36 protein-coding genes and 3 pseudogenes (1 of these 39 running past the window's edge) are annotated in these 57671 nt (G+C 44.7%); 22 read left to right on the top strand and 17 right to left on the bottom strand.

Annotated features, from left to right (window positions below; translation table 11 throughout):
- From QUA58_RS15485 to QUA58_RS15460, 6 genes and pseudogenes are all read right to left on the bottom strand, one after another.
- On the bottom strand, nt 1-41 hold the beginning of the coding sequence (locus tag QUA58_RS15485; protein WP_333251869.1) for an SDR family oxidoreductase. Its footprint begins 634 nt before the window's first position; 41 of the gene's 675 nt are visible here — the first part of the coding sequence; it begins with the start codon at nt 39-41; its stop codon lies beyond the left edge, outside the window.
- Between the two features lie 156 nt (nt 42-197).
- Nucleotides 198-809 (bottom strand): class I SAM-dependent methyltransferase, encoded by a 612-nt coding sequence (locus QUA58_RS15480; protein ID WP_333251868.1) that lies wholly within the window; start codon nt 807-809, stop codon nt 198-200.
- A gap of 156 nt (nt 810-965) precedes the next feature.
- Entirely contained in the window at nt 966-1991 is a 1026-nt protein-coding gene (gene bioB, locus QUA58_RS15475) for a biotin synthase BioB (protein WP_333251867.1), read from the bottom strand.
- A gap of 17 nt (nt 1992-2008) precedes the next feature.
- Entirely contained in the window at nt 2009-3316 is a 1308-nt protein-coding gene (bioA, locus tag QUA58_RS15470; protein WP_333394723.1) for an adenosylmethionine--8-amino-7-oxononanoate transaminase, read from the bottom strand.
- Nucleotides 3317-3509: 193 nt separating this feature from the next.
- The gene (locus QUA58_RS15465; protein ID WP_333394722.1) at nt 3510-4922 is read right to left on the bottom strand and encodes an adenylate/guanylate cyclase domain-containing protein; all 1413 of its coding nucleotides are present in this window, start codon (nt 4920-4922) and stop codon (nt 3510-3512) included.
- Nucleotides 4923-5314: 392 nt separating this feature from the next.
- Nucleotides 5315-6634: pseudogene (locus QUA58_RS15460) on the bottom strand (adenylate/guanylate cyclase domain-containing protein); the annotation flags it as partial.
- Between the two features lie 453 nt (nt 6635-7087).
- Between QUA58_RS15460 and QUA58_RS15455 the strand changes: the two are divergent.
- Nucleotides 7088-7837 (top strand): methyltransferase domain-containing protein, encoded by a 750-nt coding sequence (locus QUA58_RS15455; protein WP_333394721.1) that lies wholly within the window; start codon nt 7088-7090, stop codon nt 7835-7837.
- A gap of 96 nt (nt 7838-7933) precedes the next feature.
- Here the strand turns inward: QUA58_RS15455 and QUA58_RS15450 are convergent, their stop codons facing one another.
- Both QUA58_RS15450 and QUA58_RS15445 read right to left on the bottom strand, forming a co-directional pair.
- Complete coding sequence (locus QUA58_RS15450) at nt 7934-8323, bottom strand: hypothetical protein (protein WP_333394720.1); 390 nt, start codon at nt 8321-8323, stop codon at nt 7934-7936.
- Between the two features lie 133 nt (nt 8324-8456).
- Complete coding sequence (locus QUA58_RS15445) at nt 8457-9347, bottom strand: ABC transporter permease (RefSeq protein ID WP_333251913.1); 891 nt, start codon at nt 9345-9347, stop codon at nt 8457-8459.
- Nucleotides 9348-9456: 109 nt separating this feature from the next.
- On the opposite strand from QUA58_RS15445, the gene QUA58_RS15440 reads away from it, so the two are divergent.
- The 6 genes from QUA58_RS15440 to QUA58_RS15415 all read left to right on the top strand — a co-directional run bounded on the left by QUA58_RS15440 (nt 9457) and on the right by QUA58_RS15415 (nt 11088).
- Complete coding sequence (locus QUA58_RS15440) at nt 9457-9714, top strand: hypothetical protein (protein ID WP_333394719.1); 258 nt, start codon at nt 9457-9459, stop codon at nt 9712-9714.
- A 94-nt stretch (nt 9715-9808) separates the two neighbouring features.
- Nucleotides 9809-10015 (top strand): type II toxin-antitoxin system HicB family antitoxin, encoded by a 207-nt coding sequence (locus tag QUA58_RS15435; protein ID WP_333251862.1) that lies wholly within the window; start codon nt 9809-9811, stop codon nt 10013-10015.
- The gene (locus QUA58_RS15430; protein ID WP_333394717.1) at nt 10008-10265 is read left to right on the top strand and encodes a type II toxin-antitoxin system HicA family toxin; all 258 of its coding nucleotides are present in this window, start codon (nt 10008-10010) and stop codon (nt 10263-10265) included. The genes QUA58_RS15435 and QUA58_RS15430 overlap by 8 nt, the downstream gene beginning before the upstream one ends.
- 64 nt (nt 10266-10329) lie before the next feature.
- Nucleotides 10330-10497, top strand: a complete 168-nt coding sequence (locus QUA58_RS15425; protein ID WP_333394715.1) for a hypothetical protein — start codon at nt 10330-10332, stop codon at nt 10495-10497.
- Nucleotides 10487-10687 (top strand): hypothetical protein, encoded by a 201-nt coding sequence (locus QUA58_RS15420; protein ID WP_333091894.1) that lies wholly within the window; start codon nt 10487-10489, stop codon nt 10685-10687. Before QUA58_RS15425 ends, QUA58_RS15420 begins: the two co-directional genes overlap by 11 nt.
- Nucleotides 10678-11088 (top strand): type II toxin-antitoxin system VapC family toxin, encoded by a 411-nt coding sequence (locus QUA58_RS15415; RefSeq protein WP_333394713.1) that lies wholly within the window; start codon nt 10678-10680, stop codon nt 11086-11088. The genes QUA58_RS15420 and QUA58_RS15415 overlap by 10 nt, the downstream gene beginning before the upstream one ends.
- A 169-nt stretch (nt 11089-11257) precedes the next feature.
- Here the strand turns inward: QUA58_RS15415 and QUA58_RS15410 are convergent, their stop codons facing one another.
- Both QUA58_RS15410 and QUA58_RS15405 read right to left on the bottom strand, forming a co-directional pair.
- Nucleotides 11258-11782 (bottom strand): hypothetical protein, encoded by a 525-nt coding sequence (locus QUA58_RS15410; RefSeq protein ID WP_333394711.1) that lies wholly within the window; start codon nt 11780-11782, stop codon nt 11258-11260.
- 33 nt (nt 11783-11815) lie between these two features.
- Nucleotides 11816-12325: a hypothetical protein gene (locus QUA58_RS15405; protein ID WP_333394709.1), complete on the bottom strand. Its 510-nt coding sequence runs from the start codon at nt 12323-12325 to the stop codon at nt 11816-11818.
- A gap of 232 nt (nt 12326-12557) precedes the next feature.
- Here QUA58_RS15405 and QUA58_RS15400 point away from each other — a divergent pair, with 232 nt between their 5' ends.
- Nucleotides 12558-13961, top strand: a complete 1404-nt coding sequence (locus tag QUA58_RS15400; RefSeq protein ID WP_333394708.1) for an NB-ARC domain-containing protein — start codon at nt 12558-12560, stop codon at nt 13959-13961.
- Nucleotides 13962-13995: 34 nt separating this feature from the next.
- On the top strand, nt 13996-14610 hold the full coding sequence (locus QUA58_RS15395; protein ID WP_333251857.1) for a Uma2 family endonuclease: 615 nt from the start codon (nt 13996-13998) through the stop codon (nt 14608-14610).
- Between the two features lie 129 nt (nt 14611-14739).
- On the opposite strand, the gene QUA58_RS15390 is transcribed toward QUA58_RS15395, so the two are convergent.
- The 3 genes from QUA58_RS15390 to QUA58_RS15380 form a co-directional block, all read right to left on the bottom strand.
- Complete coding sequence (locus QUA58_RS15390; RefSeq protein WP_333394740.1) at nt 14740-15762, bottom strand: ATP-binding cassette domain-containing protein; 1023 nt, start codon at nt 15760-15762, stop codon at nt 14740-14742.
- A 600-nt stretch (nt 15763-16362) separates the two neighbouring features.
- Nucleotides 16363-16551 carry a hypothetical protein gene (locus QUA58_RS15385; RefSeq protein WP_015175516.1) on the bottom strand — a complete coding sequence of 63 codons (189 nt, stop codon included), beginning with the start codon at nt 16549-16551 and terminating at the stop codon, nt 16363-16365.
- A gap of 510 nt (nt 16552-17061) precedes the next feature.
- The gene (locus QUA58_RS15380) at nt 17062-17985 is read right to left on the bottom strand and encodes a histone deacetylase (RefSeq protein WP_333251856.1); all 924 of its coding nucleotides are present in this window, start codon (nt 17983-17985) and stop codon (nt 17062-17064) included.
- A gap of 528 nt (nt 17986-18513) precedes the next feature.
- On the opposite strand from QUA58_RS15380, the gene gyrA reads away from it, so the two are divergent.
- Together gyrA and QUA58_RS15370 are read left to right on the top strand one after the other, a co-directional pair.
- Nucleotides 18514-21228: a DNA gyrase subunit A gene (gene gyrA, locus QUA58_RS15375; RefSeq protein ID WP_333394707.1), complete on the top strand. Its 2715-nt coding sequence runs from the start codon at nt 18514-18516 to the stop codon at nt 21226-21228.
- Between the two features lie 347 nt (nt 21229-21575).
- Nucleotides 21576-22868 (top strand): ribonuclease D, encoded by a 1293-nt coding sequence (locus QUA58_RS15370; RefSeq protein WP_333394706.1) that lies wholly within the window; start codon nt 21576-21578, stop codon nt 22866-22868.
- Nucleotides 22869-22942: 74 nt separating this feature from the next.
- Here QUA58_RS15370 and QUA58_RS15365 read toward each other — a convergent pair whose 3' ends face one another.
- The 3 genes from QUA58_RS15365 to QUA58_RS15355 all read right to left on the bottom strand — a co-directional run bounded on the left by QUA58_RS15365 (nt 22943) and on the right by QUA58_RS15355 (nt 26578).
- A complete protein-coding gene (locus tag QUA58_RS15365; protein ID WP_333394704.1) occupies nt 22943-23287 on the bottom strand; it encodes a hypothetical protein in 345 nt (114 codons plus the stop codon).
- A gap of 104 nt (nt 23288-23391) precedes the next feature.
- Nucleotides 23392-23895 (bottom strand): GNAT family N-acetyltransferase, encoded by a 504-nt coding sequence (locus QUA58_RS15360; protein ID WP_333394702.1) that lies wholly within the window; start codon nt 23893-23895, stop codon nt 23392-23394.
- Nucleotides 23896-24046: 151 nt separating this feature from the next.
- Complete coding sequence (locus tag QUA58_RS15355) at nt 24047-26578, bottom strand: vWA domain-containing protein (RefSeq protein WP_333394700.1); 2532 nt, start codon at nt 26576-26578, stop codon at nt 24047-24049.
- Between the two features lie 437 nt (nt 26579-27015).
- On the opposite strand from QUA58_RS15355, the gene QUA58_RS15350 reads away from it, so the two are divergent.
- The 8 genes and pseudogenes from QUA58_RS15350 (at nt 27016) to QUA58_RS15315 (ending at nt 53726) form a co-directional block, all read left to right on the top strand.
- The gene (locus QUA58_RS15350; RefSeq protein ID WP_333394699.1) at nt 27016-32856 is read left to right on the top strand and encodes an AAA family ATPase; all 5841 of its coding nucleotides are present in this window, start codon (nt 27016-27018) and stop codon (nt 32854-32856) included.
- A gap of 80 nt (nt 32857-32936) precedes the next feature.
- Nucleotides 32937-38387 (top strand): AAA family ATPase, encoded by a 5451-nt coding sequence (locus tag QUA58_RS15345; RefSeq protein ID WP_333394697.1) that lies wholly within the window; start codon nt 32937-32939, stop codon nt 38385-38387.
- Between the two features lie 80 nt (nt 38388-38467).
- Nucleotides 38468-44323 carry an AAA family ATPase gene (locus QUA58_RS15340; RefSeq protein ID WP_333394695.1) on the top strand — a complete coding sequence of 1952 codons (5856 nt, stop codon included), beginning with the start codon at nt 38468-38470 and terminating at the stop codon, nt 44321-44323.
- A gap of 95 nt (nt 44324-44418) precedes the next feature.
- Nucleotides 44419-45942 (top strand): annotated as a pseudogene (locus QUA58_RS15335) (ABC transporter substrate-binding protein).
- Between the two features lie 118 nt (nt 45943-46060).
- On the top strand, nt 46061-47581 hold the full coding sequence (locus QUA58_RS15330; protein WP_333394694.1) for an extracellular solute-binding protein: 1521 nt from the start codon (nt 46061-46063) through the stop codon (nt 47579-47581).
- An 11-nt stretch (nt 47582-47592) separates the two neighbouring features.
- Complete coding sequence (locus QUA58_RS15325) at nt 47593-49875, top strand: ATP-binding protein (RefSeq protein WP_333394693.1); 2283 nt, start codon at nt 47593-47595, stop codon at nt 49873-49875.
- 142 nt (nt 49876-50017) lie between these two features.
- Nucleotides 50018-51844: a response regulator gene (locus tag QUA58_RS15320; RefSeq protein WP_333394691.1), complete on the top strand. Its 1827-nt coding sequence runs from the start codon at nt 50018-50020 to the stop codon at nt 51842-51844.
- Between the two features lie 235 nt (nt 51845-52079).
- A complete protein-coding gene (locus tag QUA58_RS15315; RefSeq protein WP_333394689.1) occupies nt 52080-53726 on the top strand; it encodes a calcium-binding protein in 1647 nt (548 codons plus the stop codon).
- Between the two features lie 67 nt (nt 53727-53793).
- Here QUA58_RS15315 and QUA58_RS15310 read toward each other — a convergent pair whose 3' ends face one another.
- A complete protein-coding gene (locus tag QUA58_RS15310; RefSeq protein WP_333251983.1) occupies nt 53794-54156 on the bottom strand; it encodes a hypothetical protein in 363 nt (120 codons plus the stop codon).
- Between the two features lie 399 nt (nt 54157-54555).
- Here QUA58_RS15310 and QUA58_RS15305 point away from each other — a divergent pair, with 399 nt between their 5' ends.
- From QUA58_RS15305 to QUA58_RS15295, 3 genes and pseudogenes are all read left to right on the top strand, one after another.
- Nucleotides 54556-55398 carry a photosystem II manganese-stabilizing polypeptide gene (locus QUA58_RS15305; protein ID WP_333251984.1) on the top strand — a complete coding sequence of 281 codons (843 nt, stop codon included), beginning with the start codon at nt 54556-54558 and terminating at the stop codon, nt 55396-55398.
- Between the two features lie 462 nt (nt 55399-55860).
- The gene (locus QUA58_RS15300; RefSeq protein WP_333251985.1) at nt 55861-56634 is read left to right on the top strand and encodes an RNA polymerase sigma factor SigF; all 774 of its coding nucleotides are present in this window, start codon (nt 55861-55863) and stop codon (nt 56632-56634) included.
- Nucleotides 56635-56919: 285 nt separating this feature from the next.
- A pseudogene (locus QUA58_RS15295) lies at nt 56920-57671 on the top strand (hypothetical protein); the annotation flags it as partial.

The following is a 57671-nucleotide window of genomic DNA, read 5'->3' as shown; positions in this document are numbered from 1 at the left end:
CGACTAGCACCTGCTAAAAAGATGTGGGATTTATCTGTCATATTAATTTTGTTTTAATTTGTGCAGAAGTTGGTTTTTTTGACTTGGGAATAGTATACAACAATCTTCTGTGATTTTTTGAATTAGTTTTTTTTACCGCAGAGGGCGCAGAGGGCGCAGAGGAAGAGAGGGGAAAGATTGGCAATTGCTGATTTATATTAGATTTTTTTTCCCACCATTACTAGCCAAGATTGAGCTTCGCGCGGTAAGCCGGGAGGGCGATAGTAATGATTGACAATTGCAAATCCTGCTTGTTCTAAACAGGGTGTTAAAGTTTCGTATTCCCATCCCGCGGTGTAGCGTTTTCCTGTCGGCCGTTCGTCGTAGCCTTCCCAATTTCCCCGGCACATTGACATGACAATTGCACCGCCAATAACTAAGGCTTTGTGCAAATCTTGCAGCACTTTCACCATTTTGTCGCTGGGAATGTGAATCATGGAAGCGTTGGCGAAAATACCGTCAAATTCTGCCTTTGGTAAGTCGAGATTCAGAAAAGATTGCTGCCAAACTTCGCAGCCGGATAATTTCTTTGCTATTTCTACAAAAGCCGGAGTTGCATCTAATCCTACAACTGTATGTCCTTGGCTTTTAAACGCTACTAAGTCTCGTCCTGGCCCGCATCCTATATCGAGGATTTTACCGGGATTGCGGGGCATGGCAGCGGTGAGTGCGTCGCGATTTTGGGATACGTCGTGATGCCATGTTCCTTGCAGGAAAGATTCGGCGGTTGCTTGGTATTCTGCGATCGTAATTTCTTCGCGTTTGTCCACAGTTTCCCCTATTGTATGATTTGATATTGGTTAATTCAAGAAGACCGGGCGAATAGAATTCGCGTCTACACAGACAAAACCCGCCTCCGCGGGTTGAAGAATTGGCGGTGAAATTCTTTAGTCCGCGGAGGCGGACATCGTTTTTGTAGGCGCGGTTTAAACCGCCGTCTGATCTTTTGAATTAACTTCTAAGATAGAACCGTCGGGAGATTCGATCGCAAATCCCGCATCTCGAATCATATCCCAATCTTGATTGGCCGCTTGTCCGGGAGTAGTCAGATAATCGCCCACAAAGATAGAATTAGCTGCATAGAGTCCGAGGGGTTGTAAGGAACGCAAATGCACCTCCCGTCCCCCAGCAATCCGAATTTCTTGGCTGGGAAGCAAAAATCTGAACAAGCAGAGAATCCGCAAACATTGGCGGGGATTTAAGCGATTAACCTCGGCAAAGGGCGTTCCGGGGATTGGAATGAAAAAGTTGACTGGTACGCTGGTAACGCCCAAATTCCGCAACGACAGCGCTAAATCGATCGCATCATCATCCGATTCGCCCATCCCCAAAATTCCGCCGGAACAAGTGGTGATTCCGGCTGCTTTGACGTTTTCGACGGTTTCTGTGCGATCGGCAAAAGTGTGAGTTGTGCAAATCTCCGTGTGGTATGATTCGGAAGTGTTGAGATTGTGATTTACCCGATCGACTCCAGCTTTAGCCAAACGGTGAGTTTGCTCCTCGCTCAACAACCCCAAACAAGCGCAAATTTTCAGGTTATAATTTGCTTTCACAGTCTCGACAGCATCCAAAACGCGATCGAAAGTAGATGCGTTGGGTTGGCGGCCAGAAATTACCAAACAAAACGTACCAGCTTTTAAATCTGCCGCGCGCCCGGCCGCCTCCAGAATTTTTTCCTTAGCTAAAAGCGGATATTTCTCTATTTCCGCAGTCGAGATTTTGGACTGAGAACAATAATGGCAATCTTCAGGACAAAGGCCGCTTTGAGCGTTTAGCAAATAGTGCAATCTGACGCGGTTTCCCCAGTAATGGCGGCGCACCCGATAAGCTGCGTTTAGTTGTTCCAGCAAAACCTCATCCGGTGCACGCAATACGGCTAAAGATTGCTCGCGAGAGATACATTTGCCCGCCAGCGCGTCGTCAGCCAAATCGTTCCAATTGGGTAAATTCATCACTAAAATTAAAGGGTTTACAAAGTATCCAAAACCTGACGGATCACCCGATAAATCGATTCTAATTCATCAGGAGAAATGCAGTAGGGAGGCATCACATAAAGCGTGTTTCCCAAGGGACGGAGCAAAAACCCCGCTTCGAGAAATCTGGCTTTCAATACAGGGCCGATCTCATTAAAATAACCGGAACTGCTTTCGGTTTTCACATCCATTGCTGCGATGGTGCCGCAAGTCCGAATCCGTTCGAGTTTAGGATGATCTCTCAGCCATTGATTCAGGTATTTGTGGTGCAGTTTTTCCATCCCTTCATACATATTTGGATTTTGCTCCAAAAGCTCCAGGGATGCCACACTCACCGCACAAGCTAAGGGATTTCCGGTGTAAGAATGACCGTGATAAAAAGCTTTGTCCGATTCATCTCGCCAGAAAGCTTGATAAATATCCTCCGATGCCATTGTGACAGAAAGTGGCAAGCAGCCACCAGACAATCCCTTAGATAAACACAGAATATCCGGTGCAGTTCCAGATTTAAGCGAGGCAAACAGTTCGCCCGTGCGCCCAAAACCCGTCATCACTTCATCGTAAATCAACAATACATTATATTGGCGGGCCATTTGTGCGATCACCCGCAAAAACTCAGGGCGGCACATTCGCATTCCCGCAGAACCTTGCACCAAAGGTTCGATAAAAATTCCTGCATAGCCCTTTCCATGCTTCAACAAAGACTCCAGTTTCTCCAAACACCGCGTCTCCTTGCTTTCCACCTCCTCATCGCCATCAAAAGTCGCAGGAAAAGGCACAACATCGCCAGGAAACATTAAAGGTGCAAAAGGTTCCCACCACAGCGAACTTCTGCCAGCAGACATCGCGCCCACAGTATCACCGTGATAACCTCCCTCAAAACCAATAAAGCTAGTGCGGTTAGTTTCTCCGAGATTTAGCCAATATTGAAATGCCATTTTCAGAGCAACTTCAACAGCAGTCGAACCGTTATCAGAAAAGAAAATCCGCGTCAAAGAATCAGGAGTATGAGTTATCAATTTATCGGCAAGTTTCTGGGCTGGTTCGTGCGTAAATCCGGCAAAAATTACGTGTTCTAAAGTTTGAGCTTGTTTGTAAAGAGCCTCAGCCAGAACCGGATGACTGTGCCCATGAATCGTCACCCACCAACTAGAAATACAGTCGAGAATTTGCCGCCCGTCTTCTAATTCCAGCAGCGCTCCTTTGCCGCGAACCACCTTCAGCGGCGGGGGAGCAGTTTTCATTTGCGTGAAAGGCTGCCAAATCGGTGAACTTGAAAAAATATGCTCCTGATTAGCCGTCATTTTTTCCCGTCTAACTAACATCAACTCCCTTTTTAATATAGCAAATTTTACTCACTTATGAACTTTTTATTCTTTCTTCTTTCTTCTTCTCTTCCTTAGCGTCCTTCGCGCCTTCGCGGTTCGTTAAAAAAAATTAGTTGGTTGGAAATAGCTGGGCTGCAACCTTTCCAGCCATACCGCCTGCGGGCGACAGTTACAATTTTCTGCCCTTAAGCAAATAAGTCGTCATTGCCCCTTTACCTTTAACATTAATTTTACCGCGCTTTTCCAACAAATACTTATCGCACAGCAACTCATAAGTTGAGCTGCTAACTTGAATTTTACCAGGAAGTCCCTGAGACTCCATGCGGCTTGCTGTATTCACAGCATCTCCCCACAAATCGTAAATAAACTTTTTAGTGCCGATGACACCTGCTACAACAGGCCCAGTATTGATGCCAATGCGGATATTAAGAGGTTTACCGCATTCGTCGCGGAATTTCATAATTTCTTGCTGCATTTCTAGGGCCATTTCCGCAATAGATTCGGCGTGATTTGTACAGGGAAGCGGCAAACCGCCTGCTACCATATAATTGTCGCCGATCGTCTTAATTTTTTCTAAGCCGTATTGCTCGCTCAAGCGATCGAAAGCTGAAAATATTTTGTTAAGCAATTCGACTAATTCTTCAGGAGACGTGCGGGAGGATATTTCGGTAAAGCCCACAATATCAGCAAACAAAACCGTAACCTCGGCAAATCCGTCGGCAATATTTATCTGACCTTGTTTTAGGCGATCGGCAATCATTACCGGTAAGATATTTAGTAATAAACGTTCCGACTTTTTTTGTTCGGCCCGCAATATTTCCTCAGCTTGTTTCCGCTGTGCGATTTCCTTGTATACTCGGTGAAACATTTGATTGAATGCGACCATGAGTTCTCCCAACTCGTCATCGCGCTTGACAGAGAGAGAGTAGAAATCAGGTTTTTCTCGATCTTTGCTCAAAGCGTCTCCTGCAGCGATCAAGTCATCGCGCAATCTCAAGATAGGTGCAATTACTGTCACCCCTAAAAATAACATAGTCACAGAAGTGACAAAGGCTGATATAATGATGACTAGAACCGCAATCCGCCCGATAAATGCGTAGAGTTCCGGTTGAACGGTGGAAGCATCGTGGCGAACAATTAAGATGTAATCGCCTCCCAAATGTCGCTCCGTCCAAGCAATATCGTAGCGCTTGCCATCGAAATTGTGATTGTGAACTATACGAGCTTTTTTTAGTTTCTCTAAACTGATTTCTGGGGGTTCGCCAAGTGTATATATTAGCTCACCGTTAGCATGGTAAATAGATAGTCCTAAGACTACTTGAGAATCTTTAGTAATATTTTTCACTTCTTCTTGCAAGAAAGTGCGATCGGAAATATTTTGTTGCAGCAAAAACTCTAGGGAATCAACAGTCGCCCGAGATACCTGTTCTAATTGACTTAAAAGTTCATTTTCTCGCCTAAAATAAGAGGGAACTAAAATAATTCCCTCTATCACAAGAATGCTAGCAAATACCCACAAAGCTATTTGCCTAGACAAGCGAGATTTGAAAAAACCCAAGAATGATAAAATCCGCAATGGCATAAAATTTACTATTTTGCAAATGGCTAATTTAGGACATAGGAAAAGAAACCGGGTTTCTCGTAATAAATTTTGGGTTGGTCAACAAATCAACTGCGCCGAAACCGGGTTCCTCACATCCTCTGTGTAATTCCTGTAATTGTCAGCAGTCAACAGCCAGCAGCTATTAACTGTTAGTTCTTGGCTGACGACTAACAACGAATGACTGATGACCCCGCCCAAAAACGGATACCAGCCCCCGACTTAACTCGTGGATATATAAAAATTTTAGACCAAAGTTCAAGATCCCAGATTCACCTGTGCAGTAAATCTAAAATCTAAAATCTAAAATCTAAAATCTAAAATTGACTGACTTCGGACTAACTAGCAGACCCCTTAATAATATAATAAACAAATTAAACCGAAACTGCGCTGACTAACCTGCCTAGAAGCAGATAAGTATTCATATCGCCCTTGCCTTTGACCTGGATAATTCCTCTGTCTTCAAACAGATACTTATTTTGCAAGATATCGTAAGTTGATTGTGTGACTTGAATCGCGCCGGCAACCCCGTGGGATTCCATGCGGGCTGCTGTATTAACGGCATCGCCCCAGAGGTCGTAAATGAATTTTTTAGTACCAATAACCCCCGCAATTGCAGGCCCGGTATTGATGCCGATGCGAATGTTAATTCCTGCATGATGTTTGGCATTAAAATTTGCTAATTCCTCCTGCATATCTAAAGCCATTTCAGCAATGCTTTCGGCGTGGTTGGTGCTGGGATTTGGCAAACCTCCCACTACCATGTAAGCATCTCCAATTGTTTTGATTTTTTCCAAGCCGTACTTTTCCGTTAAACCATCGAAGGCTGAAAAAATTTCGTTGAGAAACTTGAGCAATTCTTCGGGAGATATTTGTGCTGAAAGCACGGTAAAGCCTACGATATCCGCAAACAAAATCGTGACTTCTGCGAAACCGTCAGCAATACTGCTTTGACCATCTTTTAGCTTAGCAGCAATGGACTCGGGTAAAATATTGAGCAGCAGGCGATCGCTCTTTTCCTGTTCTTTCAGCAATTCTACATTAGTTTCTTGCAATTGTGCGGTGCGTTCCCTGACCCGCTGTTCTAATTGTTTAGCATTTTGGCGCAACCTGCTGATAGATAAAGTTAATCCTGTCACCCCTAAAATTGAAAGTCCTGCTAACAGTAAAAACAGGTATTTCAGTTCACTGCGAGTATTTTGAGTGATGGTATCGAGAGGTTGAGTAATTTCTAATATCCCCCGTACATCTCCCACTTTCCAGTTTTTTTTGGGACTGAAGGAGTTAGTGTTGTGACAGCTAACGCAGCTAGGAGTTAGAATATCTGCCTCGGCATATCGAAATGCTGGCTTGCTGTGAAAATCCTCACGTCGGAAAAATTTTTCTGTCGGATTTTTCATCAAATAGGTAATAGCTTGCCGTTCAAAGTCGTCTCGGACTCCGCCTTCTTTTCGCCGCCAGGGAAACGGGTAGTCGCTGTAGAGACGAACTGATACTTCGGGATTTTTCTTTGTGATATTGTTGCCGAGTTCTATTAAGAATGTGGCAGGTACGGGAACTGTTACTTTTGTCGGGTTGTAGTCGTGGGTAAAGTTAATTGCTTTAGCGGTGTTTAGAGGATTGACAACATCGGAACTGTAAAGGGTGCGTGCTTCTTTAATAGCTTGGGCGTAGAGGGTGGCATTTTGGAGGGCTTGCGATTCGATTAGGGTTGAGGAAAGACGAGACATATGTGCCATCGCTACTCCTACACCTACACAAAATAAAATTGTCACCGCAAGCAGAATTCGCTTGTAAATTAATTGGCTGATGGCAGCCCGAATGCGAGAAATCAACTGGCGCATGGTATCCTCAAGTGTGAGGTTTAAGCTTGATTTGATTTTATGCACTACTAACATAACACTGCTTGTTCAGAGTGTTTTGCTGGCGTCAGGGGTAAAGCCAGACTGGAGAGTGCAAAGGATGGTTAATTATTGTTTACCGCGAGTGTTTCGCTTATCCGTAAGAATACGCATAACTTGATAGTGGTTTTCTGTTGAGTGAAGTACAGATGATCGAGTAAGCACAAGGCAGTACCGTGTCCCTAGTTCACGCATTTTTTGTTCTATCTCGGTTAGGATAGCAATTGTAGTCTATGGTTGGCGATCGTGAATTCTGACTCTACTGTCTCACCTACTAACAAGGAAATTTTTCCGGGAGAAGTTTTCGTCAATACTGCGGATTTTGATACCGGCATTCGGCGGCTTTTACCGAAATATGACGAAATGCTGGATGTATTAGCAGCCTGCATTGCTAGCACCAACCAGCGGATTTTAGAACTGGGCTGCGGTACGGGGGAACTGAGTTTAAAAGTTCTGCAACGCTACGAGTCTGCGGAAATAGTTGCTGTGGATTACTCGCCGCGAATGCTTGATTTTGCCCGTGCCAAAATAGAGGCAGCAGGATACGCAGCCCGGTGGACTGGCATAGAATTGGATTTTGGAGAATGGGCGAACAATCCAAATTTTTCAGGTTTGGGCGATAAGTTTAATGCTGGCATTTCATCTCTGGCAATTCACCATCTTGAGGATGAGATGAAGCTGAAATTGTTTCAACGGATTGGCGAAAGTTTAACTGCTGGCGGCTGTTTTTGGAATGCCGATCCTGTGGTGGCAGAATCGGCAGCAATCAAAGATATTTATCAAGCAGCGCGGGAAGATTGGGCGCTAAGTCAGGCGGAAACTTTAGCACAAATTCGGGCAAAGGTGGGGACGAGTGTTTCTTACGGGTATTCTAATCCCGATCGCCTAGCTACACTTGCGGCACAGTTGGAAATGCTGGCAAATGCGGGATTTGAGACTGTGGCGGTTCCTTGGAAGTATTACGGTATGGCGGTGTTTGGGGGATTTGTTAATTAAATTATTTAAGGATTAAAATTGAGCGATTGAAATCGCCTCTAGACAAACAAAGTCCGCCTCCGCGGACTAAGAAATGAGCAAACACCATTTGTCAATTTAAGGGGCGGGGGCGGTAATTTCTGTAGGTGCGATCGCCCCCGGTGCAGGTACTGCTTGCTTTTCCAGTAGTTGGCGCTGTTTGTTGCGAAATTCTGCGGCGGCATCGTTCAAATTTTGGCGCTGTTCGGTATTGAATTCTTCCATGCTGCGGCCGCCTCCCAGTCGGGATCTGTGAATTAAGTCAAATATTCCGCTGCCGCTGCTGCGGCCGGAAAAAGGGTCGGTGTTGTCTTGAGTTTGAAAGTCTTGCAGTGGTTGGGCGTTATTATTATTTAAATTGCTGGCTTGAGCGAAGGTTGCTTGAGGCGATAAAAGAGCACAGGTGGCGATCGCGCTTGCAGCAACCCAAATCATCAATTTGCCCGATCGAGAAGTTTTGGCTTTCATAATTTATTAGTTTAACCTTCAAAAAAACAATTGTATCTCAACAATATGCTGACTTGTGGCTAAATATTGTACCACTCAAAAGCTAGTCAAGGGCGGGCTAGAAGACCGCCCCACAAAAATCGATCGCCCTTCCTCACGCAAACCGGCGGCGCAGCAGGGGTTGAATGCTCAGCAGCGCTACGACATCAAAGGCTAGCAAGACTAACAGCGCTCCTCCAAAGGTAACATTACCCCAAGGAGCGTGCATGACGACGCTAGCTAGCGACCAATCGCTGTGCAGGTACAAATAGCGGATGGGTTCGATCGCGTAACTCAGAGGATTGAGAGTTACTACAACTTGCAGCCACTCTGGCATAAACGACAGCGGCGCGAGGGCGGTGCTGGCAAATAATAGGGGCAGGTTGGTAACAAAAATAACTGCGATTAATTCTACGTGGCCCGGAAGCGCGAAGGCTAAACCGAGGCTGATGCCGGTGACGCCCAAAACTAACAGCAGGACTATTAGGGCGATCGCCCCCAGTCCCGCAAGTCCGGGGAATCCCGCGCCCAAAAACGCGCCTGCTGTAACGATTGCCCCTGTTTGGATAAAGCTGAGGGTGACGATGAAAATAGCCGAAGCTAGGACGATCGAGAATCTGGAAGCTAGGGGCGCGACTAACAGGCGGTTGAGAAATCCGAATTCGCGATCGAACATGATCGGCAAACCGGCATTCAGCGCCCCGGCAAATGCAGTAAAAACAATCACGCCTGCGCCGAGAAATTGTCCGTAATTTTGGCTTTCGCCGAACAAGCCTGCGGGAGCATTTTCAAACAGCGCGCCGAACAAAACCAACCACATCAGCGGCTGAATAATTCCTGCAACTAGCGTCGAGGGGCGGCGCTGCAATTGAATAAACAGGCGTTTGGTTAAGGCGAGGGTTTCTTGGATAAAGTCGCCCAGCAGGGAACTCGAAGTGTCAGCGGATGGCGTGGCGAGTGGCCGCTGCTGGTTGAGGTTGTTGGGGGATGTAACAGTACCGCTCATAATTGCTTGTTGATTAAATCTAACTATCTTTAGGGTAGCAAGTCTGGAGGTATTGGTGTGGTTGGGGGGGCGATCGCTTTTTGTGTGGAGTTTTGGTAAACTGAATATCATGTTATCCCACGCACCAGACCTCGCCGAACAAGTTAATGATGGGGAATTTATCGAATTGTGGGTAGATCCGATTGTTTTTCCCCCTCGTATTTTGATGTTAGTGAGTGGAAAGAATGGAGGTTTTTGTATTTATGACCCATCAGCAAACTATAAGTCTCTGTTTTTAAGTTCAAGCTATGATGAGGCTCATTCATGGCTTTTGGAAGATGAGTATGAGCGCTGCGATGGTCGGCTTTTAGCGGAGGAAATTGCTTGATTTTTTTAGAGGAGATATTGTGGTCAAATTAAGTATAAGCTCTCATTAACGCTACTGAATATGCTACATTGAGTATGAAGAATTTGGCAAAAAAATGTCTTGTACTTTCACGGCAATTGTTTATTGGGAAGAGGATGTTTATGTAGCCGAGTGTCCTGAAGTGGGAACGGCTAGCCAAGGAGAAACGATCGAAGAGGCGATCGCCAATCTCAAAGAAGCAACGGAACTTTATTTAGAAGAATTCCCTCTGCCTAAAACTTCCCCCCGTCTGCTAACTACATTTGAGGTATTGAGTGCCTAAACTACCGCGAGTTAGTAGTGCAGAAGCCATCCGGGCTTTGGAACGCTTAGGCTTTATTCAAGTACGGCAGCGAGGCAGTCATGCTATTTTGAAGAAACAACTACCGATCGATGATGAGTCGAATCCTCAAGGCGCGATCGAGGTTGGCTGTGTAGTACCAGTGCAGCGCAAAACTTTGGCAGTTGGAACCCTCAAAAGTATTTTAAATCAGGCTGGGATTTCTGTTGAAGATTTTTTGAGCAATCTTTAGATATATTGAAAGGGCGATTCCCTACCCTTCGGGATAGTTCGGCTAAACAATGGAGGATAAAGCTATGTCATCAAGGGCGTTACCGAAGCCCTCGAAGAGGATCGCAACTTTGGTCAAAATCATGGAATCTCTGCCGGAAATTCTGCAAGATAGAGTTGTTCAACACCTGCGAGAATATATTCTCAAATCAAATAACCAGCAACTATCGGAGTGTTTGATTTATGCTAATTGAGAAGATCGTTCAAGAACTACAAGACATTCCAGAAGACAAACTTGCAGAAATCTATGACTTGATTCACTACTTTCGCCTCGGATTAGGACGAGAACAGCCACAGCCTCGCAGGCCTGGTTTACTGACAGGAAAACTCGGTGATACTTTTTTTGAGCCCCTACCAGAAGAGGAACTCGAACAATGGGAATAAGCTATCTCATTGACACCCATATCCTGTTGTGGTGGCTTTTTGACGACCCCAAGCTCAATGCCCAATGCCGCGACATCATTCGCAACCCGGATTTTAATATCATTGTCAGCACTGTTTCAGCCTGGGAAATAGCCACCAAATATCGCATCGGTAAACTTCCCGAAGCCAAACAGATTGTCGGGGAATATTCGCAAATCCTCCACCGATCGCAATTTATCGAATTAGCTATAACTTCAGCCCATGCCCTTCGCGCTGGCAGCCTGCCTATTGCCCACCGCGATCCGTTTGACCGGATGATTATGGCACAAGCTGAACTCGAAAATTTACCAGTTCTTACCTACGATACAGCTTTTCATACGGGACTGATTGAAGTTATTCCCGCCGCCGAATCAAGAGTATGAGCATGGAAAGGGCGATCGCACTTTTGGGAATAAGGGCGAGCTCACTTTTTAGCGATCGCATATGAAAGAGAGTTAATGGGGATGGGATAAGGGCGATCGGGCTTCAGGAAAATAAGGGCGATCGCAGACTTACAACTTAGCATTCCCAGGTTACGCAGTCAGAAGGCAGTTATGGTTTAGCAGCTTTAACATCTTCAACCATTTTAATCGCCTCTTTGATTGCAATTTGACCGCTTTCTACGGCCCTAATTAAATCCTGAGCGTCTTTCGGGCTAATTAAATTGAGCCTGACGGGTTCTTTCAAGGAAACAATAAATTTATTTTTATCGCTGTCTTCCAGCTTAGAGGCTGTTTCTTTGGCTTTAATATCTCTTGCCTGTTGTTTTAAGTTTTCAAGCCTTTCTGCTTTTTTTCCATCGTCAAAATTGCCATCAAATATTCGTTTTACCCCTACAAGACCAGCAGCACCTAAAGCTGCAGCGCCAACAACTAATCCTACGGGAGGTGCAACGACCCACAACCCCAATAGAACTGGTACACCACCGAAAGCTGCCACCGCCGCACCAGCACCGGCAGCCCCCACCACACCAATGCCAATTTCTGCTAAAATCCCTAATTTATCGTGTGGGTTTTTTTCCAGTTGCTCTATTGACTTCAGAATTTGCTCTTTGGTTGGCGTTTTATTTGCCGACATATTCGACCTCAATTTTTTTGCTAATTTTGGCAGTTAAGCAGTGATGACGTTGCAGAAAATTGTATTGAAAACGTCTATCATTAGTTGAAAAAATGCTTTGGCAATCTCAATAATGTCTTGAGCAATTCCAATAATTCCATCAGACACCTCTTTGCCTTGGGCGCGTTGATCGAGTCGGTGGCCGGCTATTGCACCAATTGGGATACCCAGCACTGTTGCCAAAGGTGCTAATAAGGGGCCGACAAATGGTATCGAATTTGCCAAAATTCCTACAACGACGCCAACAGCAGCCCCTATGGCTAAATTGGGATGCGCTTTGACAAATTCTATGATTTTAATGAGGAGAATTTTGCCGATGAGTAAAACTTTGTTACCAGCTTTTTTCGTGTATGTGGCAAGTTCATGTAGCCGGATCGAGACTTCATGCGGCAAGCCGGTATCATTTAACCACACATACAAGTCGCTGCTACTCATTGCATCAGCATCGACTTGCCAGAGAGCCATTTTTAAATTAGCTTGCGGTAGGGATAATGCACTAGACATGATTTTTTATCCTATTGTAAACTACAAAATTTTTACGAACATTTCACGAGTCTCAAAGCCCCTAATTTAATTTTAAGTTAATTTTTATGTAGTGTAAAGTAGGATAATGTCACAAATTGCCAGGAGTTAATAAAATTAGCTAGCCGTTAAAAGTCATATTTTGCCCTTCTTAGCCATAAAACGTCAGAAAAAGTCTGATAGAATAGATAAAACCTCCTACATTACCCAATAAATGGATGTTCAAGAACTCTTAAGGTTGGCCGATGGTTTGGTGTTCACTAAGACGGGCAAACACCTAGACGATCTGCAACAGGCAGTAGTACGGGGAACTTGGGAAGGTAAAAGATACTCCGAAATTTCCAAAGAGGTTCATTGTACTGAACGCTATGTCAGAAATGTTGCCTCAAAGTTATGGCAAACTCTTTCAGAAATATTAGATGAAGATGTAATGAAATCAAATTTGCGCTCCACAATGGAGAGGTATGAATTTTCTAAAGTTTCAAATTTTGGTGATTTTAATTTTATACAAAACAAAGGTAACATCAACGTTTGCACAGAAACCTCGCACCCTCCAAAAACTCCCCAAAACTCACCGCCTACACAAACCTCAACTGAAAACAACACCGAACAAAAACCGCGACTTGATTTAAGAGATGCACCGGAACTCAAAACCTTCTACAACTACCCCAACTCACCCCTCACCACCATCGAAAACTCGATCGCCCGCCAAAACTGCCGCCTCCTCACCATCACAGGCATGGCAGGCACCGGCAAAAGTGCGATCGCCCGTAACCTCATCCCCCAAATTCAAACTCAATTCGATCGCATCATCTGGCGCAGTCTCCGCACCTCCCCACCCCTAGAAACAACCCTCAAAAATATTATTCAATTTCTCTGCGATCGAACCGATATTAACTTTTCCACAAACACCGACACTCAATTGTCAATCCTAATAGAAGCATTGCGCGACAATCGCAGTCTGATCGTACTTGATGACGTGCAGCAAATTCTCAGCAGCGGGCAACTTGCAGGATATTATAAACCCGGATATGAAAATTACGGAACCCTCTTTAAACTCATCGGCGAAATTCCCCACAATAGCTGCTTAATCCTCAATAGTTGGGAACCTCCCTCAGACATCCTCACATTTACCGACGATAATTCAGCAGTATGTTTATTACAGTTAACAGGTTTAGGTGAAGCCGCCACCGAAATTCTGAGAGAAAAAGGTTTATTAGATGAAGAAACATGGCCAGAATTGATTGAGCTTTATCACGGCAATCCCCTCTGGTTAAAATTAGTCGCTCAAACTATTAACAAGTTATTTAACGGTAGAGTTTCTCAATATTTAAGCTATCAACCAGTATTTTTAGGTGACGAATTGACACCGATATTGCAGCAGCACTATCAGCGGTTGTCGGAAATAGAAAAACAGGCGATCGCCCTAATCAGCAATGAAAGTGAACCTGTTTTGCTTACCCAATTGATGGCAAAATGTCAAGGGTCACAACGCGAATTATTTAAAGCACTTCAATCTTTAGACAGACGGGCAATAATTGCAAAATTGAGCTGTGAAGCTGAAACCGTTTTCACGATTCCACCTGTGTTAAAACAGTATGTTAAAATGGTTGCATAATAGTCTTAAATATCTACCTAAATGAGATAAAACCATGACCGCAACTCCTCTCCAACCTAAGCAGATGCTCAGTTTCGAGCAATTTGTCAAGCAACTTCCCGATGAAGAAGGCCGCTATGAACTCGTCAATGGAGAAATTGTGAGAATATTACCAATCAGACTGCACGAAACCCTCGCTGAATTTCTTTCAGATGCTTTCAAAGACGAGGTAAAAAGACTCAAGCTCAACTACTGGGTATCTGGCAGAATTGTGGTGAGGACGTTAACTCCAAATGGTAAAGAACAAGGTCGCAATCCTGATGTGAGTGTAGTAGATAAAACGGTCTGGGACTCAGCTCCTTTCGCTTACTCAGCACTAATTGAACCGCTGCAATTAGCAGTAGAGATAGTATCAACAAATTGGGAAGATGATTATATCGACAAGCTGGATGAATATCAGCGGCTGGGAATTTCTGAATATTGGATTGTCGATTATTTAGCTTTGGGTAGCAGAAACTATTTGGGCAACCCGAAAGAACCGACTGTTTTTGTTTACCTGCTTGATGAAAATGGGGTTTATCAAATGACTGCTTACCGAGGGATCGATCGCATAATATCCCGAACTTTCCCAGAATTAGCACTGACAGCAGAGCAAGTATTGGATGTATGATCTCAAATTCAGCTTAAATATCGGTTTATCTCGTTTATGAACAGGCAAGATGCCTGTTCCACAATAAAATTCACTCTTTGTGGAACAGGCATCTTGCCTGTTTCTGACGAACTTTTCCCTTCCCTCAAACTACGATCGCATCGCCGCCTTTTGTTCCGCCTTCAAATCGCGGTTGCTAGCAGCAGCCAACTCCGCATCCAACAGCGTCTTACCAGTCGCGGCTAAATACACATCATCCAAACTCGGCCGAGATTGAGCAATCCCAAACGCAGGCAATCCCGCATCTTTCAAAGCTTGCTGAATACTCACCAGCGCATCGCTTTGGGCACTCACTACCAAATTGAGAGAATTTCCTTGGGCGCTGTTGATAATTACTTCCTGTACAAAAGGCAGAGACTGCATTAAAGCTTGGGCTTTTTGGGCTTCTTCGATCGGCGAAAACTCCCGAATCCGCAGAGTCACCCGATCGCCCCCAACCCGATTTTTCAACTCCTCCGGCGAGCCCTGTGCAATCACCGTACCCTTGTCAATAATCGCCACGCGATCGGCCAAAGCATCGACTTCTTCTAGATAATGACTCGTAATCAAAACCGTAGTACCTTCCTCTCGCAAGCGGCGCAGGAAATCCCACACCACCAACCGACTTTCAATATCGAGCCCCACAGTCGGTTCGTCTAACACCAAAACATCCGGCTGGTGAAGCAACCCAGCAGCCAAATCCAAGCGCTTGCGGATACCGCCGGAATAAGTACCCGTCTTTTTATTTTCCCACTCCTCCAAACCGAGGAGTTGCACCATTTCGTCAATCCGCCCTTTAATCGTAGGGCGCGGCAAATGGTAAAGCGCCGCTTGCAGTTGCAGGAGTTCCCGGCCCGTCAACACCTTATCGAGAGCCACTTCTTGAGCCACATAGCCTAGTCTCTGTCGAGCAATTCTCGGCTGGCTGACTGCTGAAATGCCAGACACTTCAATGCGTCCGCTGTCTGGCGATGTTAAAGTACAAAGTACCCGCAGGGTAGTGGTTTTACCAGCACCGTTGGGGCCTAGCAAACCAAATATTTCCCCCGGTTCTACCTTGAAGGAAACATCTTTAACGGCTTCTACAGTGCCGTAGCGTTTCTGAAGATTTTCAATTAAAACGGCGGGAGCCATATATTTTAAGGATGAACTGGTTGTTAATATTTTGACACTTCTGGGCTGAATTTGCCGGAATGGGCGATCGACCATTCCGACTTCCTGTGCTTGTGGCGATCGCACCATCCTCCTCAACCGGAAACTGCTTATAGTTTTGATTCTTAATATCAGTTTAAAAAATATTAACTTTATAGCGGTTTTCAACCCTGATATTCATCAGTTTTTCCACTCTCCAATCTCCCATCTCACATCCTAAAAATTATGAGTTTTGAGTTAATTATAACTTTTTAGTTAACAACTCAAAACTCACAAGTTTTCAACAAGTAGAGATGCACCCGAAACCTGTTATTTTATAATTATCTCTACCTATAGGCTGATGTGTAGCGAGATTTTGATAATTAACACTCTGGTCAAACACATCACACTTTCGATCCAACTATTAAACACAAAAAACTTCCCGAAGTGGCAAGTTATACTTGTAATGAGTGCCCCAACAAATGTAATTGTATGCCCGTGCTTTCAACCCCCGATAGTGATCAGTCATTACCAATTCTTTAATCAAAAATCGCAAATCGAAAATGGTATTAACTCCCCTAAAGAAAGTTGGCTGCCACGTCTTTAATCGACAATTTTTACCCAACCGCGGCGAACGTTGTAAAGCAGTCGGTTGATGATGGCATACTCATCTTCATTCAGTGTTCTTTCTAAGAGTGCAGATCTGAGCTGTCTCCGGTCGTGGCGAGTCACGACGCTGGAGAACATGACCTGACCAAATAACTCTTCGAGTGTCATTTGGGATACTGACATGATAAACCTCCTAGTTGATTGAGACAGATAAAATTTTAACAGGCTTGTTGTATTTGTATTATGCACTCTGGGAGCGACTTCAAAGGCGATCGAACACATTGACACGGTGTGATTTTTTGGTTAAAAATCTGTGACCGAGACTTTGATTCCCAGTGACTTGGATCTCTTAAATTTGTGATGCTTGTCACAGTTGACAGTTGACAGTTGACAGTTGACAGTTGATCGAAGGAAGAGGGAAGAAGGAAGAGGTGAGAGGGAAGAGGGAAGGAGGGCAGAGGGTCGATCGCGACAGCGATAAATCTCAGCTTTCCAGATCGCCCTCAAAAGCCCTCAATCCCGTTCTAATCGGTTCTCAACATCATTAGACCTCTTGCAAAAATAGCTGGGACGGGCAAGATGCCCATCCCACAAAAAGTTTTTTCTCTTGTGGGATGGGCATCTTGCCCGTCCGAAAATTTACTTAAAAGGACTTTTGCAAGAAGCCTATTTTTCCCTATGCCAATTTTCCAGCTAATTGAGGCATCGGTCAATAGTCGCCACAACCGACTCAGCCAAGTCTTTCAGCGCGTAACCCCCCTCCAATCCAAAGGCGATGCGACGGGTGAGTTGCAGGCAGTATCCGGTGAAAGTACCGAAATCTGACGGAGCCAGAGTCATGCTCGCCAGGGGATCGGAAACAGTAGCGTCGTAACCGGCGCTGACAATCAACAAATCCGGTTCAAATTTTGACAAAAACGGCACGACAAGAGATTCAAAGGCGCTCAGGTATTCAGCTATACCGCCGCCCGGATACAGGGGAATGTTCAGCACGTTGTCGTAGGCCCCGCGCTCCTCGGCATCTCCCGTTCCCGGATAGCACGGAGATTGGTGCAGGGAACAGTAGACAATTTGGCGGCAGTTTTCCACCAAAGATTGAGTGCCGTTGCCGTGGTGCACGTCCCAGTCAAGGACGGCGACGCGATTGATTCCCGGCTGTTCCAGGGCGTAGTGAGCGGCGATCGCAGCATTGGAAAACAAGCAAAAACCCATCGCGCGGGCGTTTTCGGCGTGGTGTCCCGGCGGCCTGGCCAGCACAAAAGCCGGTTCCCCCGCAGCCACCACTCGATCGACCCCATCGAGCCAAGCACTTGCCGCTAGCAGCGCTACGTCGTAACTTTCTGCAGAAATCGGCGTATCACCGTCGAGGTAGCCGCCTCCCCGGTGAGCCAAATGTTGGACTTCTTTGATGTATCTTTGCGAGTGAACTTTTTTGATAGCCGAGAACAGTGCTTGTTCGCGCTGCGCCACTGGGGTGGGCAGTTGCCACTCAATTTGAGCCGCCCAAGGAGCAGCTTTCAGAGCATTGACGATCGCCGTTAAACGTTCTGGTCGCTCTGGGTGAAGCATTCCAGTCTTGTGCAGCAAAAAATCGGGGGAGTAGATAACGGGTAGCATCAGCAGATTTTAGAGTTAATTTTTTATATCTTAGATTTTCATTTTGATTTAATTCGACATTCGGCTTTGTGAAATTAAAATTGCGTCCGGGCAACCATTTTAATTGAGATCATCTGGGGCTTTGTAAAAAGATTTTTTCTTAATGTGCGCTGTTGAGAACTCGCTTCCGGATCTAACCCCCTGCGAACTCTCCATAGCACCCATTAAAGCTGGCGCGATCGATGCTTTTTTTTAATTTTTTAGATAGCACTCAAAAAAACTCACCAAAACATGAAAGCCGACCGCCTCAAAAACCATTTCTAGCTCCGGCAAATTGATGACTAAATCACCAACTACCAACTTACGAATTTCCCTCGTTTCGTCCCTTAACTTTTCTGGCAACTTTCGGCTAAACTCAAAGGCAAATTGTGATATAATTTTAGGAGTAATTTGCAATATTTGGCAGCTCTACTGAATCCAAATCGATTTTATCGCATTTTTGGCATTTATAGCGGTCAAATTTAAAGTTTTAACGGAGTTTTTCAACCTATGAGTATGTCTGAGTCGCGGATAATCCCGACGGATCTGGGTGGTGAGATGTCCCGATCGTACTTGGAATACGCCATGAGCGTAATTGTCGGTCGGGCGCTACCAGATGCGAGGGACGGTCTCAAGCCCGTTCACCGACGCATTCTCTACGCCATGAACGAATTGGGCTTGACTCCCGATCGACCATTCCGCAAATGCGCCCGCGTCGTCGGGGAGGTGCTGGGTAAATATCACCCGCACGGAGATACAGCGGTTTACGATGCGCTGGTGCGGATGGCTCAAGATTTCTCCATGCGGGAACGCCTAATCAACGGCCACGGCAACTTCGGCTCCGTTGACAACGACCCGCCCGCAGCCATGCGGTACACAGAATGTCGCCTCACAGCCCTGACTAGCGACTCCATGCTGCGTGACATCGACTCCGAAACAGTAGATTTCGGCGACAACTTTGACGGTTCCCAACAAGAACCCCTCGTACTCCCGGCACGCATCCCCCAAATTTTGCTCAACGGTTCCTCCGGGATTGCCGTAGGGATGGCAACCAACATTCCACCGCACAATTTGGGCGAAATAATTGACGGTTTGGTAGCGCTAATCCACAATCCAGCAATGACCGACCTGGAATTGATGCAGTACATCCCCGGCCCGGACTTTCCCACCGGAGGGCAAATTCTGGGGAGAGGTGGCATTCGCGATGCTTACACCACCGGGCGCGGTTCGATTACAATGCGCGGAGTCGCCGGCATTGAAACCATCGAACATCCCGGCCGCCCCGACAAAGAAGCAATTATTATCACCGAATTGCCTTACCAAACAAACAAGGCAGCCCTAATTGAGAAAATTGCCGAACTTGTCAACGACAAAAGATTAGATGGAATTTCCGACATTCGCGACGAAAGCGATAGAGACGGAATGCGGATCGTGATCGAACTCAAGCGCGATGCCTATCCCCGCGTCGTCCTCAACAACCTCTACAAACAAACACCCCTCCAAGCCAACTTTGGAGCCAATATGTTAGCGCTAGTAAACGGGGAACCCCAACTACTTACGCTCTCCCAATTCCTCAATGTCTTCCTAGACTTCCGCATTGAGACAATTACTCGCCGGACTCAATACGAACTCCGCAAAGCAGAAGAACGCGACCACCTTCTGCAAGGCTTATTAATTGCCCTAGACAACTTAGATGCAATTATTCACCTAATTCGCGCCGCTGCCGACTCCGCCGCCGCGAAACAGGAATTGATTGATAATTACGGTCTTTCCGAACAGCAATCAGACGCAATTCTGCAAATGCAGCTACGGCGTTTGACAGCCTTGGAAGCGCAAAAAATTCAGCAAGAACACGAAGAATTGCGAGCTAAAATTGCCGATTTGGAAGATATCTTAGCGCGCCGGGAACGCATCTTAGAAATCGCCGAATTTGAAGCAGTCGAAATCCAAACCAAAATCGCCACTCCCCGGCGCAGCGTCATCGAACACGCCGAAGGAGAAATCGATGAAAGAGATTTAATTGCCAACGAACAAGCAATTATTCTGATCACAGAACAAGGCTACATCAAGCGGATGCCTGTCAGCACTTTCGAGGCCCAAAGTCGCGCTACTCGCGGCAAAGCAGGCGCGAAAATGAAGGAAGATGACGGAGTAGAACATTTCCTTTCCTGCTGCGATCACGACAGCGTTTTGTTCTTCAGTGACAGGGGCGTAGTTTACTCTGTCAAAGCTTATCAAATCCCCGTCTGTTCGCGGACTGCTCGCGGCACTCCCGTGGTGCAACTGCTGCCGATTCCGATAGAAGAAAAAATTACTTCTATGGTGTCAGTGACAGAATTTACCAGTGAAGAATACTTGGTGATGTTGACTCGCGGCGGCTACATCAAGAAAACCGCACTTTCAGCTTTTGCTAACATCCGCACTAATGGCTTAATCGCGATTTCTCTGGAAGAAGGCGACCAATTGCGCTGGGTACGGAGAGCAAAAGTTGGTGATAGCATCATCATCGGTACGCGCCAAGGCATGGCAATTCATTTCCGCACCAATCACGAACAGTTGCGCCCAGTCGGCCGCGCGACGCGGGGTGTAAAATCAATGAAATTGCGATCGGGCGATGAGTTGATTAGCATGGACATTTTGCCCAGTTCAATTGTTGCCGAAATTGCTGAATTGGAAACAGAAGACTCGGAATTTGAAGGGGCAGAAATTGCTCTGTTAGAAACGGGCGACTCGGAATTTGAAGCAGCAGAAATTGCTGAATTGGAAACAGAAGATGTGGAATTGGAAGACGAAGAATTAGAACTGCAAACTGAGGAAATTGAAGGCGAAGATGCCGAAGAAATTCCGACGGTTAGCAGCGAAGTTCCTTCGGTGTTGGTAATCACAACCAATGGCTATGGCAAGCGGGTTCCCGTTTCTCAATTCCGCCTACAAAGACGGGCTGGCAAGGGATTGACGGCTACTAAATTCAAGTCGAAAAAGGGTAAGGATCAGGTAGCTGCCCTGCGAATTGTCAACGAAGATGACGAATTGATGATTATTACCAACCGAGGTATTATTATCCGTCAGGCTGTGAGTGCAATTTCCACGCAATCGCGCACAGCAACGGGTGTGCGGGTGCAGCGGTTGGATGAGGATGATTCAATCGTAGCTGTGGCTTTGGTGCCGCCTGCGGGTGAAGAATCGGCCGAAGAATCGGCATCTGAGGAAGTGGCAGAAGAGTAACAGGTTAATGGTTTGTAGGGTGCGCTTCGGTGCACCTTACTGCTGAATGCTAAAAGTGCGATCGCATTCTTTTTTGAAACTGGAGGCGAGAAACCCGGTTTCTACGAGTTTTGTGTTGAATAACGAGAAATCTAAGAAGAAACCGGGTTTCTGAGGTATATGCATCTCTAGTTTAACTGGAGGCGAGAAACCGGGTTTCTGCGAGTTTTGTATTTAGTAACGAGAAATCTAGAAAGAAACCGGGTTTCTGAGGTATACCTATGTCCGGCACTTCAATCATTGACAATTGACACGATAATTGCTATAGCATAATATAAGTCTAAATTTAATAGCAAAAGTCTGTAAAAATGCCTTATTTAACAGCAGCAAGCGACATCAAAGCAGTCATCGCTCAATTTTCCCAAGCTAAAATTCTGTGGGTAGACACAGAAATCGCTGACTATAAATCTAACCCCAGATTATCTCTGATTCAGGTGTTAGCTGACTCCACAGATGCGACGGGAGATGCCACGTTTTTACTAGATGTCTTGGACAAACCTGAATTGGCAAAAGATTTCATCAACAAAATCATGGTAAATCCAAATATTGAAAAAGTATTGCACAACGCCAGCTATGACATCAGATTTCTGGGCAATGATGACGCTCAAAATGTCACTTGCACATTGCAAATGGCGAGAAAAATTCCAGCTTACTTCCTGCCATTACCCAACCGACAACTCAAAACATTAATCGAAACACTTTGCGGCATTGGTTATGTAGATAAATCAGAACAAAGCGGCGATTGGGCCAAGCGTCCCCTGACGCAGAAGCAGCTAGAATATGCCAAAATGGACGCGGTTTATTTAGCTAGAGTGCATCGCCGCCTGCTAGAAATCCTGGAAGAGTGTTACCCAGATCCCGCCACAGAAAACTTGACAGCATTGGGCGAAAAATATCAAGAAATAGAATCTCGGTGGAAGCCGCTAGATTCAGAAATTGCTGAAGTCAAGGAACGATTTAAAGCGGGGATGCTGGCGCAAAATCTCAAAGATAGTTCTTATTTTCAGCTTTCCAGTTCGATCACGATGAAAGTTGATTTTATGACGCTGGCGAGGCTGACGCAAACTGAGGGAATTGAGTTAAATTTTCCGGTGACGCTGACTAAAGAAATTCAAAAACAGTTAGGAAAACTCATCGCCTATCCATATTTGGAAGTTGAGGATATTGCTAGTTGGCGGTTGAATTCCAACCTACAGCAGCGGCGGAAATCTACTAAGAAAATTGCGCCGCAACCTGAGACTGAGGATTTCACAGCATTGGGGCAAAGGTACAAAGAAATTTTGCCTGAATGGAAGTTGCTGGATTCAGAAGTTGAGCATCTGAAAGAGCGGATCAAAAAAGCAATGTTGGTACAAAATAAGAGCAATACTCCCGATTTTAAGTTATCTAGTTCTTCAATTTTGAAGGTAGATTTTGCTAGCTTGGCAAAACTGGCGCTATCTGTGGGGGTTGAGTTAGATTTTATGGTGACGCTGACTCAATACATCCAGAAGCGGTTAGGGGAAGCGATTAACAAAATTGATGTGCAAATTGAGTATATTACGAGTTGGCGGATGACTGCTAAAAGTGTGGAAGATGAAGATGAGGAAATTCCATTTTAAATAGAGGGCGGGTACGGGATACCGCCCTTACAGTATAAACGAATCGCGTTTCATTTTTGCTGTGTGTACCGCTACTAACCTTGTTCTTCCAAATACTCTGCAACTGCTTGCAAATCTTCCAATCCTCGGTTCAAGCTGTTAAGCATAGCTTCCCCAGTTTCAGTATCAAAGTTGAGTTTAGGATTTTGGAAAGCTAACTCTTGAATTGCTTCTAGCCATAGTGAAAGCGGTACCTGGCGCACAGCTTCCCGTAACCCCATATTTGCCAATACTGCAAGATAAAAACCTGTCAAGTCTTGCCCTCCATAGCCATAGAAACCATGCCGCAGTTCTAGCTTTTCGGGGGTGTAGGCTGCATATTGATCGAAAGTGATCGGTGTGCGATCGAGTTTTGGTTGTGGGAGTGGTGGTGTATCCATATCAGCAAAAACGGGAGGTAAGGAACTAGAGACAGAGTGCGATCGCTATACCCGCTGTTTATTGCTCAGCTAGTTTGTGGCGATAGCCTCTCCACATGACGTAATTAACTTGATTTCCCTTCTAAATCCATAGAAATTCCGCAAACTGCGGTGTCGATGTTCTCCGCTGAAGGTGGAAGTATCTGAAATCCATGCTTCTTGTACCATTTGACAAGGTTGGGATTATTGTTGATGTCTTTTTGAATTAAAGAACCGTAGATCCGCCTAACTCCCCCTTGACGAGCTATCGCTATTGCAAACTGTAACAGGTGAGTTCCCAACCCTTTTTGACGGTAATCGATTGGCTTGGGCTTGACTAGAAGCCTCCAAAGAGCTGCCAATAAGTGCGGGGGAGTGTGAATTATATCATTGTGAATCAAGAGATCGCCTATCATCAATTCACCAGGCGGATCAAAAACGCAATTAATCATACCAACTTCGCTGTTACGGTACAGGAGCTTGGCAATAAAATATCGGTCTTTGTCCCCGTCTACTTTCAGCCGATACTCTCGTCCCTCGCGATCGAGGAGAATAATAGGTTCCCTGCTTTCCGAGAAACTTTTCAGCATAATTTACTGTGAGACAACTTAATGACAAACATTGGGATAATTAGGACAGTCTAAATAGTTTAGTCTTTATTTGTTACTATCGGCTGCGCCTTTGCGGTTAATTTCAATCAACCATATTTAACCAAGGTGGGCATTTTGCCCACCCTAATTCCTACTTCCCTACCGTGAAATACTCATTCTTAGCATACACGCTAATAATGCAGTCTCCCACTTCAAAAAACATCCCCTCTTGCTCATCTTTAGAAAATTGCAAGTTGCCGTATTTAGAATTAATTTCCTCAGCAGTCGCCGCTTTTGCCTCCATTTCATCCGGGATAAGTCCGGTAGAACCGATATAGAAAACCAGCGGTGAAACTTTTTCGCTGTACACTTTTTCGGCATAAGCTTCCAGTCGCTCATTCGCATTAGCTAAAGCAGCGACAAATTCGTCTCGATTGACATCTTTTCCCTGCCATTTCGCTTGCAAAAGGCGCAGCAAACTATCTGCACCCACTTTGGCTAAAGTAGCGCTAACAATTCCGTTATCCTCCAACCCCAAAAACTCATCGAAAATTAGTTTCATCAAGTCGTCAACTTTGGTGATTTTTGTTCGGGATGACAGCGTTTTGTGGGCGAAGACGACAGGCTCGTCTAAGGTGATTTCAAATGTCGGTTTTGCTAGTTTTTCGCCAGTGTTTTTATGGTAAACTTCGTAAAGGCGATCGAGAAATTTGTTGGCTGAGTGGAATTTGCCGAAGTTGAGGATGTTTTTGCTGCCGATGTCGATTTTGTAGCTGACTCGCGAATCTACTGAACCGTTGGCGATCGCACTTTTCAATTCCGTATATTCCGTAGTCGTTGGAAAGTTGATGTACAAGCTTTTCGACAGATAGTGCTGTTTCAATTCTTCCAATTGTTGGGCCGTATAAGCCTCGGATTCTTCCTTCAAATGAGCCGAGAGAATGCTGGAGATAATTTTAATGTTTGCGAGTTCCTCAAACACTCCGTCAAGGCTACCGTAACGCCCGTCAAAAGGCACTAGCGGCAAACTTGCTAATTTAATATCATACTCTGAATGGAAGTCAAATTCTGCCACAGGTGAGCCGTCTTTTTCCAGTACACCGCTTTTGTTGAGCAAGTCAAACACTGGTTGACTGCTGATTTTGGTTCGCAGCGACTTGATATTAACTTCGCCGTCGCTGACAATAGTATAATTGTTGAAAGTATTGAGGTCTGTTACCAGAATTCCTGCAACTTCTGCGATTAAAGTTTCATCCTCAACTTTTACCAGCTTAACTTTTCGGGTAATCAGCATATTGATGGTAGCTGTATTTTGATTGATCGCAAATGAACCCATCCGCACGTATTCGCCGCCATCTAAGAATTCAGTTTTCAGCCAAGGCTTGACAATTTTACCGTTTTCGTCGCGCTTTCCTTCAACTCGCTTTAAACCTTTGCGCTGATAGTTTTCTTGCAAGTGTTTTAAGTTGATGATGATGCTGTTGCTGTTTTCCTCTAATATCTTGACTAACTCCAGCAGGGAAATTTTGTCGCTGACTTTTACCCGATCGCCCATTTGATGATTTTGCAACACATCAGGCGCAAACACAGCCCCTTCCAAATCTTCCGTAAACCCTGCTATTTGGGCATTTGTCAAAGCTTTAGCGTGTTTTTCAGTCAAAGTAGCATCAAAGGTGCTCGCCAGCGCATACTTCGCCGTATTCAAATTGCCGTCAGCGAGGTTAGCTTTCGCAAAAGCAAACACCGACTCATCAGTTTGAGCAACGGGAACCTCTAGTTTGTCATATTCAGCTTGGGTGACTTGCTGATATTTGTAAAACAGTCCCTGATCGTCTGCTTTCAGCCCGCAGATTTTCAGAGTGCTCGATGAACCGTTTATTTTCTTGCCACTTTTGGAGACAAAAACTTGATAATCGTATTCCTTAATTAACGGTTCTTCCAGCGGCGGCGCCACGGAACCGCCTAACAATTTAGTGCTGTCGTAAAGAGCATCATAAACCATTTTAACTTCGCCAGCGCGAATACAATTTCCCGATAAGGTGTTGGCAATTTTGGATAGCAGTTTAAAGTCAGCACAGCCATAGGATATGGTATTTGCAAACACATCCATGTCTTTGAGTTCTTCACAAATTTCCCCTAATTTCGCCGATTCAGAATTAGCACTTGGGTCATTTGCATAACCGTCTGTGTGCAAATTAATTGCTGTCACTTCTCCCGCTTTTACCAGAGATTTAGCGAGTTCCATCGACTGCGAGATGCAGGTACAGCCAGCGGTGTGGATTTTTTGAATTGCTTTGATATATTGAGAGTCCATTTTCATCACTTCTTGAATCGGAATTCGCTGGAAGTGACAAATTACATCCCCATTGTCAGCATAGGAAATTAAGCTGATTATTAGCTGGTAATTGTTGTATTCGTCTAAGGTCAAAAGCTTGATTAGGGTTTCTTTGAGCGGCTTTAAGTCATAATACATTGAGCCGGAGCGATCGATAATGATGATGCTGTGGGCGACGGATTTTTCTGGGATATCACCGGGCTTTCTTTCTAGATTTATGCGATCGACTAAATAGAATGCCTTTGCGTTTCCGGCAAAATTGTAGAGGGTAAATTTTGTGCGATTATTTGAGGCTGCTTGGCTGCTGGAACTTTTGACCTGAGATGATTGTTTTGCTTGTCGTGCCATAGTTTTCACCCATGTTGACCTATTGTTCAACTTTATCATGACACGCGCTTTTGTTGATGTCAAGGCCTGTAGCAAAAATTATCTGCGAGGCTGAATAAGCATTAATATTTAGTGGCGGTTAGCAAAAGTAATAGATGTAAGTAAGTAGTGTAGTAAAGATTTAGTCGATCGTCCTATATTTATAAAATCCGCTCATCAAACTTTATTATTCACGATTCCAATATGGATTGGACTATTTAAGTTTTTTTGCTATTCAAGTTTTAATGAAAAGAGAATTTATTGAGTTTAAAAATTACCTTATTTCAGTGACATGAATCACACCCATTGAGCGATCTACGTTTTATTATAACTTTACTTAACAATCACTGGGCTGGAAACTCTATTTGCTTCTGTTAAGCTACAAATAGCCCGGAGATGAGGTGAATAATAATAAAAGTATGACTACTCTAAATTTTACATTGACAGGTTATCAAACGCTCGATCGCATTTACTCAGGAACTCGCACCCTAGTTTATCGCGGAACTCGGCTCTGCGACAAACAGCCCGTTGCCATCAAAGTCTTGCATAGCGAGTATCCAAGCTTCAGCGAACTCGTGCAATTTCGCAATCAATATACTATTGCCAAAAACCTCAATTTACCCGGAATCATCGAAACCTACAGCTTAGAACCCCACCAAAACAGCTATGCGCTGGTAATGGAAGACTTCGGGGGAATCTCTCTCAAGGCATGGATGGAACAAGGGGAAACTCTACCGAATTTGAGTGAATTGTTGCAAATGGCGATCGACATCAGCAATACATTAGATATACTTTGCCGCCACCGGATCATTCATAAAGATATTAAACCCGCCAATATTTTAATTAATCCCCAAACAAAACAAGTCAAACTGATTGACTTTAGTATTGCATCTTTGCTGCCCAGGGAAACTCAAACCCTGATCAATCCTAACGTACTCGAAGGAACACTTGGCTATTTGTCACCAGAACAAACTGGAAGGATGAATCGCGGCATTGACTATCGAACTGATTTCTATTCTTTGGGCGTGACTTTTTACGAATTGCTGGCGGGAGAGTTGCCGTTTCAATCCCATGATGCGATGGAATTGGTACACTCTCATATTGCCAAGCAGCCGCCATCACTACATGAAATCAAGCCGGAAATTCCGCCGGTACTCTCGGAGATTGTCAGCAAATTGATGGCAAAAAATGCTGAAGACCGCTATCAGAGTGCTTTGGGGCTGAAATTTGACTTAGAATTTTGTTTGCGTCAATTACAAGAAAGTGGTAAGATAGAAGGTTTTGAAATAGCTCAGAGGGATTTGTGCGATCGCTTCATCATCCCCGATCGACTCTATGGACGAGAAACCGAAGTAGAAACCCTACTCCAAGCCTTTGAAAGAGTTAGCCTTGGGGCAACAGAAATGATGCTCGTCGCTGGTTTTTCAGGAATTGGTAAAACTGCGATTGTCAACGAAGTTCACAAACCTATTGTGCGACAACGTGGCTATTTTATCAAAGGTAAGTTTGACCAATTTAATCGTAATATTCCCTTCAGTGCATTTGTGCAAGCCTTTCAGGACTTGATGGGGCAATTATTTACAGAAAGCGATACCCAGATTCAACAATGGAAAAAGAAGATATTAGAGGCAGTTGGAGAAAATGGACAAGTCATTATTGAAGTGATTCCCGAATTAGAAAAGATTATTGGCGAACAACAACCTGCAACAGAATTATCAGGAACAGCCGCTCAAAATCGGTTTAACTTATTATTTCAGAAGTTTACTCAAGTCTTTACCAGTGTAGAACATCCCTTAGTGATGTTTTTGGACGATTTGCAGTGGGCAGATTCTGTATCACTGAAGTTAATCCAAGTTTTAATGGCAGATACTCATTATTTATTACTAATTGGAGCGTACCGCGATAACGAGGTTAATCCAGCGCATCCATTAATGTTAAGTTTGAGTGACATTCAAAAAGCACAAGCAATAATTAATACCATTACCTTAGCACCATTGAGTCAAGAGACCATCAATCAATTCGTCGCAGATGCCCTCAAAAGTACAGAAAATTTAGCTTTACCTCTTTCCCAATTGGTGTTTCAGAAAACCCAAGGAAATCCCTTTTTTGCCACTCAATTTCTCAAAGCCTTATACAAAGATAATTTCATTCAATTTAACTTAGAGTTAGGCGGTTGGCAATGCGATCTTGTTCGAGTCAAGGAACAAGCCTTGACCGATGATGTTATTGAATTCATGGCGTTGCAGTTACAGAAATTGCCCTTAGCTACTCAAGATATTCTGAAACTTGCGGCTTGTATTGGCAATCAGTTCGATTTAGGAACATTGGCAATTGTTTCGGAAAACTCAGAAGTAGAAACAGCAGCCAATTTGTGGAAAGGGTTGCAAGAAGGGTTGATTTTACCTCAAGGTGAAATTTATAAGTTTTATATGGAGCCAGAAAATCTTGCTATTACGTCTCAAGAGTCTCAAACCGCTACCTACAAATTCTTACACGATCGCGTCCAACAAGCCGCCTATTCTCTGATCCCAGAGGAGGAAAAACAGGCAACTCATCTCAAAATTGGGCAACTGTTGTTGCAGAAGACTTCGCTCAACGATCGCGAAGAAAAACTTTTCGATATCGTCAATCATCTCAATGTCGGGAAATCTCTGATTACCCAACCATACCTTTGCCATGAAGTCGCCCAGTTGAATCTTGCAGCCGGACGCAAAGCCAGAGCAGCAACGGCTTACAGAGCTGCGATCGCCTATTTTACAACGGGTATTGACCTGCTCCCAGGCGATCGCTGGCAACATCAATATCAGCTCTGTCTCGCCCTCTATGAAGGCGCAACAGAGGCAGCTTACCTCAACACCGATTTTGAACAGATGGAACAGTTAGCAGCAACGGTGCTGACTCATACCCATTCCTGGCTTGATCGGGTGACTACATATCAGGCTAAAATCCAGGCTTGCATCGCCCAAAATCAACATCTAGAAGCTTTGCGGCTGGCGCGAGAAGTGCTGAATCAACTGGGGGTGTATCTCCCAGAGCAACCTACACAGGTAGAAATCAAGCAGGGGCTTCAGCACACCCAAACACTTCTGGGCAGGCGATCGATTGAATCACTGTTAGAGTTACCCGAAATGACTGCACCGGAGCAAAAAGCAGTAATGGTTATTATATCGAACATCATGTCTGTTGCTTATCAAGTTGCTCCAAACCTGTTGCCCTTGCTCACCTTTATTCAAGTCGATTTATCCGTGCAATACGGGAATACAACGGAGTCAACCTATGGTTATGTCCAGTATGGGTTGATGTTGGTTGCCATTTTGAAAGATATTGATGCAGGCTATCGCTTTGGGCAATTAGGGATGAACCTGTTACAGCGCATTGATGCCCGCAAGCTCGCTGCTAAAACGATTTTTGGATTCAACACCTCCCTCCGACATTGGCGAGAACCCGCAAAAGATACCCTTGACGGGTATCTGCAAGCTTACGCCAGTGGACTAGAAACGGGCGATCTTGAATATGTTGTCCTCAGCCTGATGTGCTACAGCTACACGGCTTATTTCAGTGGGCAGGAACTTTCTGCTCTCAAACAGACGATGGATAAACACCGCAAAGTCATCCAGCAATTCCGTCAGAATGGCTATTTTCGCATTCAAAGTATTTACTATCAAGCGGTACTAAATTTGCTGGAACCTACGGGTGAACCAGATCGATTGTGTAGCAAAGACTATGATGAGGATGAGATGATTCAGCTTCATCTACAAGGCAATCAATTGATAGCGCTCTATCAACTCTATTTTAATAAACTGCTCCTTTCCTATCTGTTCCATCGCTATGAACAAGCGGTCTTAAATGCCCGTTTGACAGAACAGTATTTGCACACAGCAGTAGGACTGATGCACGTTCCGCTCTTCTCCTTCTACGATGCGCTGCTACAATTAGCGATTTATCCAACTGCCAGTCACACAGAGCAAGCAGCTATTCTAGATAAGGTCTCTGCCCATCAGGAGAAACTTCAGGAATGGGCATTTCATGCACCCAGCAATCAGACTCACCATTGTGCGCTAGTTGCCGCAGAACGGTGTCGAGTTCTAGGTGAAAAAGTCAACGCCACAGATTTGTACGATCGCGCCATTGCTCTTGCTAAAGCAAACGATTACATTCAAGAAGAAGCTCTGGCCAATGAACTAGCCGCCAAATTTTATCTAGATTGGGGCAAAAAGCGCATTGCCCAGGAATACATGATTGAAGCCTACTATGGCTATGCTCGTTGGGGCGCAAAAGCCAAAGTCGCCGACTTGGAAAGACGTTATCCTCAACTGCTTGCTCCCATCCTCCAACAAACCCGTTCTCCCCTGTCAACTAACGAAACTATCTTCGCATTGGGGAGTGTCACATCCACAATTTCCGCTACATCCAGCAGTAGCAGTGTCTCTGTTGCTTTAGATTTAGCCGCTATTCTTAAAGCTTCCCAAACTCTTTCTGGCGAAATCGAACTCGAAAAACTGCTCTCATCGTTGCTTTCCATTGTTATCGAAAATGCGGGAGCAGATAAATGCGTGTTAATGCTCTTGCGAAATGATCGCTTGCTGATTAAAGGCTCAATGGCGGTGGGGATGGAGCCAGTCGTGTTGCAAAGCCTTCCTATTGAGGACAGTCAGGAGATTCCCCTGAAGCTGATTTACAAAGTCTTGCACAACCAGCAGACTGTTGTGCTAATTAATGCGAGTGCCGATCGGATTTTAGCTAATGACCCGTATATCATTCGTCAGCAGCCGTATAGTATCTTGTGTAGCCCGATTTTGTATCAAGGCAAGTTGAGGGGCATTTTATATCTAGAAAATAATTTAGCAATAGGGGCGTTCACGAGCGATCGCGTGGAACTGCTCAATTTGCTATGCGCTCAAGCTGCTATTTCTTTAGAAAATGCCCAACTTTATGAGCGATCGCAGCATTATGCTCAACAATTAGAGCGATCGCTCGATCGGTTGAGTGCAGAACAATCTCGGTTGCAAGCATCCCAGCAACGACTCCAGCTATTGGTTAAGCAAACTCCAGTAGCCGTCATAGAGTGGGATATCAATTTTCTGGCTACTGACTGGAACCCAGCAGCAGAACGAATCTTTGGCTATACCAAGCAGGAGGCTTTGGGTCGTCACTTCACATTTATCGTTCCTGAAGTGATTCAAGCACAACTAAAGGGAGTCAGCGTCGATATTATATCGCAGCAGGGTGGTAATTACAGTATTAATGAAAATCTTACAAAGGATGGCAAAACGATTATTTGTGTTTGGTATAACAATGTACTTATGAATGCAGATGGCGAGTTAATAGGAGTTGCTTCGCTGGCAGATGATATTACCGATCGCAAAGAAGCAGAACTTGCCTTAGAGCAGAAATCCCTTGCATTAGAAAATGCCTTAAACTCGTTACAGCAAGCCCAGATCCAAATTATCCAAAGTGAAAAAATGTCTGCCCTAGGTAACTTAGTCGCCGGAGTTGCCCACGAAATCAACAATCCCGTCGGCTGCATTATTGGCAACGTTGGTGCTGTCCAAGATTCCATCAATGACCTATTTGGGCTGATTGACCTCTACAACGATAAATTCCCTCAACCAGGGACTGAAATTGAAGAGGAATTAGAGACAATCGACCTGGAATATTTACGCTCTGATTTACCCAAGTTAATCAGAGCCATGAAAGATGGAGGCGATCGCATCACCAGCATCAGCAAGAGTCTCCGCACTTTCTCCCGTGCCGATAGCGACCAAAAACAAAAGTTCAACCTGCACGAAGGGATTGATAGCACCATCTTGATTTTACGCCATCGCCTCAAGGCTTCGGATACTCGTCCCGCGATTGAAGTTGTCACTAACTACGGGAAAATTCCGGCGATTAATTGCTTTCCAGGTCAATTAAATCAGGTGTTTATGAATATTCTTGCCAATGCTATCGATGCGTTGGATGAATCAAATATAGGTCGAATTTTTGCCGAAATTCAGGCGAATCCTAACTGCATTGCCATTACAACCTCCGTCCAAAATAATTTTGTTAAAATTACTATTATTGATAATGGAAAGGGGATGAATCAAGAGGTAAAACAAAAGATTTTTGACCATTTATTTACAACAAAAGCCGTTGGCAAAGGAACAGGATTGGGATTGGCGATCGCGCGTCAAATTGTGGTAGAAAAACATGGAGGTTCAATTCACGTCAATTCTCGACTAGGAGTGGGAACAGAATTTATCATCAGCTTACCAACTTAAGTAGAGCGAAACAGTTAATTTTTTTCCTGACCTTCAGACTTATTAACAAACCACTCACTAATTTTACGGAAAGAATAGCCATGAATAACTCCCACCCAAACCAGAAGCAAAGCACAAACAGTCAAATTGTCAACCATCAAATTATCCAAACAATTTATGACGGAACTCGCACCTTAGTTTATCAAGCTATCCGTACCGATGACCAACTACCGGTTATTATTAAACTACTGAAAAACGAGTATCCCACCTTTAGCGAACTGGTGCAGTTTCGCAATCAGTACACTATTGCTAAAAACCTTAACTCACCTCTAATTATCCAAACCTATAGCCTAGAACCATATCAAAATGGCTATGCCTTGGTGATGGAAGACTTTGGGGGAATTTCCCTGAAAGAATGGGCAGTGAAAGAGGAAAATAGACTCTCATTGGGGGAATTTTTAGAAGTTGCGATCGCACTGTGCAACACCTTAGATATACTCTATCACGAGCGCATCATTCACAAAGATATTAAACCAGCCAATATTTTAATTAATCCCGAAAGTAAGCAAGTCAAATTAATCGATTTTAGTATTGCCTCTTTATTGCCAAGAGAAACCCAAACCCTGATCAATCCCAATGTCTTAGAAGGAACCATAGCTTATATATCCCCAGAACAAACAGGAAGGATGAATCGAGGGATTGACTACCGTACAGATTTTTATTCTTTGGGTGTAACTTTCTACGAATTACTCACGGGAGAATTACCATTTCAATCAAATGACCCGATGGAATTAGTACATTCTCATATTGCAAAACAATCACCAAATATGAATCAACCTCACCCCAACAGTCGGCGGTTGGCGGGTGAGGTTGATTTTCCTATTCCCCAAGTCCTTTCTGATATCGTCATGAAACTGATGGCTAAAAATGCTGAAGATAGATATCAAAGTGCTTTAGGGTTGAAATATGATTTAGAAAAATGTTTAACTCAACTTCAAGAAACTGGTGAAATTCAGAGTTTTGAAATAGCTCAGAGGGATCTGTGCGATCGCTTCATTATCCCAGATCAACTTTATGGACGAGAAGCTGAAGTATCAACCCTAATCCAAGCGTTTGAAAGAGTCAGCCTTGGTGCAACAGAAATGATGCTGGTAGCTGGGTTTTCGGGGATTGGAAAAACAGCAGTTGTCAACGAAGTTCATAAACCCATTGTGCGGCAACGTGGTTATTTTATTAAAGGGAAATATGACCAATTCAATCGCAATATTCCCTTCTCTGCCTTTGTGCAAGTATTCCGCGATTTAATGGGGCAGTTGCTTAGTGAAAGCGATACCAAATTACACATCTGGAAAACTCAGATTCTTCAGGCGCTAGGGGACAATGGGCAGGTAATGATTGAGGTGATTCCCGAATTAGAACGCATCATCGGTAAGCAAGCACCCGCTACAGAACTATCAGGAACTGCGGCACAAAATAGATTTAATTTACTGTTCCAAAAGTTCATTCAAGTCTTCACAACTAAAGAACATCCATTGGTGATGTTTTTGGATGATTTACAGTGGGCTGATTCTGCCTCACTCAATTTGATACAACTTTTGATGAATGAGTCGGAAAGTCGCTATTTATTAACGATCGGGGCTTACCGAGATAATGAAGTTTCACCAGCGCATCCCTTAATGTTGACCTTAGATGCGATCGCCAAAGCCAACGCCACCATCAATACTATTACTTTGGGTTCCCTCAGTCAGGGTAGCTTAAACCAGCTAGTCGCTGACACCCTCAACTGCCATATTTTGAGCGCGCAACCCTTGACAGAATTGATTGCCGTCAAAACAAAAGGCAATCCCTTTTTTGCCACCCAGTTTCTCAAAGCACTGTATCAAGATGGATTGATTCAGTTCACCCCCCCAACCCCCCCTTACCAAGGGGGGGCTACGGGGGGGTGGCAGTGCGATCTGGCAAAGATTCGCACTGTTGCCATTTCCGATGATGTCGTGGAATTTATGGCATCACAGTTACAAAAACTGCCGAATTATACCCAAGATATTCTCAAATTAGCCGCTTGTATTGGCGCACAGTTTGATTTGAATACGCTGGCGATCGTCTCTGAGCAATCGGAATCTGATGTCGCCGTTGCCCTCTGGAAAGCCTTGCAGGAAGGACTAATTATTCCCCAAAGTGAAATTTATAAGTTCTATGTGGGCGAATTGGATACAACCCAAAACACACAAACTGAAACGCTAAATTATAAGTTCCTCCACGATCGCGTTCAACAAGCCGCTTATTCCCTAATTCCTGAAGATCAACAACAGTCAACTCATTTAGCGATCGCTCGGTTGCTGCGACAAAGCACCCCAGACACCGAACTAGAAGCCAAAATTTTCGAGATTGTCAACCATTGGAACAGGGCGATCGCAATTATCCTTGACCAATCGGAAAAAGATAATCTTGCCAAACTTAATTTAATTGCTGGACGCAAAGCTAAAGCCTCGAATGCTTACGAACCAGCTTTCAAATATTTCACTACAGGTATAAATTTACTGTCTGATGGTGCTTGGCAGACCCAAACCAGCCTGATGTTAGGATTGCAGGAAGGAGCAACAGAAGCGGCGTATTTATGCGGTAATTACGAGCAAATTGAGCAGGGAGTAAAGGTAATTTTAGCTGCAAATCTCCAAGCGACCGAGTACGTTAAAGCCTACGAAATCCAGATTCAAGCCTATACAACCCAGGGGAGATTTCAAGAGGCGATCGCGATTGCCCAGACTGCTTTAACCAAATTTAACACTTATCTTCCAGAGCAACCGACATCGACAGATATAACATCGGCTGTAGAAAAGGTAACGGAATTGCTTAATGGTAGAACTGCTGAAGATTTACTCGATTTGCCGGTGATGACCGAACCAGAAGCATTGGCAATTATGCAGTTACTTTCTAGTGTTACCGGCGCAGCCTATCTTTCTGCTTCCCAACTATTTCCATTTATTGTTCTGACTCAAGTTATATTGTCGATTCAGAAAGGTAATAACTCCCTATCAGCCTTTAGTTACAGTAACTATGCGGTTTTATTGAACAAGATGTTAGGGGATTTGGATACAGCTTATGACTTTGCTCAGATGTCATCACAATTAGTGGCAAAGCTCACTGCACGTTTTATGGAGCCAAAAGTTAATCTTCTCTTAGCCGCATTTTTTATCCATTATAAATCTCATTTTCGCAACAGTTTAGCTTTATACAAGGAAGGTTTCCAGACAGCCCAGGAAGTCGGCGATTCAGAGTTTGCAGGCTATAACGTCCACCATTTGTGTCAGTGCGCTTATATAGCTGGTAAGGATTTAAATACTTTGGTGACAGAAACAGAACCTTATTTAAATACCCTATCCAAGCTCAATCTCAAAACATCTTTAAACTACTCTTACATTATTTTACAAGCAGTTGAGCGGCTCCAAAATAGTCAAAACCAGTCAATTTTGACAAATAAAACAGAGCAAATACACGCTGCACTCACCGCTACTAATGATTTAATTGGATTGCATTATTATTGGGTCTATAGCCTGACTACTTCCTATCTCCTCAATCAATATCCACAGGCAATTCAAGATGCAATAGAAGTGCGTCAAACCATAGCAGTTGCAGGAAGCGGGATTAGCGAATTAGTTTTTTACTTTTACGATTCCCTGACAGCACTAGCTACCCATACCGAAGCCACAGACAAAACCGAACTGCTGGAGCGGGTTTCCAAAAATCAAGCCATACTCCACCATCGTGCAGTTTCCGCACCGATGAATTTTCAACATAAATATGACCTAGTAGAAGCTGAACAACATCGGGTTTTAGGCAAGAATTATGAAGCAGGGGATTGCTACGATCGCGCCATCGCTGGAGCCAAAGCCAACGAATACATCCAAGAAGAAGCCCTAGCAAACGAACTAGCTGCTAAATTCTACCTCAACTGGGGTAAAGAGAAAGTTGCCGCAGGTTATATGCAAGAAGCCTATTATTGTTATGCCCGTTGGGGAGCAAAAGCCAAAACTGATGATTTGGAAAACCGCTATCCCGAATTGCTTTGCCCGATTTTGCAGCAGTCCGAACCCTCGATGACAATGTTCGGCACACTAGCAACGATCGCATCTCCCGGCTATTCCCTTCACTCCAACACCCGCAAAAGTTCTAGCAGTTCTAGCATCAATACAACCCTTGATTTTGCTGCCATTCTCAAAGCCTCCCAAGCACTTGCGAGGACGATTCAATTAGAGGATCTGATCTACCAACTGACGCAAATTATTCTGCAAAATTCGGGGGGCGATCGCTGTGCGTTAATCTTACCTTCGGAGAATCAAGTTTGGGAAGTACGGGCGATCGCCACACCCACCGCCACCGAACTGTACACCGAACCCCTGGAAAACAACCCCAATCTCCCCATCAAACTGATTCAATATGTCAAAAACACTCACAAAGTCGTGGTGATTGACGATCTAGAAACCGATTTACCCGTAATTGATAATTATTTGACACTACAGCAGCCGAAAAGTGTCCTGTGTTTACCAATTCTCAATCAAGGAAATTTGGTTGGTATTTTGTATCTGAAGAATCGCTTAACCAGTGGTGTGTTTACCAGCGATCGCATCATTATTCTAGACTTTCTCTGCTCCCAAGTGGCTATTTCTCTAGAAAATGCCCGGCTTTACAATCAAGTCAAGCAGACCCTCACCGACCTGCAAAATGCTCAACTCCAAATTGTCCAAAGTGAAAAAATGTCTGCCCTAGGTAACTTAGTTGCCGGGGTAGCCCACGAAATCAACAATCCCGTCGGCTGTATTATTGGCAACGTTGGTGCTGTCCAAGATTCCATCAATGACCTATTTGGGCTGATTGACCTCTACAACGATAAATTCCCTCAACCAGGGACTGAAATTGAAGAGGAATTAGAGACAATCGACCTGGAATATTTACGCTCTGATTTACCCAAGTTAATCAGAGCCATGAAAGATGGAGGCGATCGCATCACCAGCATCAGCAAGAGTCTCCGCACTTTCTCCCGTGCCGATAGCGACCAAAAACAAAAGTTCAACCTGCACGAAGGGATTGATAGCACCATCTTGATTTTACGCCATCGCCTCAAGGCTTCGGATACTCGTCCCGCGATTGAAGTTGTCACTAACTACGGGAAAATTCCGGCGATTAATTGCTTTCCAGGTCAATTAAATCAGGTGTTTATGAATATTCTTGCCAATGCTATCGATGCGTTGGATGAATCAAATATAGGTCGAATTTTTGCCGAAATTCAGGCAAATTATAACTGCATTGCCATTACAACCTCCGTCGAAAATAATCTCGTTAAAATTACCATTACTGATAATGGAAAGGGGATGAATGAAGAAGTTCAAGCTAAGATATTTGAGCATTTATTTACCACTAAAGCAGTAGGTAAAGGCACAGGATTGGGACTGGCGATCGCCCGTCAAATTGTCGTCGAAAAACATGGCGGTTCCCTGAACGTTCAGTCTATACTGGGAAGGGGAACAGAATTTATCATCAGCTTACCAACTTAAGTAGAACGAAACAGTTAATTTTTTTCCTGACATTCAGACTCATTAACAAACCACTCACTAATTTTACGTCAACAATAGCCATGAACAACTCCCACCCAAACCACAACAAAAACACAAAATCTCAACTTTTTAACTGTCAAATTATCAAAACAATTGATGAAGGAACTCGCACCTTGGTTTATCAAGCCATCCGTACCGATGACCAACTACCTGTTGTTATTAAACTACTGAAAAACGAGTATCCCACCTTTAGCGAACTGGTGCAGTTTCGCAATCAATACACTATTGCTAAAAACCTTAACTCACCCCTAATTATCCAAACCTACAGTCTAGAACCCTATCGAAATGGCTATGCCTTGGTGATGGAAGATTTTGGGGGGATTTCCCTTCAGGAATGGGCACTTAAAGAGAAAAATGCACTATCTTTGAGGGAGTTTTTAGTTCTAGCGATCGCTCTGTGCGATGCCTTAGATGTATTATATCGCGAGCGCATCATTCACAAAGACATCAAACCCAGTAATATTCTCATTAATCCCGAAACCAAACAAGTTAAATTAATTGACTTTAGTATCGCTTCTCTACTGCCACGAGAAACCCAAGCTTTGCTCAATCCCAATGTATTAGAAGGAACGCTGGCTTACATTTCCCCAGAACAAACAGGCAGAATGAATCGGGGGATTGATTATCGGACTGATTTTTATTCTTTAGGGGTGACTTTCTACGAATTGCTGGCAGGAAAATTGCCATTTCAATCAAATGATCCAATGGAGTTAGTGCATTGCCATATCGCCAAAGCAGTACCATTAGTACATGAAATCAAGCCACAAATTCCATTTGTACTTTCAGAGATTGTCAGCAAATTGATGGCGAAAAATGTGGAAGAGCGCTATCAGAGTGCGTTAGGACTGAAATCCGATCTAGAAAAATGTTTACGTCAACTCCAAGAATCTGGGAACATTGAAAGCTTTAAAATAGCTCAAAAGGATCTGTGCGATCGCTTCATCATCCCCGACAAACTTTATGGACGAGAAACTGAAATAGAAACCCTACTCCAAGCTTTTGAAAGAGTCAGTTTAGGGAAAACAGAAATGATGCTAGTCGCTGGATTTTCCGGCATTGGAAAAACAGCCGTTGTCAACGAAGTTCACAAACCCATTGTACGACAACGGGGTTATTTCATCAAAGGAAAATTCGACCAATTTCAACGGAATATTCCCTTAAGTGCTTTCGTCCAAGCATTTCGAGATTTAATGGGGCAATTGCTCGCCGAAAGTGATTCTCAAATCCAGCAATGGAAAAATAAGATTTTAGAACCTGTGGGAGAAAACGGACAAGTAATTATCGAAGTTATACCCGAACTAGAAATAATTATCGGACAACAACCACCCGCAGTCGAATTATCGGGAACAGCAGCCCAAAATCGATTTAATTTATTATTTCAGAAATTTACCCAAGTCTTTACCAGCCCAGAACACCCCTTGGTGATGTTTTTAGATGACTTGCAATGGGCAGATTCGGCATCGCTGAAGTTAATGCAGCTATTAATGTCTGATAGCAGTCATCTTTTATTAATTGGTGCATATCGTGATAACGAAGTCAATCCAGCACATCCATTGATGTTGACTTTGAGTGAGATTCAAAAAAACCAAGCAACGATTAATACAATTACTTTAGCACCCCTGAATCAAATAACGGTAAATCAGTTAGTTGCTGAGACGCTAAAATGTTCGTTAAGTTTGGCATCCCCTCTATCTAAATTGGTAGCTCAGAGAACTCAAGGAAATCCGTTTTTTGCCACCCAATTTCTCAAAGCATTACATCAAGAAAAACTGATTCAATTTGATGTGAAATTAGGCTGTTGGCATTGTGACCTTGCAGAAGTGACAATTCAATCGGTTACAGATGATGTTGTGGCTTTTATGAGTTTGCAACTACGAAAACTCCCGCCATCAACTCAAGAATTATTGCAGTTAGCTGCTTGTATTGGCAACTCTTTTGATTTAAATACTTTGGCAATTGTTTCGGAACAATCGGAGGTAGAGACGGCGGCTGCATTGTGGAAAGCCTTGCAAGAAGGATTGATTTTACCGATCGGCGATGTTTATAAGTTTTATGTTGGGGAAGAAAATCTAGCAGTTACTCAAGAAAATCAACAGACTGTTAACTACAAATTTTTACACGATCGCGTCCAACAAGCCGCTTATTCTTTGATTCCCGATGACCAAAAACAAGCAACTCATCTCAAAATCGGACAACTACTGCTGCAACAGATTTCCGCACAAGCAAGAGAAGACCGGATTTTTGAAATCGTCAATCAATTAAATCACGGAACTTCTTTAATTACCAAACAAACAGAACGAGAAGAATTAGCAAAACTCAATCTGATTGCCTGTCGCAAAGCAAAAAGTGCCACCGCCTATCAAGCGGCGAGTGAATATGCCACAGTGGGATTATCCCTGTTAGTAGAAAATACTTGGCAACAGCAGTATGAAATGAGTCTCGCCTTCTATGAATTAGCGGCGGAAGTCGCCATGCTATGCGGTGACTTTGAGGCGATGGAAAAGTTCATTGATATTGTGATTCAACAGGCACGCTCCTTACCGGAAAAGGTCAATGTTTACTGTATTAGAATTCAATTTCATATTTCCCAAAGTAAATTAACCTCAGCGATCGCGATTGGCCAACAAGTCTTACAACAGCTTGGCGTTACCTTTCCTGAAACACCCGCACCATCAGATCTTCAACAGGAAATCCAAGAGATTGAGGAACTCATTGGAGATAGGGAAATTGCCGATTTGGTTAACTTGCCTGAGATGAGGGATGCAGAAAAACTCGCTACTCTTAAGATTGTCAATATCATAATCCCAGCAGCTTACCTCTCTGGCTCTGCGCTGTACCAATTGCTGAATAGTTTGTCCGTTAAACTCTCAATTCAGTACGGTAACACATCCACTTCTGCTTTAGGCTATGCGACCTATGGCAGTATTCTCTGCAATTTCTTACAAGCCGTAGATACAGGATCGCAATTTGGTTCCCTGGGACTCCAGATCATTTCAAAACTCGATGCCAAAGCAAGTAAAACAGATGTTTTGATGATCTTGGGGATATTTGTTGTACACCGCAAATCTCACATTAAAGAAACACTACCCCTGTTGCAAGAAGGTTACACCGCTGCCCTAGAATTTGGAAACCTGGTAATGGCTGGATATAATGGGCACACTTTTTGTCTCAATTCTTTTTGGTGTAATCAATCCCTGGCTACCTTAGAGCAGGATATTAGCGCCTACTGCCATAGTTTGATGCAATTAAATCAATTGACAACCGCAAATTATAGCCGGATCTATTGGCAACCAGTTTTAAATCTGCTAGGTTTTGCAGAACATCCCACTTTTTTATCTGGAAAAGCCCTTGAAGAAACAGAATTTCTCCAGCAGCTACAGTCTGCAAATGATGGATATGGATTGTATATTTTCCATTTGTATAAACTGCTGCTTTGTTTCTTATTTGGAGAAATTGAGCCAGCGAAAAATCATGCTGTTGAAGTCAGGCGCTATTTTATGGCTGGTGCGGGATTAGTCACCGAACCAGTATTTTATCTTTATGATTCTCTGCTGACTTTGGCACAATTGAATCCACAATTAGATGAAACATCAGCAGAATTGCAGAGTGTAATAGAAAACCAAACTCAGTTGCAACACTGGGCGCACCATGCCCCGATGAATTATCAGCATAAATTTGATTTGGTAGAAGCCGAAAAATGTCGAGTGTTAGGGCGAAAAGCCGAAGCCATTGAGTTATACGATCGAGCGATCGCAACAGCCAAAACCAACAAATACATCCAAGAAGAAGCACTTGCTAACGAACTCGCCGCTAGATTCTACCTTGAATGGAGCAAAGCAAAAGTAGCAGCCGGATATATGCAGGACGCCTACTATTGCTACGCTCGTTGGGGTGCAATAGCCAAAGCCGCCGACCTGGAAAAACGCTATCCCCAATTACTTGCCCCCATATTAAAACAAACCCGTTCTCCCCTGTCAACTGACGCAACCATCTTCGCATTAGCAACTGTCACATCCACGAGTTCGGCTACTTCTAGCAGCAGTGTCTCAGATACCCTAGATTTAAAAGCGATTCTTAAAGCTTCCCAAACTATTTCCAGTGAAATCGAACTCGAAAAACTACTTTCATCGTTGCTTTCCATTGTCATTGAAAATGCGGGGGCTGACAAATGCGTGTTAATGCTGTTGCGAGACGATCGCCTGCTCATTAAAGGCTCAATAAGCGTGGGGACGGAGCCAGTTGTGTTTCAGCGCCTTCCCATTGAAGAGAGTCAAGATATTCCCTTAAAGCTGATTTACAAAGTTAATCACAACCAGCAGACTGCCGTAATAGTTGATGCGAGTGCCGATCTGACTTTAGCCAATGACCATTATATCATGCGCCAGCAGCCGAAGAGTATTTTGTGCAGCCCGATTTTGCATCAAGGCAAGTTGATGGGCATTTTATATCTAGAAAATAATTTAGCAAAGGGTGCTTTCACGCGCGATCGCGTCGAACTGCTAAATTTACTTTGCGCTCAAGCTGCTATTTCCCTAGAAAATGCGCGACTCTATGAAAATTCTCAAAAATATGCACAACAGTTAACACAATCTCTAACAAAATTGCAGGCTAGTGAAATCCGTTTCCAAAATTTAGCAAATAATATTCCTGGTACGGTGTACCAATTACGTCTGGGGGCTGACGGTTCAATTTCAACACCTTATGTCAGCTCTGGCTGTTTCGACTTATATGAGTTAGCACCAGAGTTAGTGATGGCAGGTGTACATAGCCTTAACGCTATGCATCATCCTGATGATGACCTAACTATTACACAAGCAATGATCTACTCTGCCCAAAATCTAACACCATTTGAGCAACAATGGCGTATTATTGTGCCTTCAGGAATCGTAAAATGGGTTTTCTCTGCTGCTAGGCCAGCGCGCCAAGCAGATGGTGCAATCTTATGGGATGGAGTGGTAATTGATATTAGCGATCGCAAGCGAGCAGAACTTGCTGTGCAGCAAAAGACGCAAGATTTAGCACAAGCATTAACCGAGTTACAAAACGCTCAATTACAAATAGTCCAAAGTGAAAAAATGTCGGCACTGGGTAATCTTGTGGCTGGGGTAGCTCACGAAATGAATAATCCTTTGGGTTTTATTTCTGCTAGTCTCCACCAAGCCAAACCAACCTTTAATGACATTGTTGAACACTTAGAACTATATCAAAAAACGCTAACAGAGCCAACTGAGAAAATTATCGCTCATGCCGAAGAAATTGACTTGAATTATAGCTTGGAAGACTTACCAAAAGTCATTGATGCCATGTCTATCGCGTGCGACAGGTTAAGTAAGATCAGCACTTCACTCCGAACATTTTCCCGTGCAGATCGCGATCATAAAGTTCTTTTCAACATTCACGAAGGCATTGATAGCACGATTTTGATTCTCAAACATCGTCTGAAAGCCAATGATCAACGTCCCGCTATTGAAGTGATTACCCACTATGGCAATTTACCTCAAATCGAGTGTTTCCCCGGACAACTAAATCAGGTGTTTATGAATATTTTGGCTAATGCCATTGACGCATTGGATGAGTCGAATGTTGGACGAAACTTTCAGTCAATTAAAGCCAATCTCAACCGAATTACTGTTACCACTTCAACGGCAGATAATCTAGTAAAAATTACCATTTCTGATAATGGTAAGGGAATGAATGAAGAGCTTAAACAAAAAATATTTGACCATTTATTTACTACAAAAGCTGTGGGTAAGGGTACAGGGTTGGGGTTGGCGATCGCCCGCCAGATTGTCGAAGAAACCCACGGCGGTAAGTTGAGTTGCTACTCTGCGGTTGGTGAGGGGACAGAATTTGCGATCGAAATGTCCATCAAATAGTCTTTATTATCACCTGTACTGGATCTGTATCAAACCATGAATTTTCTATAAACCAACGCTTATGCGCTTGCATCAAACCACTCAAGTATCTTGCCATGTTGCTAACAGCCTTATGGCTCAGCATCGCAGTTCCAGGCTGTAGCTTCTTTCAATCCCATTCCCCAACGGTTTCATCGCCAGGGCAAACACCAACAACTTCTATCGCTACAACCTCCCCCGCTCAACGCTTCGATGGTGTAACGATTAATGTCATCACCCATGATGGAGTGCAAAAAACAGCGACTATGCGACACATTGCTGGGTTTGAAGCATTGACTGGAGCGAAAGTTAAGCTGACGGGTGTTCCGTTTAAAGATTTATACAACATATTGCAACAGAACTGGTCTGGTACTGCTTCAAAATACGATATGGCAGTTGTTTTGCCTCAGTGGCAAATCGACTTTGCTGATGCTGGCTATTTGGAAGATTTAACGGAACGAAGGAAGTCTGACGCTGCTTTACAGTGGGACGATATTGCTCCCCTATTTCGGAATTTCAGCGCAAATTATAAGGGACGCACCTACACGATTCCGTTGGATGGTGACTTTCATATGGTTTATTACCGCACGGATTTAGTGAAGCAAGCGGGGTTAACGCCTCCAGCAATGTGGGATGACTATCTAGCAGTAGCCAAACGGTTTCACGGCAAAGACCTGAATGGCGATGGCGAACTAGACTAGGGCTCTTGTATTGAAAAGGTTCCCAAGGAATATAGTGCATCGATATTGGGTTCATTTGTCACTCCCTTTTTACAATCTCAGGGAACGGCACAAGGGGTATTTTTTGACCCAGATACGATGAAACCCTTAGTCAACAATCCCGGATTTGCTAGAGCACTAGAAATCTATAAACAAACAATGAACTATGGAGTTCCCCAGGATCAAAATCTGAGTCAAGCCAAAGCAAGAGCATTATTTCTGGGTGGGAGGTGTGCGATGACTCTTGACTGGGGAGATGTTGGTACGCTGGCGATCGATCCTGCCAAGTCTAAAGTGATTAATAAAATAGGAGCCTTTATCACTCCGGGTACGACTCAAATTCTCGATCGCAAAACTAACAAACTCGTCGCCTGCAATAAGTTTATCTGTCCTTACGCCATTGATGGAGTCAATCACGCGCCCTATGCAGCCTATGGGGAATGGGTTGGTGTCGTGGCGTCAAAAGCAGCGCCAAAGGTGAAGGATGTCGCCTATGCGTTTCTCTCCTATATGAGTCAACCCGCTCAATCGAATGTAGATGTGACGATCGGCGAAACCGGCTTCAACCCCTACCGGGTTTCGCAATTTAAAAACGTAGACCCCTGGATTAAATCAGGGATGTCAACCGATGCTGCCAACAACTATTTAGGTGCGATCGGCGTGAGTTTGAGCAATCCAAACATGGTATTGGATTTGACAATTCCTCACAATCAGGAATATCTGGAAGTCCTCGATACTGTGCGATCGGATTTCTTAGCAGACAAAATTACAAAAGAGCAAGCCATGCAGCAGATCGAACAAAGATGGCAGCAGATTACCAACAAAGTAGGCCGCGACTCTCAACGGGCAGCCTATCGTTCTAGTTTAGGTCTGCAATCTTGAGAATAAGTGCTGCTTTGCAAAACGTAAACCTCACATTGACACACTCTTACTACCCATGATTTTTTCTTGGCAGCAACGCTTACACTCTTGGAGGAAACCATTCCAGTATCTGGCTGTAATGTTAACAGCCTTATGGCTCAGCATCGCAGTGCCCGGATGTAGCTTCTTTCAATCCAATCCCCCAACGCTTTCATCCCCAGGGCTAACCCCAACTACTTCTATCGCTACCACCTTGCCTCCTCAGCGATTTGATGGAGTGACAATTAATGTTGTTACCAATCCTGGAGGACTTAATCTAGCGGATGGGAGAAATATTGCTGGGTTTGAGGCATTGACTGGAGCTAAGATCGATCTAAAGGAGGTTCCTTTTATAAATTATCGCAACTTGTTACATAAGAACTGGTCTGGCAATGCTTCAGAGTACGATCTAGCTATTATTTTGCCTCAGTGGCAAATCGATTTTGCTGATGCTGGCTATATAGAAGATTTAACCGATCGCCGAAAATCCGATCCTGCTTTAGAGTGGGATGATATTGCACCCCTATTCCGAGATTTCAGCGCCAACTACAAGGGACGCACCTACACAATTCCCTTAGATGGTGATTTTCATATGGTTTATTACCGCACGGATTTGTTGAAGCAAGCAGGGTTAAAGCCTCCCGAAACTTGGGATGACTATCTAGCAGTAGCTAAACAGTTTCATGGCAAAGACCTTAATGGCGATGGGGAACCAGACTACGGCTCTTGTATCCCCAAGGTTGCCAACGAAATCAGTACAACATTCTTGGGTTCATTTTTTGCTCCCTTTCTACAATCTCAGGGAACAGCCCAAGGAATATTTTTTGATCCAGAGACAATGAAACCTCTAGTAAATAATCCAGGATTTGCTAAGGCGCTAGAGATATATAAACAAACCATGAAATATGGAGTTCCCGATGATCAAAATCTGAATCTAGCTACAGCGAGAAAAATATTTCTGAGTGGGCGGTGTGCCATGACCCTTGATTGGGGTGATATTGGCCCCTTCGCTATTGATAAGGCGGTGTCTAAGGTGACAGATAAAGTGGGGGCTTCAATTACACCGGGGACGACTCAAGTGCTCGATCGCAAAACTAACAAACTGGTCGCCTGCGATAAGTTTACCTGTCCTTACGCCATTGGCGGAGTTAATCACGCACCCTACGCTGCCAACGGGGGCTGGGTGGGTGTAGTGGCGGCAAAATCACCACCAAAAGTAAAGGATGCTGCCTACGCATTTCTCTCTTACATGAGTCAGCCTGCCCAGGCTAATATTAACGTTACTCATGGTAACACGGGCTTAAATCCCTATCGGATCTCCCAATTTAAAAATTCCGATCCCTGGATTAAATCAGGGATGTCCTTTACTGCTGCCAATAACTACTTAGGGGCGATCGGTGTGAGTTTGAGTAGTCCCAACATGGTTTTGGATCTCAAAATTCCTAAAACTCAGGAATATATAAATTTCCTTGATACTGTGCGAGCGGATTTCTTAGCAGACAAAATTACAAAACAGGAAGCAATGCAGCGAATTGAACAGGGATGGGAGGAGATTACCAACGCAGTCGGGCGAGACTCCCAAAAAACAGTTTATCGGTCTAGCCTGGGTCTACAATCTTGAGGATAAAAAGTATGCGTCAACAGAGTCTTAGCCGAAAAATTGTTTTAGCGTATTCGCTCCTCATCACATTGGCCGCTGGATTGCTGACATCGGGATTGTACTGGCAGTTACGCACAGTTCAGCGTCAGGAGATGCGCGATCGCTTGTTGGAATTACTGCGTTTGGCAACCCCACAAATTGACAGTGACTATCTTGCCCTCACTGTCAGCGCAGACAACATGAAGGAGCCTTTCTACAAAATCAACCAGGAACGGCTGCAAAATATTCAAACTGCCAGTCCATCTATTAATCACATTTACACCCTGCGGCAACAATCTAACGGTCAAGTTGTTTTTGTCTTGGATTTAGCTCAAAAAAATCGTCCTCTTGCAGTAGTTGGGGAGCCTTTAGAGCACTCTACGTCTGTGCTGCAAGCTGGCATTGCTAATCTGCAACAGCCAACTGTCGAGCGGGATATTCAGAAAAACTCTGAGGGGCTGCCGGTTTTATATGGATATTCACCCATTAAAAATCAGTTTGGGCGAACCAATGGCCTGTTAGTGATTGAGCTCAATGCCAGTGCGATTATTCAAAGTGAGCTGCAAGTGGGAGCGATCGCCATCACGATTTTTGGTGTTGTCCTGTTGCTGACATTGATTGCGATCAGGCGGTTAGCTCAATCGTTAGTAGTCCGCCCAATCCTACAGTTAAATCAGGCATCTAAACAACTTGCTAACGGAGAGTGGAGTCAGACATTACCTACCGATCGCAGCGATGAACTGGGCGAGTTGGCAACATCATTCAACCACATGGCAGGACAACTCAAAGAATCCTTTGAAACCCTGGAACAACGAGTTCAAGAACGCACGACTGAACTCGAAGCAGCTATGCAACTCGCTGATAGCGCCAACCAAGCCAAAAGCGACTTTCTAGCAAGTATGAGCCACGAACTGAGAACCCCGCTCAACGGCATCCTGGGCTATGCTCAAATTCTTCAGGGGAACGAACCGCTGACGGAACGGGGCAAGAAAGGCGTAGATGTCATCTACCAGTGTGGCAATCATTTACTTAACCTGATCAACGATATTCTTGACCTGGCAAAAATCGAAGCCCGTAAATTGGAATTAAGCTCTAGCGAGGTACATTTGCCAGCCTTTCTCGAAGGCATTGCGGAGATTGTGCGTGTCCGCGCTAACCAAAAAGGAATTCCTTTTACCTATGAGCCTGATGCTGATTTACCTACTGGGGTGACAATCGATGAAAAACGCCTCAGACAGGTGTTGATTAATTTGTTGGGCAATGCCATTAAGTTTACTGACAAAGGCGGGGTGACGTTTCGCACGAAAAGTCACAAAATCGAACGTGCAACCTATCAAATTCGCTTTGAGATCGAAGATACAGGGGTGGGAATATCGCCAGATGGACTCACAAAAATTTTCCAACCTTTTGAACAAGTAGGTGAGGTCAAAAAACAAGCAGAAGGTACTGGTTTGGGACTCGCAATCAGTCAGCAAATTGTTACTCTGATGGGTAGTACGCTCAATGTGAAAAGCCAGTTGGGACAGGGTAGCACTTTTTGGTTTGAGGTGGAACTCCCCGAAGCTAAGGATTGGGCAACAACTTTGCGAACAACCCACGAAGGTAAGATTGTGGGATTTGGGGGCGGCAAGCGCTTGGTGCTGGTGGTGGACGATCGCTGGGAGAATCGATCGGTTGTAGTCAGTTTACTGGAACCGTTGGGATTTGAGATGATGGAAGCCAGTAATGGTCGAGAAGGGTTAGAGAAGGCAAAGGAGCATCATCCTGACCTGATTATTACCGATCTGATGATGCCAGAGATGGATGGCTATCAGATGCTGCGGCAGATTCGCTCCTGTTCCCAACTGCAAGATGTTGCGGCGATCGCCTCGTCTGCTAGTGTGTTTGAGAGCAATCAGAACGAGAGCATTCAGGCTGGTGCAAATGTCTTTTTGCCAAAACCGATTGAAGCGTTAAAGTTGCTAGAGCTAGTACAGAAGTATCTTAACCTAGAATGGCTCTACGACAATGAGTCGATCGCCAGCGAGGACGCAACAGCCGACTCCTTAGAACCATCTTCATCAACCCCAGAGATCGTGCCACCAACCAATGAGGTGTTGTCTCAGTTGCACAAATTAGCCTTGCAGGGACGCTTAATGGCGATCGAACAACAGCTTAAAATATTAGAGGTCGATCGACAGTACAAACCGTTTGTACAGGAAGTTCGTTACTATGCAGAAAATTTCCAAATTGAAAAGATTCCACCTTTTCTCGAACGCTATCTGCCAGCAGAATAATTCCGTAATTCTATTATAGCGGCTCTCACCCTCCATCAGATACGCCCCACTTTTTGAATGTCAAGCTTTTATTTAAAGCTTTCGTATCTACCTCCAGAAACCTGAGATTCGGCTCTATCCAACTATCTGCGAGATGTTTACCATGATTGAATTTAATAAAATGTTAACAAATCCTACCCTACCGTTATTTGATACTAGCATTATTCTGATCGTTGATGATATGCCAAGTAATTTGAAGGTGCTTTCAGACACGCTAGCAGATGCCAGCTTTGAAGTGGCAATCGCGACCAGTGGTGAAGGTGCGCTTCAACAATTGCAACATACTCCAGTGTCGTTGATTTTGCTCGATGTGATGATGCCAGGAATTGATGGTTTTGAAACCTGTGAGCGTCTCAAAGCAAATCCGGCAACTGCGAATATTCCTGTGATCTTCATGACGGCTTTGTCCGATCCTGTGAATAAAGTTAAAGGTTTTGAATTAGGGGCGGTTGACTACATTACTAAGCCATTTCAACAGAGTGAAGTGTTAGCACGGGTGCGATCGCATCTCAAGCTCAGTCAATTGAGTCAAGCTCTGGAAGCCAGAAATGCAGAACTGCAAGAACTCACAGAGGAACTGGAGCAACGAGTTGCTGAACGAACTCAGGAATTGTTTGCATCAATTGACACCCTCCAACAAACCCAAAACTTACTGCGTTTGGTATTTGATACTGTCCCGCAATGGGTGGCGTGGAAGGATATCAATTCAGTATATTTGGGTTGTAATCATAGTTTTGCTAAAGCTGCGGGCTTAAGTTCACCTGATGAACTTATTGGTAAAAATGACTACGATTTTCCGTGGAGTCAGGAAGAAGCAGACTCGTATCGAAACTGCGATCGGCGCATTATGGATTCTGGTCAAGCAGAACTCCATATTATTGAGCCATCGCGAGGAATAGATGGTCAACAAATCTGGTTAGATACCAATAAGATACCTCTGCGCGATGCCAACGATCGTGTGTTCGGCATTTTATTAATAACAGAAGATATTACGGAACGTCAGCAGGCCCAAGAGCTACTAAAACAGCAAAAACAAAATCTGGAACAAGCCCTTGAAAAACTCCAGCGCACTCAGATGCAGCTTGTGCAAAGTGAAAAAATGTCGGCGCTAGGCAATCTCGTTGCAGGCGTGGCACACGAAATCAATAATCCTGTCGGCTTTATCAGTGGCAATATTAAACCGGCTGTGGATTACATTCAAGATGTATTCGGTTTGCTTGAGTTGTATCAGCAAGAATATCCCAATGTCAGTGACGTGATTCAAGATGAAATTGAGGCGATCGACCTAGATTATATCCGTGACGATTTACCGAAGCTAATTGACTCGATGAAGTTGGGCGTTCAACGTATTTGTGATATTAGCACGAGTTTGCGAACGTTTTCTAGAGCCGATCAAGACTACAAAGTTCCCTTTAATGTTCATGAAGGGATTGAGAGCACCATCTTAATTCTTAAACACCGGCTGAAAGCTAACGAACACCGTCCGGCGATCGACGTTGTCACAGATTACGGGAATCTCCCTCAAATAGAATGCTTTCCCGGTCAACTTAACCAAGTATTTATGAATTTGCTCGCAAATGCGATCGATGCTCTAGAAGAGTCAAGTCAAGGACGCAGTTTTGTGGCAATCGCAGCTAATCCCAATTGTATCAAGGTGAGGATTGGTCGATCGGGCGATCGGCATATCAAAATTACAATTGCTGATAACGGGGCGGGGATGACAGAAGCTGTGAAACAACGGATTTTTGACCATTTGTTCACAACGAAGGCCGTAGGAAAAGGTACTGGGTTAGGATTGGCGATCGCCCGCCAGATTGTAGTCGAAAAACATGGCGGCACAATTGATGTGAATTCCCATGAGGGAGAGGGGAGTGAATTTGTGATAGTTTTACCTGTTAGCGAACAAAAATTGCAGCCCTTCGTCATTTAATAAAATAGGTTCGTAGCGCGGACTTTAGTCAGCTCATCAATTTCAGCGGACGCGAGGACGCACTACGAACCTATTTGTCGATCGCACATCAAGACACTCGCACCAATCTCCCCCGCTGCTTCGCGACTATTGCCAAAATCTCAACTATGCTAACGTAGGCAAGCAGTAATGCCCTGCTACCAAGGCTATTAACCTAATTTAAAGAATTCTTTTATTGAGGAGCGGTGTATTCCCTATGGCAAACCTGATTGGCACAGACAGCAACGACTTTATTTTAGGAACTCCGCAGGGCGATCGAATTCGCGCTTTAGATGGCGATGACACGCTCCTGGGCGCCAGTGGAGATGACACCCTAGAGGGGGACGCGGGCAACGACCAACTGCTCGGAGGCGACGGAGGAGATTCGCTGTTTGGGGGCGAAGGAAATGACGAACTCATTGGCAACCAAGGCCGCGATTTTGCTTTAGGCGGAAACGGCGACGACTCAATTCTCGGCGGTTTGGGCAACGACATCATCGAAGGCAACGACGGGTTAGACACCTTATTCGGAGATGCCGGCGACGATGTGATTCGCGGCAACGCGAACTTTGATGTGATTGCCGGCGGTACTGGCAATGACAGCCTGGTGGGGGGTGACGGAGACGATTCGGTGTTCGGGAATGCTGATGAAGATTTTCTCTACGGGGATGTCGGGAATGATTCTCTCAACGGCGGTAGTGGCGGAGATCAACTGTTTGGCGGTGACGGCAACGACTATCTCCTCGGTGCCGACGGTGACGACACTTTGTATGGCAATGACGGCACTGATTCGCTCTTCGGTGACTCCGGCAACGACCAAATATTCGGGGGCAAGGCTGACGATACGGTTTTTGGCGGCATCGGTTCCGATACGCTTCGCGGCGATTTAGGCGATGACTCGGTACTGGGAGATGAAGGCAATGACTTCCTCTTTGGTGGCAAAGGTAATGATGTTTTAGACGGCGGTTTTGCCGATGATTCCTTGGCCGGTAATCTCGGTGACGATACAATTCTGGGCAGTTTCGGTAATGACAATTTATTTGGGGCAGAGGGTAATGATTCTCTGATCGGAGGTGAGGGTTCGGATACTCTGACTGGCGGTAGTGGCAGCGATGTTTTTGGATTGGGAGCCGGGCCTGGCAGTTTGGTTTTAATTACTGATTACAATGACGCAGAGGATTTCTTTGGACTGCCGAGCAATTTATCTTTCGGTCAACTGGTAGTTAGCCAAGGCAACGGTTCAAATCTCAGGGATACAGTAATTACGCTCGACGGCAAGCTTTTAGCAATTTTGACAGACACTCCGGCGGCGCTGATCGATGTCAACGATTTTATCGCTGTGACTGGGACGGTTACTCCCAGGCCAACCACAACTACAACTACAACTACAACTACAGTTACAACCACAATTACAGATCCAACTCTAACTCCAACTCCAACTCCGACTGAGACTCCAACTCCGACTCCAACTCCGACTCCAACTCCCACCGAAGCAGCGACGCCGACTCTCACGGAACCAGCGGCGCCGACTCCGACTCTAACTCCAACTCCGACTCCGACTCCAACTCCGACTCCAACTCCGACTCCGACTCCAACTCCGACTCCGACAGCAGCACCAACTCCGACTCCGACAGCAGCACCAACTCCGACTCCGACAGCAGCACCGACTCCGACGCCGACTCCGAGGATTCCGATTCCGCCGACAGTTAGCGTGCCTGATTCGCCTCTGCTATCAATTAGTTCGATCCCCCCGGCGCCGACTCCCGGACTATTGCCAATGCCGGGCCAGACGCCGATATTCCCGACGGTGGTGCCGAAGCCGCTACCTTTTCCTACACCTGTTCCTACACCTTTCGGGTTCTAGGTGCGATCGCGCAGCTCGGTGATGAGTGATGAGTTAATGTAAAACTCACTAAACTCATCACTCATCACTATTTAACGTCCTGGGGAGTTTCTGCCGAGTCTTGTGGCGACTCGGCTGGAGAATCTTCTAGGGGAGATAATTGTTGGGTGTACCCCAAGAGCGATCGAAGTTTCATGCGGTGGATGTAAGGCCAGCCGCCATTGGCTTCAATATTCCTGAGCAGTTTGTAAAGTGCTTGGCGGTTGTCGGGAAAAGACGCTTGAAACAAACCGTCCCGAATTTCCCGGTGCGAAGCTTCCAGCCTCCGCAGCAGGGCCAAAAGCAGCAGACTGTCTCCCTGACAACTTTCGGCTAAAGTCCGAATCGCCTCTGTCAGCGATTGCATTTGAGACTGCAACTTTTCTGACTCTAAATCTTTGCCGTTGTCCATACTGCTGCTTCCTTTGAAATCTACAAGGCCTTGGTCCCCAGCCTTTTGGTCAACTGACTAATCGAGCTAGTCGCGATCGCCATTCGGGGTCATAAGCAAAGTAACTTAAGTAGGTTGACTTAAGCAATATTAATTTGCAGTCCAAGTCAGGAAAAGAGCACAACCCGTCGTACCATGTGTATTGGGCTGCGATCCGAACTTTTGAGAAATCATAAGTTCATGCTTATTTTCACGGCGCACTAGCTTGATTTTTTGAGTCAATGCCGGTGTCGGTGAAGCGAGCGAGCTGGATCTAAATGCTGCCCTAAGCGCTGGCCTAGCCTGCCGGCGGGCAATTATATTTTGCTCGAAGTAGGGCTTTTTCTTAATATAATCCGATGTTGGATATTGAGGTTTGCAATGAAATATCGTGCTTTAATTGTTGCACTTTTAGCATTTTGCATGAGTGCGCTGGTTGCTTGTTCTTCTGCTTCTGACACGACGGTGGCGACTACCGAGTTGCTCACCTACGACGAGATTAGAGGTACTGGCCTGGCTAATAACTGCCCTAGCTTGGCAGAAACTTCTCGGGGATCGATCCCCATCGAAGCGGGCGGCACTTATAAACTGACTGGTTTGTGTTTGCAGCCCACCACTTATTTTGTCAAGGAAGAACCAGCAAACAAACGCCAAGAGGCGGAATTTGTGCCTGGTAAATTGCTGACACGGTTCACATCGAGCATTGACCAAGTTCAAGGTACGCTCAAGGTCGGTACTGACGGAACTCTGACTTTCAAAGAAGAGGACGGCTTGGACTTTCAAGCTATTACGATTCAATTACCGGGCGGAGAGCAAGTACCTTTCTTGTTTACCATTAAAGAACTGGTAGCTAGTTCCGAACCCGGAGTAGTTGCTATCAATACTTCCACCGATTTGAGAGGGGAGTTTAACGTTCCTTCTTACCGCAGCGCAGGCTTTTTAGACCCTAAAGGTCGCGGGGTAGCGACTGGCTATGACAATGCTGTAGCGCTTCCGGCTACTGACAATTCCAAACTGAAACGGTCTAATGTGAAGCTGGCTGACACCCGCACTAAGGCGGGCAAAATTTCTCTCCAAGTTGCTAAAGTCAACAGCGCCACTGGCGAAGTTGGCGGGATTTTTGAGAGTACGCAGCCTTCTGATACTGATTTGGGAGCTAGACCCGCTCTGGATGTGAAAATTCGGGGTTTGTTTTACGCTCGCATTGAGCCTTCTGTATCGTAAAATTGGCTTTCTGGATTGATCGAACTTGAGCAGTTTCTGGCCGTAAAGCTCCTGCTCGCCCTTCATTAGCCAACAGTCTTGAGCAATATAACTTAGGACTGTTGACTAATGACTAAATTTATGATTAAATTGGGGTCATTCGCAAGTTATGAAGTTGGGATTTTTTATTAATTAAAGTTTTGTATTCACAGCGCTTTCAGCTTATAATATAATTTTAAAAAATCCTGCTTAAATTGGGGATTGTGCCGAAGGCCTTCTACCTGGTAAAAGTCTGCCTTATGCCGAAAACCTTTGGATAATCCCGCTAAATCCGTTCACGTTCCGAAAACTCAACTGGTGTGTCCGGTATCACACCCATTAAGTGCTAGGATTACAATACCTAAAAGTGATTTTTTTTAGACTAGATGGGAAACTAGATCTAAAGCAACCTCAGTCCTCTGCTCTACCAACCCTTATGTCACCATGTCTACCACAGTGCCGAACGAGCTAAAAAGCGAAAATTTGCAATTGTTGCGCGAGTACCAACTTTCTGGATCGAATGCAATCCGCAATCAGTTAGTTAAACTGAATATTGGACTGGTCAGAAAAGAAGTTTACCACTGGATCAACCAGTGCGGCGAAAGCTACGACGATTTGCTGCAAGTCGGATGTATTGGGTTGATCAGGGCGATAGAGCGGTTTGATATCGCGAAGGGGCACGCTTTTAGTTCCTTTGCAATTCCCTACATACGGGGCGAAATTCAACACTACTTGCGGGACAAAAGCCCTTGTGTGCGATTTCCCCGCCACTGGCAGTCCCTGGAACGCAAGTCAGTAGCAGCGATCAAGGATTTGCAGGTGCAGTTAAACCGCAAACCTACGGATGCAGAAGTAGCAGCAGTCCTTGAGGTTTCTGTTGAAGAATGGCGAGAAATTAAGTTGGCCCATCTCAACCGGTCGCCTCTGAGTTTGGACGCGCCGGTGCAAGATGAAGATGAGGGGGCTACTTGTCTGGGCGAATTGATGCCCGATAGCAAGTATCGGAGTTTTCAGTTGGCGCAAGAGGATCAAATTCGCGTACAGCAAGCTTTGGCTATGTTGGAACAACGGACTCGCGAGATATTGGAGTTTGTTTTTCTCTACGATTTGACGCAGAAGGAAACGGCTGAACGCTTGGGTATCAGTGCGGTGACTGTTTCTCGGCGAGTTAAGAAGGGGCTGGATTTGCTCAAAGAGATTATGACTAAACAGCTTTAGTCAGTTGACAGTGGGCAGTTGACAGTGGGCAGTTGACAGTGGGCAGTTGACAGTTGTTAGTGGTCAGTTGTTAGTGGTCAGTTGACAGTTGACAGTTGTCAGTTGGCAGTTGTTAGTGGTCAGTGGTTATTACTCATCAAGTAGGTGGTTACAAATAAACATTACATGGGGAGGGAGAGAGGGCTGACAGGTGTAGGTTTTTTACGAGGGGGTAGTATAAAATCAATTAAACCAGGCGAAAATAAGGGTGATTCAACGAAACACGTGGCTGCGGGAAAAACCTCAATGCTGAAAAATAAGCATCTCTTGGATTGGTCATGTATTGTCTCCAAACAAATGGCTCACCTGTCAATACCTCAAGCGATTGGGTTAGCGACTTGGAGTTTTGGCGTAGTGATGACCAAATCCAGCAGTTTAACCCAAGTTTCGCAGTTGATCGCTGACATTAACGAAGAAAAGCCGAATACAGTCCGTCAGCGATTAAAAGAATGGTATCAAGAAGCCCCAGCTAAAAAAGGACTTCATCGTCGTGATTTCGATGTGAGTAGTTGTTTTGCTCCATTACTGTTGTGGGTGCTAAGTTTACTGCCAAAAAATGTTGAGGACATTGCCTTGGCATTGGATGCCACTAGCATCGGGGATAAATTTACAGTTCTGTCGATGAACATCTTATTGGGTGGGTCGGGAATTCCTATAGCTTGGTGTATTGTCAGAGCCACAGAGCCCGGAAGTTGGAAACCTCATTGGCAAAAACTGATTTCTCGGGTTCAAGGTGTGATTCCCACTAACTTTAGGGTGATCGTTGCGGCTGACCGAGGATTGTATGCTGATTGGCTTTATCAATTTATTGAAAGTGTAGGCTGGCATCCATTTCTACGTATCAACCATCAAGGAACTTATCGTCTGCCATCTCAACAGACATGGCAGCCACTGGCACATCTGGTTTGTCAAGGTGGACAATCATGGTCTGGGGAGGTGCTTTGCTTTAAAACTAACCCTCTGTCTTGTACACTGCTAGCTCGTTGGGATTTAGGCTA

It is taken from the genome of Microcoleus sp. N9_A1, from assembly GCF_036701795.1.
Taxonomy (GTDB): Bacteria; Cyanobacteriota; Cyanobacteriia; order Cyanobacteriales; family Microcoleaceae; genus Microcoleus.
The sequence above is the reverse complement of the archived record's forward strand: the minus strand, read 5'-3'. Positions and strand labels throughout refer to the sequence as shown.

Excerpts from the sequence above, each read along its gene's own strand:
- QUA58_RS15445 (WP_333251913.1), bottom strand. The coding sequence starts at position 9,347 with ATGAGCGGTACTGTTACATCCCCCAACAACCTCAACCAGCAGCGGCCA.
- gyrA (WP_333394707.1), top strand. The coding sequence starts at position 18,514 with ATGAGTATGTCTGAGTCGCGGATAATCCCGACGGATCTGGGTGGTGAG.
- QUA58_RS15350 (WP_333394699.1), top strand. The coding sequence starts at position 27,016 with ATGACTACTCTAAATTTTACATTGACAGGTTATCAAACGCTCGATCGC.
- QUA58_RS15365 (WP_333394704.1), bottom strand. The coding sequence starts at position 23,287 with ATGGATACACCACCACTCCCACAACCAAAACTCGATCGCACACCGATC.
- QUA58_RS15435 (WP_333251862.1), top strand. The coding sequence starts at position 9,809 with ATGTCTTGTACTTTCACGGCAATTGTTTATTGGGAAGAGGATGTTTAT.
- QUA58_RS15320 (WP_333394691.1), top strand. The coding sequence starts at position 50,018 with ATGATTGAATTTAATAAAATGTTAACAAATCCTACCCTACCGTTATTT.
- QUA58_RS15305 (WP_333251984.1), top strand. The coding sequence starts at position 54,556 with ATGAAATATCGTGCTTTAATTGTTGCACTTTTAGCATTTTGCATGAGT.
- QUA58_RS15400 (WP_333394708.1), top strand. The coding sequence starts at position 12,558 with ATGGATGTTCAAGAACTCTTAAGGTTGGCCGATGGTTTGGTGTTCACT.
- QUA58_RS15370 (WP_333394706.1), top strand. The coding sequence starts at position 21,576 with ATGCCTTATTTAACAGCAGCAAGCGACATCAAAGCAGTCATCGCTCAA.
- QUA58_RS15325 (WP_333394693.1), top strand. The coding sequence starts at position 47,593 with ATGCGTCAACAGAGTCTTAGCCGAAAAATTGTTTTAGCGTATTCGCTC.
- bioB (WP_333251867.1), bottom strand. The coding sequence starts at position 1,991 with ATGAATTTACCCAATTGGAACGATTTGGCTGACGACGCGCTGGCGGGC.
- QUA58_RS15310 (WP_333251983.1), bottom strand. The coding sequence starts at position 54,156 with ATGGACAACGGCAAAGATTTAGAGTCAGAAAAGTTGCAGTCTCAAATG.
- QUA58_RS15345 (WP_333394697.1), top strand. The coding sequence starts at position 32,937 with ATGAATAACTCCCACCCAAACCAGAAGCAAAGCACAAACAGTCAAATT.
- QUA58_RS15410 (WP_333394711.1), bottom strand. The coding sequence starts at position 11,782 with ATGTCGGCAAATAAAACGCCAACCAAAGAGCAAATTCTGAAGTCAATA.
- QUA58_RS15315 (WP_333394689.1), top strand. The coding sequence starts at position 52,080 with ATGGCAAACCTGATTGGCACAGACAGCAACGACTTTATTTTAGGAACT.
- QUA58_RS15450 (WP_333394720.1), bottom strand. The coding sequence starts at position 8,323 with ATGAAAGCCAAAACTTCTCGATCGGGCAAATTGATGATTTGGGTTGCT.
- QUA58_RS15355 (WP_333394700.1), bottom strand. The coding sequence starts at position 26,578 with ATGGCACGACAAGCAAAACAATCATCTCAGGTCAAAAGTTCCAGCAGC.
- QUA58_RS15405 (WP_333394709.1), bottom strand. The coding sequence starts at position 12,325 with ATGTCTAGTGCATTATCCCTACCGCAAGCTAATTTAAAAATGGCTCTC.
- QUA58_RS15465 (WP_333394722.1), bottom strand. The coding sequence starts at position 4,922 with ATGCCATTGCGGATTTTATCATTCTTGGGTTTTTTCAAATCTCGCTTG.
- QUA58_RS15360 (WP_333394702.1), bottom strand. The coding sequence starts at position 23,895 with ATGCTGAAAAGTTTCTCGGAAAGCAGGGAACCTATTATTCTCCTCGAT.
- QUA58_RS15425 (WP_333394715.1), top strand. The coding sequence starts at position 10,330 with ATGTCATCAAGGGCGTTACCGAAGCCCTCGAAGAGGATCGCAACTTTG.
- QUA58_RS15390 (WP_333394740.1), bottom strand. The coding sequence starts at position 15,762 with ATGGCTCCCGCCGTTTTAATTGAAAATCTTCAGAAACGCTACGGCACT.
- QUA58_RS15380 (WP_333251856.1), bottom strand. The coding sequence starts at position 17,985 with ATGCTACCCGTTATCTACTCCCCCGATTTTTTGCTGCACAAGACTGGA.
- QUA58_RS15300 (WP_333251985.1), top strand. The coding sequence starts at position 55,861 with ATGTCTACCACAGTGCCGAACGAGCTAAAAAGCGAAAATTTGCAATTG.
- QUA58_RS15395 (WP_333251857.1), top strand. The coding sequence starts at position 13,996 with ATGACCGCAACTCCTCTCCAACCTAAGCAGATGCTCAGTTTCGAGCAA.
- QUA58_RS15385 (WP_015175516.1), bottom strand. The coding sequence starts at position 16,551 with ATGTCAGTATCCCAAATGACACTCGAAGAGTTATTTGGTCAGGTCATG.
- QUA58_RS15340 (WP_333394695.1), top strand. The coding sequence starts at position 38,468 with ATGAACAACTCCCACCCAAACCACAACAAAAACACAAAATCTCAACTT.
- QUA58_RS15330 (WP_333394694.1), top strand. The coding sequence starts at position 46,061 with ATGTTAACAGCCTTATGGCTCAGCATCGCAGTGCCCGGATGTAGCTTC.
- QUA58_RS15415 (WP_333394713.1), top strand. The coding sequence starts at position 10,678 with ATGGGAATAAGCTATCTCATTGACACCCATATCCTGTTGTGGTGGCTT.
- QUA58_RS15440 (WP_333394719.1), top strand. The coding sequence starts at position 9,457 with ATGTTATCCCACGCACCAGACCTCGCCGAACAAGTTAATGATGGGGAA.
- QUA58_RS15420 (WP_333091894.1), top strand. The coding sequence starts at position 10,487 with ATGCTAATTGAGAAGATCGTTCAAGAACTACAAGACATTCCAGAAGAC.
- bioA (WP_333394723.1), bottom strand. The coding sequence starts at position 3,316 with ATGACGGCTAATCAGGAGCATATTTTTTCAAGTTCACCGATTTGGCAG.